This window comes from Streptomyces sp. NPDC102258 (assembly GCF_055584685.1).
In genome coordinates this window covers 404,678-459,377 of the sequence record NZ_JBVJLO010000003.1, presented here as the reverse complement: position 1 = coordinate 459,377, position 54,700 = coordinate 404,678, and the positions used below count along the sequence as shown (strand labels likewise).

At 72.1% G+C, this 54,700-nt stretch carries 57 protein-coding genes and 2 pseudogenes (2 of these 59 cut by a window edge); 24 read left to right on the top strand and 35 right to left on the bottom strand.

The window, feature by feature from the left end; genetic code table 11:
• From ACZ6ZT_RS07770 to ACZ6ZT_RS07755, 4 genes are all read right to left on the bottom strand, one after another.
• Nucleotides 1–506 carry the 5' portion of a TerD family protein gene (locus ACZ6ZT_RS07770; protein ID WP_469716507.1) on the bottom strand. Its footprint begins 70 nt before the window's first position, so 506 of the gene's 576 nt are visible here — the first part of the coding sequence; its start codon is at nt 504–506; its stop codon lies off the left edge, out of view.
• 131 nt (nt 507–637) lie between these two features.
• Nucleotides 638–1,213 carry a TerD family protein gene (locus ACZ6ZT_RS07765; protein ID WP_030160471.1) on the bottom strand — a complete coding sequence of 192 codons (576 nt, stop codon included), beginning with the start codon at nt 1,211–1,213 and terminating at the stop codon, nt 638–640.
• Between the two features lie 150 nt (nt 1,214–1,363).
• On the bottom strand, nt 1,364–1,822 hold the full coding sequence (locus ACZ6ZT_RS07760; RefSeq protein WP_469716505.1) for a peroxiredoxin: 459 nt from the start codon (nt 1,820–1,822) through the stop codon (nt 1,364–1,366).
• Between the two features lie 340 nt (nt 1,823–2,162).
• The gene (locus ACZ6ZT_RS07755) at nt 2,163–2,588 is read right to left on the bottom strand and encodes a DUF3052 domain-containing protein (RefSeq protein WP_030009300.1); all 426 of its coding nucleotides are present in this window, start codon (nt 2,586–2,588) and stop codon (nt 2,163–2,165) included.
• Between the two features lie 436 nt (nt 2,589–3,024).
• Here ACZ6ZT_RS07755 and aceE point away from each other — a divergent pair, with 436 nt between their 5' ends.
• Both aceE and ACZ6ZT_RS07745 read left to right on the top strand, forming a co-directional pair.
• Nucleotides 3,025–5,757 (top strand): pyruvate dehydrogenase (acetyl-transferring), homodimeric type, encoded by a 2,733-nt coding sequence (aceE, locus tag ACZ6ZT_RS07750; protein ID WP_469716503.1) that lies wholly within the window; start codon nt 3,025–3,027, stop codon nt 5,755–5,757.
• An 82-nt stretch (nt 5,758–5,839) separates the two neighbouring features.
• Nucleotides 5,840–6,643, top strand: coding sequence for a potassium channel family protein (locus ACZ6ZT_RS07745; RefSeq protein WP_469716502.1), 804 nt, complete (start codon nt 5,840–5,842; stop codon nt 6,641–6,643).
• Here ACZ6ZT_RS07745 and ACZ6ZT_RS07740 read toward each other — a convergent pair.
• Both ACZ6ZT_RS07740 and ACZ6ZT_RS07735 read right to left on the bottom strand, forming a co-directional pair.
• Nucleotides 6,624–7,001 (bottom strand): peptidase inhibitor family I36 protein, encoded by a 378-nt coding sequence (locus tag ACZ6ZT_RS07740; RefSeq protein ID WP_469716501.1) that lies wholly within the window; start codon nt 6,999–7,001, stop codon nt 6,624–6,626. The two genes, ACZ6ZT_RS07745 and ACZ6ZT_RS07740, sit on opposite strands and share 20 nt — an antisense overlap.
• A gap of 199 nt (nt 7,002–7,200) precedes the next feature.
• Complete coding sequence (locus ACZ6ZT_RS07735) at nt 7,201–8,793, bottom strand: MFS transporter (protein WP_469716500.1); 1,593 nt, start codon at nt 8,791–8,793, stop codon at nt 7,201–7,203.
• A gap of 118 nt (nt 8,794–8,911) precedes the next feature.
• On the opposite strand from ACZ6ZT_RS07735, the gene ACZ6ZT_RS07730 reads away from it, so the two are divergent.
• The 3 genes from ACZ6ZT_RS07730 to ACZ6ZT_RS07720 all read left to right on the top strand — a co-directional run bounded on the left by ACZ6ZT_RS07730 (nt 8,912) and on the right by ACZ6ZT_RS07720 (nt 11,943).
• Complete coding sequence (locus ACZ6ZT_RS07730; protein ID WP_469716498.1) at nt 8,912–9,586, top strand: TetR/AcrR family transcriptional regulator; 675 nt, start codon at nt 8,912–8,914, stop codon at nt 9,584–9,586.
• A 237-nt stretch (nt 9,587–9,823) separates the two neighbouring features.
• Nucleotides 9,824–10,993: an alpha/beta hydrolase gene (locus ACZ6ZT_RS07725; protein WP_469716602.1), complete on the top strand. Its 1,170-nt coding sequence runs from the start codon at nt 9,824–9,826 to the stop codon at nt 10,991–10,993.
• Between the two features lie 95 nt (nt 10,994–11,088).
• Nucleotides 11,089–11,943 carry a DUF4429 domain-containing protein gene (locus ACZ6ZT_RS07720; protein ID WP_469716497.1) on the top strand — a complete coding sequence of 285 codons (855 nt, stop codon included), beginning with the start codon at nt 11,089–11,091 and terminating at the stop codon, nt 11,941–11,943.
• A gap of 16 nt (nt 11,944–11,959) precedes the next feature.
• Here the strand turns inward: ACZ6ZT_RS07720 and ACZ6ZT_RS07715 are convergent, their stop codons facing one another.
• Together ACZ6ZT_RS07715 and ACZ6ZT_RS07710 are read right to left on the bottom strand one after the other, a co-directional pair.
• The gene (locus ACZ6ZT_RS07715) at nt 11,960–12,982 is read right to left on the bottom strand and encodes an aldo/keto reductase (protein WP_469716495.1); all 1,023 of its coding nucleotides are present in this window, start codon (nt 12,980–12,982) and stop codon (nt 11,960–11,962) included.
• A complete protein-coding gene (locus ACZ6ZT_RS07710; protein ID WP_469716493.1) occupies nt 12,979–13,377 on the bottom strand; it encodes a MerR family transcriptional regulator in 399 nt (132 codons plus the stop codon). The genes ACZ6ZT_RS07715 and ACZ6ZT_RS07710 overlap by 4 nt, the downstream gene beginning before the upstream one ends.
• Nucleotides 13,378–13,455: 78 nt before the next feature.
• On the opposite strand from ACZ6ZT_RS07710, the gene ACZ6ZT_RS07705 reads away from it, so the two are divergent.
• Nucleotides 13,456–14,274, top strand: coding sequence for a serine hydrolase domain-containing protein (locus ACZ6ZT_RS07705; protein WP_469716600.1), 819 nt, complete (start codon nt 13,456–13,458; stop codon nt 14,272–14,274).
• A 13-nt stretch (nt 14,275–14,287) separates the two neighbouring features.
• Here the strand turns inward: ACZ6ZT_RS07705 and ACZ6ZT_RS07700 are convergent, their stop codons facing one another.
• Entirely contained in the window at nt 14,288–14,947 is a 660-nt protein-coding gene (locus ACZ6ZT_RS07700) for a pirin family protein (RefSeq protein ID WP_469716491.1), read from the bottom strand.
• Nucleotides 14,948–15,027: 80 nt separating this feature from the next.
• Here ACZ6ZT_RS07700 and ACZ6ZT_RS07695 point away from each other — a divergent pair, with 80 nt between their 5' ends.
• The 5 genes from ACZ6ZT_RS07695 (at nt 15,028) to fabF (ending at nt 19,935) form a co-directional block, all read left to right on the top strand.
• Nucleotides 15,028–16,239 carry a PucR family transcriptional regulator gene (locus ACZ6ZT_RS07695; protein ID WP_469716490.1) on the top strand — a complete coding sequence of 404 codons (1,212 nt, stop codon included), beginning with the start codon at nt 15,028–15,030 and terminating at the stop codon, nt 16,237–16,239.
• Nucleotides 16,240–16,322: 83 nt separating this feature from the next.
• On the top strand, nt 16,323–17,261 hold the full coding sequence (locus ACZ6ZT_RS07690) for an ACP S-malonyltransferase (protein ID WP_469716488.1): 939 nt from the start codon (nt 16,323–16,325) through the stop codon (nt 17,259–17,261).
• A gap of 19 nt (nt 17,262–17,280) precedes the next feature.
• On the top strand, nt 17,281–18,285 hold the full coding sequence (locus ACZ6ZT_RS07685) for a beta-ketoacyl-ACP synthase 3 (RefSeq protein ID WP_469716487.1): 1,005 nt from the start codon (nt 17,281–17,283) through the stop codon (nt 18,283–18,285).
• 56 nt (nt 18,286–18,341) lie between these two features.
• Entirely contained in the window at nt 18,342–18,590 is a 249-nt protein-coding gene (locus ACZ6ZT_RS07680; protein WP_150519766.1) for an acyl carrier protein, read from the top strand.
• A 79-nt stretch (nt 18,591–18,669) separates the two neighbouring features.
• Nucleotides 18,670–19,935 (top strand): beta-ketoacyl-ACP synthase II, encoded by a 1,266-nt coding sequence (gene fabF / locus ACZ6ZT_RS07675; protein ID WP_469716485.1) that lies wholly within the window; start codon nt 18,670–18,672, stop codon nt 19,933–19,935.
• 72 nt (nt 19,936–20,007) lie between these two features.
• Here fabF and ACZ6ZT_RS07670 read toward each other — a convergent pair whose 3' ends face one another.
• Complete coding sequence (locus ACZ6ZT_RS07670) at nt 20,008–20,502, bottom strand: DUF3145 domain-containing protein (protein ID WP_030160508.1); 495 nt, start codon at nt 20,500–20,502, stop codon at nt 20,008–20,010.
• Between the two features lie 249 nt (nt 20,503–20,751).
• Here ACZ6ZT_RS07670 and ACZ6ZT_RS07665 point away from each other — a divergent pair, with 249 nt between their 5' ends.
• A complete protein-coding gene (locus ACZ6ZT_RS07665) occupies nt 20,752–21,651 on the top strand; it encodes an SGNH/GDSL hydrolase family protein (protein WP_469716483.1) in 900 nt (299 codons plus the stop codon).
• A gap of 135 nt (nt 21,652–21,786) precedes the next feature.
• On the opposite strand, the gene ACZ6ZT_RS07660 is transcribed toward ACZ6ZT_RS07665, so the two are convergent.
• The gene (locus tag ACZ6ZT_RS07660) at nt 21,787–24,237 is read right to left on the bottom strand and encodes a beta-glucosidase (RefSeq protein WP_469716481.1); all 2,451 of its coding nucleotides are present in this window, start codon (nt 24,235–24,237) and stop codon (nt 21,787–21,789) included.
• A 185-nt stretch (nt 24,238–24,422) separates the two neighbouring features.
• Here ACZ6ZT_RS07660 and ACZ6ZT_RS07655 point away from each other — a divergent pair, with 185 nt between their 5' ends.
• Both ACZ6ZT_RS07655 and ACZ6ZT_RS07650 read left to right on the top strand, forming a co-directional pair.
• Nucleotides 24,423–25,001 (top strand): TetR/AcrR family transcriptional regulator, encoded by a 579-nt coding sequence (locus ACZ6ZT_RS07655; protein ID WP_469716479.1) that lies wholly within the window; start codon nt 24,423–24,425, stop codon nt 24,999–25,001.
• Nucleotides 25,002–25,062: 61 nt separating this feature from the next.
• The gene (locus ACZ6ZT_RS07650; RefSeq protein ID WP_469716477.1) at nt 25,063–25,776 is read left to right on the top strand and encodes a carbon-nitrogen hydrolase family protein; all 714 of its coding nucleotides are present in this window, start codon (nt 25,063–25,065) and stop codon (nt 25,774–25,776) included.
• 12 nt (nt 25,777–25,788) lie between these two features.
• On the opposite strand, the gene ACZ6ZT_RS07645 is transcribed toward ACZ6ZT_RS07650, so the two are convergent.
• From ACZ6ZT_RS07645 to ACZ6ZT_RS07635, 3 genes are all read right to left on the bottom strand, one after another.
• Complete coding sequence (locus ACZ6ZT_RS07645; protein ID WP_469716475.1) at nt 25,789–26,628, bottom strand: EI24 domain-containing protein; 840 nt, start codon at nt 26,626–26,628, stop codon at nt 25,789–25,791.
• Between the two features lie 96 nt (nt 26,629–26,724).
• Entirely contained in the window at nt 26,725–27,150 is a 426-nt protein-coding gene (locus ACZ6ZT_RS07640) for an organic hydroperoxide resistance protein (RefSeq protein WP_469716473.1), read from the bottom strand.
• Between the two features lie 64 nt (nt 27,151–27,214).
• A complete protein-coding gene (locus ACZ6ZT_RS07635) occupies nt 27,215–28,237 on the bottom strand; it encodes an NADP-dependent oxidoreductase (protein WP_469716470.1) in 1,023 nt (340 codons plus the stop codon).
• Nucleotides 28,238–28,348: 111 nt separating this feature from the next.
• Here ACZ6ZT_RS07635 and ACZ6ZT_RS07630 point away from each other — a divergent pair, with 111 nt between their 5' ends.
• Nucleotides 28,349–28,771, top strand: coding sequence for a MarR family winged helix-turn-helix transcriptional regulator (locus ACZ6ZT_RS07630; RefSeq protein WP_469716468.1), 423 nt, complete (start codon nt 28,349–28,351; stop codon nt 28,769–28,771).
• A gap of 45 nt (nt 28,772–28,816) precedes the next feature.
• Here the strand turns inward: ACZ6ZT_RS07630 and ACZ6ZT_RS07625 are convergent, their stop codons facing one another.
• Nucleotides 28,817–29,686: an SCO2400 family protein gene (locus ACZ6ZT_RS07625; protein ID WP_469716466.1), complete on the bottom strand. Its 870-nt coding sequence runs from the start codon at nt 29,684–29,686 to the stop codon at nt 28,817–28,819.
• Between the two features lie 78 nt (nt 29,687–29,764).
• On the opposite strand from ACZ6ZT_RS07625, the gene ACZ6ZT_RS07620 reads away from it, so the two are divergent.
• Nucleotides 29,765–30,352 (top strand): hypothetical protein, encoded by a 588-nt coding sequence (locus ACZ6ZT_RS07620; RefSeq protein ID WP_469716465.1) that lies wholly within the window; start codon nt 29,765–29,767, stop codon nt 30,350–30,352.
• Nucleotides 30,353–30,363: 11 nt separating this feature from the next.
• Here ACZ6ZT_RS07620 and ACZ6ZT_RS07615 read toward each other — a convergent pair whose 3' ends face one another.
• A complete protein-coding gene (locus tag ACZ6ZT_RS07615; protein ID WP_469716598.1) occupies nt 30,364–31,038 on the bottom strand; it encodes an esterase/lipase family protein in 675 nt (224 codons plus the stop codon).
• Nucleotides 31,039–31,282: 244 nt separating this feature from the next.
• On the opposite strand from ACZ6ZT_RS07615, the gene ACZ6ZT_RS07610 reads away from it, so the two are divergent.
• The 3 genes from ACZ6ZT_RS07610 (at nt 31,283) to ACZ6ZT_RS07600 (ending at nt 35,522) form a co-directional block, all read left to right on the top strand.
• The gene (locus tag ACZ6ZT_RS07610) at nt 31,283–32,320 is read left to right on the top strand and encodes a rod shape-determining protein (RefSeq protein WP_469716463.1); all 1,038 of its coding nucleotides are present in this window, start codon (nt 31,283–31,285) and stop codon (nt 32,318–32,320) included.
• Nucleotides 32,317–33,897, top strand: coding sequence for a sensor histidine kinase (locus ACZ6ZT_RS07605; protein WP_469716461.1), 1,581 nt, complete (start codon nt 32,317–32,319; stop codon nt 33,895–33,897). Before ACZ6ZT_RS07610 ends, ACZ6ZT_RS07605 begins: the two co-directional genes overlap by 4 nt.
• A 269-nt stretch (nt 33,898–34,166) precedes the next feature.
• Nucleotides 34,167–35,522, top strand: coding sequence for a carboxyl transferase domain-containing protein (locus ACZ6ZT_RS07600; protein WP_469716459.1), 1,356 nt, complete (start codon nt 34,167–34,169; stop codon nt 35,520–35,522).
• Nucleotides 35,523–35,539: 17 nt separating this feature from the next.
• On the opposite strand, the gene ACZ6ZT_RS07595 is transcribed toward ACZ6ZT_RS07600, so the two are convergent.
• Complete coding sequence (locus ACZ6ZT_RS07595; RefSeq protein ID WP_469716457.1) at nt 35,540–36,793, bottom strand: MFS transporter; 1,254 nt, start codon at nt 36,791–36,793, stop codon at nt 35,540–35,542.
• 265 nt (nt 36,794–37,058) lie between these two features.
• Here ACZ6ZT_RS07595 and ACZ6ZT_RS07590 point away from each other — a divergent pair, with 265 nt between their 5' ends.
• On the top strand, nt 37,059–38,219 hold the full coding sequence (locus tag ACZ6ZT_RS07590) for a carboxylate-amine ligase (RefSeq protein ID WP_469716455.1): 1,161 nt from the start codon (nt 37,059–37,061) through the stop codon (nt 38,217–38,219).
• Nucleotides 38,220–38,296: 77 nt separating this feature from the next.
• Here ACZ6ZT_RS07590 and ACZ6ZT_RS07585 read toward each other — a convergent pair whose 3' ends face one another.
• Both ACZ6ZT_RS07585 and ACZ6ZT_RS07580 read right to left on the bottom strand, forming a co-directional pair.
• Entirely contained in the window at nt 38,297–38,494 is a 198-nt protein-coding gene (locus ACZ6ZT_RS07585; RefSeq protein WP_469716453.1) for a PucR family transcriptional regulator, read from the bottom strand.
• A gap of 239 nt (nt 38,495–38,733) precedes the next feature.
• Nucleotides 38,734–38,838: pseudogene (locus ACZ6ZT_RS07580) on the bottom strand (hypothetical protein); the annotation flags it as partial.
• 59 nt (nt 38,839–38,897) lie between these two features.
• On the opposite strand from ACZ6ZT_RS07580, the pseudogene ACZ6ZT_RS07575 reads away from it, so the two are divergent.
• The 4 genes and pseudogenes from ACZ6ZT_RS07575 to ACZ6ZT_RS07560 all read left to right on the top strand — a co-directional run.
• Nucleotides 38,898–41,098 (top strand): annotated as a pseudogene (locus ACZ6ZT_RS07575) (ATP-dependent Clp protease ATP-binding subunit); the annotation flags it as partial.
• On the top strand, nt 41,095–41,553 hold the full coding sequence (trxA, locus tag ACZ6ZT_RS07570; protein WP_469716451.1) for a thioredoxin: 459 nt from the start codon (nt 41,095–41,097) through the stop codon (nt 41,551–41,553). The pseudogene ACZ6ZT_RS07575 and the gene trxA, both read left to right, overlap by 4 nt.
• Nucleotides 41,554–41,558: 5 nt before the next feature.
• Nucleotides 41,559–41,822 (top strand): UBP-type zinc finger domain-containing protein, encoded by a 264-nt coding sequence (locus ACZ6ZT_RS07565; protein ID WP_469716449.1) that lies wholly within the window; start codon nt 41,559–41,561, stop codon nt 41,820–41,822.
• Nucleotides 41,822–43,603, top strand: coding sequence for an FAD-dependent oxidoreductase (locus ACZ6ZT_RS07560; RefSeq protein ID WP_469716447.1), 1,782 nt, complete (start codon nt 41,822–41,824; stop codon nt 43,601–43,603). Before ACZ6ZT_RS07565 ends, ACZ6ZT_RS07560 begins: the two co-directional genes overlap by 1 nt.
• 503 nt (nt 43,604–44,106) lie before the next feature.
• On the opposite strand, the gene ACZ6ZT_RS07555 is transcribed toward ACZ6ZT_RS07560, so the two are convergent.
• The 16 genes from ACZ6ZT_RS07555 to ACZ6ZT_RS07480 all read right to left on the bottom strand — a co-directional run.
• The gene (locus ACZ6ZT_RS07555; RefSeq protein ID WP_469716445.1) at nt 44,107–44,790 is read right to left on the bottom strand and encodes a hypothetical protein; all 684 of its coding nucleotides are present in this window, start codon (nt 44,788–44,790) and stop codon (nt 44,107–44,109) included.
• Nucleotides 44,791–44,854: 64 nt separating this feature from the next.
• Nucleotides 44,855–45,154 carry a hypothetical protein gene (locus ACZ6ZT_RS07550; protein ID WP_469716444.1) on the bottom strand — a complete coding sequence of 100 codons (300 nt, stop codon included), beginning with the start codon at nt 45,152–45,154 and terminating at the stop codon, nt 44,855–44,857.
• An 89-nt stretch (nt 45,155–45,243) separates the two neighbouring features.
• Nucleotides 45,244–46,317: an N-6 DNA methylase gene (locus ACZ6ZT_RS07545; RefSeq protein ID WP_469716442.1), complete on the bottom strand. Its 1,074-nt coding sequence runs from the start codon at nt 46,315–46,317 to the stop codon at nt 45,244–45,246.
• 57 nt (nt 46,318–46,374) lie between these two features.
• Nucleotides 46,375–46,941: a hypothetical protein gene (locus ACZ6ZT_RS07540; protein ID WP_469716440.1), complete on the bottom strand. Its 567-nt coding sequence runs from the start codon at nt 46,939–46,941 to the stop codon at nt 46,375–46,377.
• 270 nt (nt 46,942–47,211) lie between these two features.
• Nucleotides 47,212–47,508: a hypothetical protein gene (locus tag ACZ6ZT_RS07535; protein ID WP_469716438.1), complete on the bottom strand. Its 297-nt coding sequence runs from the start codon at nt 47,506–47,508 to the stop codon at nt 47,212–47,214.
• A gap of 114 nt (nt 47,509–47,622) precedes the next feature.
• Nucleotides 47,623–48,288: a RusA family crossover junction endodeoxyribonuclease gene (locus ACZ6ZT_RS07530; RefSeq protein ID WP_469716434.1), complete on the bottom strand. Its 666-nt coding sequence runs from the start codon at nt 48,286–48,288 to the stop codon at nt 47,623–47,625.
• A 64-nt stretch (nt 48,289–48,352) separates the two neighbouring features.
• Entirely contained in the window at nt 48,353–48,583 is a 231-nt protein-coding gene (locus ACZ6ZT_RS07525) for a hypothetical protein (protein ID WP_469716432.1), read from the bottom strand.
• 157 nt (nt 48,584–48,740) lie between these two features.
• Entirely contained in the window at nt 48,741–49,088 is a 348-nt protein-coding gene (locus tag ACZ6ZT_RS07520) for a hypothetical protein (protein ID WP_469716431.1), read from the bottom strand.
• A gap of 11 nt (nt 49,089–49,099) precedes the next feature.
• A complete protein-coding gene (locus ACZ6ZT_RS07515; RefSeq protein WP_469716429.1) occupies nt 49,100–49,525 on the bottom strand; it encodes a hypothetical protein in 426 nt (141 codons plus the stop codon).
• On the bottom strand, nt 49,522–51,009 hold the full coding sequence (locus ACZ6ZT_RS07510; RefSeq protein ID WP_469716428.1) for a DNA cytosine methyltransferase: 1,488 nt from the start codon (nt 51,007–51,009) through the stop codon (nt 49,522–49,524). Before ACZ6ZT_RS07510 ends, ACZ6ZT_RS07515 begins: the two co-directional genes overlap by 4 nt.
• A gap of 80 nt (nt 51,010–51,089) precedes the next feature.
• Nucleotides 51,090–51,572 (bottom strand): hypothetical protein, encoded by a 483-nt coding sequence (locus tag ACZ6ZT_RS07505; protein WP_469716426.1) that lies wholly within the window; start codon nt 51,570–51,572, stop codon nt 51,090–51,092.
• 56 nt (nt 51,573–51,628) lie between these two features.
• Nucleotides 51,629–51,775, bottom strand: coding sequence for a hypothetical protein (locus tag ACZ6ZT_RS07500; RefSeq protein WP_469716425.1), 147 nt, complete (start codon nt 51,773–51,775; stop codon nt 51,629–51,631).
• A complete protein-coding gene (locus tag ACZ6ZT_RS07495; protein WP_469716423.1) occupies nt 51,772–51,966 on the bottom strand; it encodes a hypothetical protein in 195 nt (64 codons plus the stop codon). Before ACZ6ZT_RS07495 ends, ACZ6ZT_RS07500 begins: the two co-directional genes overlap by 4 nt.
• A gap of 10 nt (nt 51,967–51,976) precedes the next feature.
• The gene (locus ACZ6ZT_RS07490; protein ID WP_469716421.1) at nt 51,977–52,627 is read right to left on the bottom strand and encodes a hypothetical protein; all 651 of its coding nucleotides are present in this window, start codon (nt 52,625–52,627) and stop codon (nt 51,977–51,979) included.
• 63 nt (nt 52,628–52,690) lie between these two features.
• Nucleotides 52,691–53,734: a hypothetical protein gene (locus tag ACZ6ZT_RS07485; protein WP_469716419.1), complete on the bottom strand. Its 1,044-nt coding sequence runs from the start codon at nt 53,732–53,734 to the stop codon at nt 52,691–52,693.
• Between the two features lie 93 nt (nt 53,735–53,827).
• Nucleotides 53,828–54,700, bottom strand: the 3' portion of a protein-coding gene (locus ACZ6ZT_RS07480) for a PD-(D/E)XK nuclease family protein (RefSeq protein ID WP_469716417.1). The gene runs 264 nt beyond the window's last position; only the last 873 of its 1,137 coding nucleotides appear in the window; its start codon lies off the right edge, out of view; its stop codon occupies nt 53,828–53,830.

Sequence of the window (54,700 nt, the reverse complement as noted above, 5' to 3'; positions counted from 1 at the left end):
CGGAACTTCCATTCCCCGCCGTACCGGTAGACCTCGCCGAAGATCATCGCCGTCTCGCTGGAGGCGTCCTCGGTCAGGTCGTAGCGGGCGAGTTCCTGGTCGTCCGCCATGTTCACCACGCGGATGAAGGCGTTGCTCACCTGGCCGAAGCTCTGCCGGCGGCTGTCCGCGTCGTGGATCGAGACCGGGAAGACGATCTTGTCGACCTGCGGCGGGACCTTGGTGAGGTCGATGATGATCGACTCGTCGTCGCCTTCACCCTCGCCGGTGAGGTTGTCCCCGGTGTGTTCGACGGAGCCCTCGGGGCTCTTGAGGTTGTTGTAGAAGACGAAGTACTCGTCCCCGAGCACACGGCCGCTGTTGCACAGCAGCGCGCTGGCGTCGAGGTCGAAGTCCGCCCCCGTGGTCGAGCGCGCGTCCCATCCGAGTCCGACCAGAACCCGGGTGAGGTTCGGTACGGCCTTGGACAGGGAGACGTTGCCCCCCTTGGCAAGTGTGACGCCCATGATGTGGTCCTCCCCGGACGACGTGGTGATGGTGGCACGGCCACCGGCCATGGTGGCAAAGCCGGACCGGCGCCGTACACACAGGTGCACGGCGCCGGTCGGACGGACTGCTCTCGGACGCGGACGTCGGCTCAGACGTTGACGCCGAAGTCCTGCGCGATGCCGCGCAGGCCCGAGGCGTAGCCCTGGCCGATCGCGCGGAACTTCCACTCCGCGCCGTTGCGGTACAGCTCACCGAAGACCATGGCGGTCTCGGTCGAGGCGTCCTCGGAGAGGTCGTAGCGGGCGAGCTCGCTGTTGTCGGCCTGGTTCACGACGCGGATGTAGGCGTTGCGGACCTGGCCGAAGCTCTGCTGGCGGCTCTCGGCCTCGTAGATCGAGACGGGGAAGACGATCTTGGCGACATCGGCGGGGACGCCGGCCAGGTTGACCTTGATGGCCTCGTCGTCGCCCTCGCCCTCACCGGTGGTGTTGTCGCCGGTGTGCTCGACCGAGCCGTCCGGGCTCTTCAGGTTGTTGAAGAACACGAAGTTCGAGTCGTTGGCGACCTTGCCCTGGTCGTTGGTCAGGATCGCGCTGGCGTCGAGGTCGAAGTCGACGCCGGTGGTGGTGCGAGCGTCCCAGCCCAGACCGACGATGACCGCCGTCAGGTTAGGCGCGGCCTTGGTCAGCGAGACGTTGCCGCCCTTGCTGAGGCTGACTCCCACGGGTCCTCCATAGATATGTGTGTGGGGCGGAGCCCCGTCGTGCGGTTGCTACCTGGATCAACGTTCCGATCCTAGTGACGGGTTCCCGCCCGCAGGCGGTTTTACCGCGACGGATGCGCCCGGGGATGCCCCGGGACGCACCCCGGACCCTCAGAGGCTGTCGAGGGCCTTGATGTACTCGTTCAGGTCACGTGCGTCGGGCAGCCCGTTGACGACGGTCCAGCGCACGACGCCTTCCTTGTCGATGACGAAGGTGCCGCGCACCGCGCAGCCCTTGTCCTCGTCGAAGACCCCGTAGGCGCGGGAGGTCTCGCCGTGCGGCCAGAAGTCGGACAGCAGCGGGTACTCCAGGCCCTCCTGCTCGGCGAAGACCCGCAGGGTCGGCACCGAGTCGTTGGAGACGGCCAGCAGCTGCACGTCGTCGTTCTGGAAGCGGGGCAGCTGGTCGCGCAGCTCGCACAGCTCTCCGGTGCACACGCCGGTGAAGGCGAACGGGTAGAAGAGGAGCACCACGGCCTTCTCCCCCCGGTAGTCGGAGAGCCGCACGGTGGCGCCGTGGTTGTCCTTGAGCTCGAAGTCCGGGGCCTTGTTTCCGACCTCGATCGCCATGTTTCGCGTCCCTTCGTTCCTGCGTCGCCGTACGGGGCTGTTCGGGTGAGCCCAGCCTAGGCCGTCTCTTCCGGATCTTGCCTGACCCGCGCCGCCCGGCACCGCACCTCGCCGCGTTGTCGAGGCACCCGAGGACGTCCAGTAATCGGGAGCCTCTCCGCCTTGCGATGCACGGCACCTGGGGGCACCTCCCAGCGGTAGCTGGGGGAGACGCGGGCTTAACCGGCAAGATCCGAAAGAGACGGCCTAGCGGCACCCCGTCGCGGAACGCGCACACCCCGCCGACCGCGGGTGGTCCGGGTCGGCGGGGTGTGCGTCCGCTGGGCTGCGGGGGTACGGCTCAGCGCTTGGCCTTGGCGGCCTTCGGCGTCACCAGCTTGGTGGAGGTCCACTCCTTGCCGACGGGCAGGCCCTTGGCGAGGGAGAGGCCGGCCGTCTCGGCCGCCTCGCTGATGTCGCTGGCCTCGACGTAGCCGTCACGGCCCGTCTTGGGGGTCAGCAGCAGGATCAGTGCGCCGTCCTCGACCAGCTCGGTCGCATCGACCAGGGCGTCCGTCAGATCGCCGTCCTCGTCGCGGAACCACAACAGCACCGCGTCGGCGACGTCGTCGTAGTCCTCGTCGGCGAGCTCGCTGACGAGCTTCTCGACGGCGTCACGGAATTCCTGATCGACGTCGTCGTCGTAGCCGATCTCCTGGACCACCTGTTCGGACTGGAAACCCAGCCGGGCGGCCAGGCTCTCCGCGTGGTCCGCGGTCGCGCTCACGGGGTGCCTCCTGCTCATGTTCGGTGAATGTCTTTCGGCGGCGCGCGTACGCGCAGCATTGGGCGTAGTCCACACGGGCGCGGCGGATCGCGCAAGTACCCGGCCGCCGGGACCGTCGAAACGGTGACGATTGCGGCCGTCTCGCCGCAACTTTCAGGCTTCCCCGGTGTACCACCCGTGATTCATCCCACACCATTCCAGCTCATTCGGCATCGCATGAGGACTTTCCTACCTGTTTGAGGGACGAACGGCCTTACGAAACCACTGATCGTCCGGGGCGTAAGGTTGCGATTCGACCCGGCCCCCGGTCCGGCCGGGCGGCGGCTCCTTCCCGCTCCACGTGTTACCCAGTGGTAGAGGTGAAGATTTCGGCCGGGCGTAAGACCATGGGAGGCGGCGACCCAAGGCACGACTCCCCCGACAGCGAAGGAACAGCGTGGCTTCCGCATCCGATCGCAATCCGATCATCATTGGCGGCCTTCCGAGCCAGGTCCCGGACTTCGATCCGGAGGAGACGCAGGAGTGGCTCGACTCCCTGGACGCCGCGATCGACGAGCGGGGCCGCGAGCGGGCCCGCTACCTGATGCTGCGCCTGATCGAGCGGGCCCGCGAGAAGCGCGTGGCCGTGCCCGAGATGCGCAGCACGGACTACGTCAACACCATCGCCACCAAGGACGAGCCGTTCTTCCCCGGCAACGAGGAGATCGAGCGCAAGGTCCTGAACGCCACCCGCTGGAACGCGGCCGTCATGGTCTCGCGCGCCCAGCGCCCCGGCATCGGCGTCGGCGGCCACATCGCGACCTTCGCCTCCTCCGCCTCCCTCTACGACGTGGGCTTCAACCACTTCTTCCGGGGCAAGGACGAGGGCGACGGCGGCGACCAGATCTTCTTCCAGGGGCACGCCTCCCCCGGCATCTACGCCCGCGCCTACCTCCTGGACCGGCTCTCCGAGCAGCAGCTCGACGCGTTCCGGCAGGAGAAGTCGAAGGCTCCGTACGGGCTCTCCAGCTACCCGCACCCGCGGCTGATGCCGGACTTCTGGGAGTTCCCGACCGTCTCGATGGGCCTCGGCCCGCTCGGCGCGATCTACCAGGCCCGGATGAACCGGTACATGGAGGCGCGCGGGATCGCCGACACCTCGAAGTCACACGTGTGGGCGTACCTCGGCGACGGCGAGATGGACGAGCCGGAGTCGCTCGGCCAGCTGTCCATCGCCGCCCGTGAGGGCCTGGACAACCTGACCTTCGTCGTCAACTGCAACCTCCAGCGCCTCGACGGCCCGGTGCGCGGCAACGGCAAGATCATCCAGGAGCTGGAGTCGATCTTCCGGGGCGCCGGCTGGAACGTCATCAAGCTGATCTGGGACCGCTCCTGGGACCCGCTGCTGGCCCAGGACCGCGACGGCATCCTGGTCAACAAGATGAACTCCACCCCCGACGGGCAGTTCCAGACGTACGCCACCGAGTCCGGCGCGTACATCCGCGAGCACTTCTTCGGCGGCGACCAGCGGCTGCGCGCGATGGTCGAGAACATGACGGACCAGCAGATCCAGCACCTCGGGCGCGGCGGCCACGACCACAAGAAGGTCTACGCGGCGTACGCGGCGGCCAAGGCCCACAAGGGCCAGCCGACGGTGATCCTGGCGCAGACGGTCAAGGGCTGGACGCTCGGTCCGAACTTCGAGGGCCGCAACGCCACGCACCAGATGAAGAAGCTGACGGTCGACGACCTCAAGCGCTTCCGCGACCGCCTGCACATCCCGATCACGGACGCGCAGCTGGAGAGCGGCGCCCCGCCGTACTACCACCCGGGCCGCAACTCGCCCGAGATCCAGTACATGCACGACCAGCGCAACGCCCACGGCGGTTACGTGCCGACCCGCGTGGTGCGCGCCAAGCCGCTGCAGCTGCCGGGCGACACGGCGTACGCGGCCGCGAAGAAGGGCTCGGGCCAGCAGTCGATCGCCACCACGATGGCCTTCGTCCGCATCCTGAAGGACCTGATGCGGGACAAGGAGATCGGCAAGCGGTTCGTGCTGATCGCGCCGGACGAGTACCGCACCTTCGGCATGGACGCCTTCTTCCCGAGCGCCAAGATCTACAACCCGCTGGGCCAGCAGTACGAGGCGGTCGACCGCGAGCTGCTGCTCGCGTACAAGGAGTCCCCGACCGGGCAGATGCTGCACGACGGCATCTCGGAGGCGGGCTGCACGGCTTCGCTGATCGCCGCGGGTTCGGCGTACGCGACGCACGGCGAGCCGCTGATCCCGGTCTACGTCTTTTACTCGATGTTCGGTTTCCAGCGCACCGGTGACCAGTTCTGGCAGATGGCCGACCAGCTGGCGCGCGGTTTCGTCCTCGGCGCGACCGCCGGCCGGACCACCCTGACGGGTGAGGGCCTCCAGCACGCCGACGGTCACTCCCAGCTGCTGGCGTCGACCAACCCGGGCTGTGTGGCGTACGACCCGGCCTACGGCTACGAGATCGCGCACATCGTCAAGGACGGTCTGCGGCGGATGTACGGTCCGGACGCCGAGGACGTCTTCTACTACCTGACGGTCTACAACGAGCCGATCCAGCACCCGGCCGAGCCGGCCGACGTGGACGTGGAGGGCATCCTGAGCGGCATCCACCGTGTCTCGCGGGGCACGGAGGGCGCCATCGGGGCGCAGATCCTCGCCTCGGGCGTGGCGGTGCCGTGGGCGCTGGAGGCGCAGCGGATCCTGGCGGCCGACTGGAACGTGAAGGCGGACGTCTGGTCGGCGACCTCCTGGAACGAGCTGCGCCGCGAGGCCGTCGAGACCGACCGGTACAACCTGCTCCACCCGGAGGAGGAGCAGCGCGTCCCGTACGTGACCCGGAAGCTGTCGGGTGCGGAGGGGCCGTTCGTGGCGGTCTCCGACTGGATGCGTTCGGTGCCGGACCAGATCGCGCGCTGGGTGCCGGGGGCGTACACCTCGCTGGGCGCGGACGGCTTCGGCTTCGCCGACACGCGCGGCGCGGCGCGGCGCTTCTTCCACATCGACGCGCAGTCGGTGGTCCTGGCGACGCTGACCGAGCTGGCCCGTGAGGGCAGGATCGACCGCTCGGTGCTGAAGCAGGCGATCGACCGGTACCAGCTGCTGGACGTCGCGGCGGCCGACCCGGGCGCCGCGGGCGGCGACGCGTAGGCAGCCGCGTAGGCATCACCCGTGGGTGGGGGCGCCGGGACATCCGTCCCGGCGCCCCTTACCCGTTCTTTACGATGCCGGTATGAAGGAACCCTCCCGTCAGGCGCGGTGGGAGCGCCGTACGCAGATCCCGCTGCTGGTGCTCGCCGTGGCCTTCGCCGTTGCCTATGCCGTGCCCATCGTCGCGCCCGACGCGGGCGGGGCGGTGCACCGGGCGTGTACGCACGCGGAGTGGGCGGTGTGGGCCGCCTTCGCCGTCGACTACCTGGTGCGCCTCGGACTGGCGGCGGACCGCCGCCTGTTCGTGCGGACGCACTGGCTGGACCTGGCGGCGGTGGTGCTGCCGCTGGTCCAGCCGCTGCGGCTGCTGCGGCTGGTGGCCACGCTGATGCTGGTGGGCCGGCGGGCCCGGATGGCTCCGCAGGTGCGGCTGACGACGTACGTGGCCGGGGCCGTGGTGGGGCTGCTGATGTTCGGCTCGCTGGCGGTGCTGAGCGTGGAGCGGGACGCTCCGCACGGCAACATCAAGAGCCTGGGCGACGCGGTGTGGTGGTCCTTCACCACCATGACGACGGTCGGGTACGGGGACCACTCCCCCACCACGGGGCTCGGACGCCTCGTGGCGGTCGGGCTGATGCTGTCGGGGATCGCCCTGCTCGGTGTGGTGACGGCCAACATCGCCGCCTGGTTCATCGCCCGCTTCGAACGGGACGACCAGGTGGAGCGGCTCCAGCTGGCGGCGATCCGGGAGCTCCAGCAGGAGGTACGGGCGCTGCGGGACGAGGTGGCCCGGCTGGGCGGCGGCGGCCCGGAGGCGGACGTGGTGCCCGCCCGGCCCGCCGCCGCGCGCGCCGGTCAGGCGGGGGTTACGTCTCCCACACCTTGAACGCCCTGACCTGGTAGGGGGACTGGGGCAACAGGACCCCGTCGCCGGGGTAGGTCTGGAACTCGCCGGTCTCGGCGCACACGTCCGACTGGTACGTGGTCACCGGGCGGCCGGTCCGGTTGATGAGCGACTGGTAGTTCCCGACGGGGAGCGCGGTGCAGCTGTTGATGGTGAGCGTGCTGAGGTCGAAGGTCTGCTTGGCGCCCTTGAAGTCCGCTTTCGCCCACAGGCACAGCTCGCCCGTGGCGCAGGCGGGCCCGGCGGCGTGGGCGCCGGTGGCGGTGGTGGGGATCAGGGCGGTGGCCGCGAGCAGGGCGGCGGCGAGGGTGGTGGCGCGAGCGGTGGTCCACGTACGCATGGCGGGTCGGCTCCTTGTTGACGAGACGGGCCCCGGACGGTTTCCGAAGGCTCCGTGGCACCACGCTGACCTGCGGCGACGGGCGAGCGGAAGGGGCTGCGGGCCGGTCCACCCTGATAGGCGACAGCCCCGCCGGAACCATCCGGCGGGGCTGTGACGGGCGCGCGGTTGACCCGGCGGTAACGGCCGGGCGGGCGGCTCAGATGTGGGCCGCGCCCGCTCCGGCGGCGGCGTTCGCCCCGCGCTTGGTGAAGCAGGCGACGACCGCGGCGAGGACGGCGACGGCGCCCGCGACGGTGAAGGCGGTGCTCATGCCGGAGACGAAGGTGTCGTGGGCGACGGCGGCGATGGCCCGGCCCACCGGTTCGGGCACGCCGGGCGGCACCGGGGCGATGCCGACCTGGACCCCCTTCTCGGCCAGGTCGAGCTGTTCCGGGGTGAGCGGGGGCAGCTGCGCCCGCTCCCAGTTGTCCCCGAACGTGTCACCGACCTTGGCCGCCATGACCGCGCCGAGGACGGCGGTGCCGAGGCTTCCGCCGACCTGCATGGCGGCCTGCTGGAGTCCGCCGGCGACGCCGGAGAGCTCCAGCGGGGCGTTGCCGACGATGACCTCGGTGGCGCCGACCATGACGGGCGCGAGGCCGAGACCGAGGAGGGCGAACCAGAGCGACATGGTGAGGGTGCCGGTGTCCGGGGTGAGACGCGCCATCCCGAAGCAGGCGACGGCGGTGGCGACCATGCCGACGACGAGCGGGACGCGCGGGCCGGCCTTGGTGATGGCGATGCCGGCCAGCGGCGAGCCGACGATCATCATGCCGGTGAGCGGGAGCAGGTGCAGGCCGCTGTCGACGGGGCGCATGCCGTGCACGTTCTGCAGGTAGAAGGTGACGAAGAAGAGGCCGCCCATGAAGGCGAAGGCCATCAGGACCATCAGGACGGTGCCCGCCGACAGCGGCAGCGAGCGGAACATGCCGAGCGGGACCAGCGGTTCGGCGACCCTGCTCTCCCAGACGGCGAACAGGACGAAGCAGACCACCGAGGCGCCCAGGAAGAGCAGGGTCCTGGTGTCGCCCCAGCCCCACTCGGCGGCCTTGATCAGGGCCCAGATCAGGGAGAACATCGCGACCGACAGCAGCACGATGCCGACGGGGTCGAAGGAGCGCGGAGCGTTCTCGGTGCGGTGGTCGAGCAGGATCAACAGGCCGAAGAGCAGCGCGACGGCGCCGACCGGCACGTTGATGAAGAAGACGGACTGCCAGCTGGCGTGCTCGACGAGCAGACCGCCGACGATGGGCCCGGCGGCGGTCGATGCGCCGATGACCATGCCCCAGATGCCGATGGCCATGTTCAGCTTCTCGGCGGGGAAGGTGGCGCGCAGCAGGCCGAGGGCCGCGGGCATCAGCAGGGCGCCGAAGACGCCCTGGGCGACGCGGAAGCCGATGACCGGGCCGACGCCGGTGGACAGGCCGATCGCGGCGGAGGAGAGGGCGAAGCCGGCGATGCCTATGAGGAAGGTCTGGCGGTGCCCGAAGCGGTCGCCGAGCTTGCCGGCCGTGATCAGGGAGACCGCGAGGGCCAGCAGGTAGCCGTTGGTGATCCACTGCACCTCGGCGAGCGAGGCGCCGAGGTCCTGCTGGATCGCGGGGTTGGCGACGGCGACGATCGTGCCGTCGAGGGTGACCATCATGACCCCGATCGCCACGGCGAAGAGCGTGAGCCATGGGTGTCCGCGCCATCCGGTGCGGTCGCGCGCGGGGTCCGATTCCTTGGCCAGGGTGATCTGACTCGTCATACCGTCAGGCTAGTGACAGCGACTGACACTTCACAAACGGCTCAACGCGACAGTCGCTGTCAGGTGGGTCACAGGTACCCTGACCGCTCACTCAGCGTCAGAAAGGAACCCCACGGTGATGACCGAATTGCGGCCGGCACCGGCCGCCCCCGCGGCCGGCCTGCGCGAACGCAAGAAGCGGCGCACCCGGGACGCACTGCTGCGCTCCGCCCTGCTCCTGTTCGTCTCCCAGGGCTACGAACGGACCACCGTCGACGAGATCACCGACGCCGTGGACGTCTCCCAGCGCACCTTCTTCCGCTACTTCGCGAACAAGGAGGAGGTCGCCTTCGCCGTCCAGGACCTCGTCGAGTCGCACTTCGTCGCCGCGCTGCGGGCCCGGCCCGCCGCCGAGGGCCCCTTCGCCGCCATGCGCGGCGCGGTGCTCGCCGCCTGGGACACCGTCGAGGAGGCCATCTCCGAGGTGGTCCCGGTGGACCTGTACATGCGGGGCTACCAGCTGATCGAGTCCACTCCGGCCCTGCTCGCGGTGCACCTGCGGCGTTCCGCGGAGCTGGAGGAACGGATCGCCCGCCTGATCGCCGGGCGCGAGGGGCTGGACATCGACGCCGATCCGCGGCCCCGGGTCGCCGTCGCCGCGTTCTGCGGGGTGATGCGCGTCACCGGGCGGCTGTGGGGCCAGGGCGAGGACGCGAGCGTCGCCGCGATCCGGCGGATGACCGAGACCTACCTCGACCAGATCGGCCCGGCCCTCGCGGCCGACTGGCACCGGCGCGGCGCGGCCGCGAGCTGAGCGGAGGCGGGCAGGGCGGACGCGGGCCGGGCGCGTCCGCGGGCGGTCGGGTGGCAACGCACCGTGACCGAAAGGCCGATGTGTCCCACGCCTGGCCGTGAGACCGGTCACCCAGAGCGCCACGGGCTCAACCGGTCTCCTACGCTGGCTCCAGTGAACCTGCCCGGCCACCCCGCCCATTCCGCCGCCGCCGCGGCCGCCGTCGACGACGTCCTCGCGCGCCCGGCCGCCCTGCGCATGATGCTGGCGCTCGCCGTGGTCTTCCTGATGCTGGCGACCACCGGCTGGACCGCCGTGCACCGCCCCGAGGCGGCCGCCGCCCCGCGCGTCGCCGCGCTCGCCGCGTGGGCCTCGGCCCGGATCGACGGACGGTCCGTACCGGCCGCCGACGCTCCGGTACGCAGCGTGGCCCGCTTCTTCGCCGGGCTCGACGGCGCCCAGCGCGCCCGGCTCGCCGACGGCTACCCGCTCGTGGTCGGTAACCTGGACGGAGCGCCCGCCGAGACCCGCTACCGGGCCAACCGCGCCTCCCTGACCCAGGCCGCCCGCGTCGAGGAGGCCCGCGGCCGGGACATCGCGCTGACGCCGGCCGACCGCGCGAGCGCCATACGCCGCGCCCACCGCTTCGAGTCGCTGGCCGAGCCCGGCCGGCAGATCCTCCTCTTCGACCCCACCGGCGGCGGCCTCGCCGCCGAGGTGTTCGGCGACCTCGCCGCCGCCCGCCGGGTCTCGGTGGTCGTGCCCGGCGTCGACACCGACGCGGTCACCTTCGAGCGCAGCCAGCGCCGCCTCACCGCCCCCGCCGGCATGGCGCAGTCCCTGTACGAGGCCGAGCGCGCGGCCGCGCCCGGCGCCCGCAGCGCGGTCATCGCCTGGGCGGGGTACACCGCCCCCGCCGGGCTCGGCGTGGACGCCGCGACGGGCCGGCTCGCCGTCCAGGGCGCCGCGCGGCTGGAATCGCTGGCGGCGGCCCTGCCCGGGAACGCGAGCGTGGCCCTGTTCTGCCACAGCTACGGCTCGGTGGTGTGCGGGGTGGCCGCGCACCACCTGCCGGAGCGGGTGACCGACGTGGTGGTGGCCGGCAGCCCCGGCATGCGCGCCGAGAACGCCGCCGAACTGCACACCTCCGCGCGGGTCTGGGCCATGCGCGACGAGGGCGACTGGATCGCCGACGTACCGCACCTGGAGCTCGGCGGACTGGGCCACGGCGCGGACCCGGTCTCCGCCGCGTTCGGCGCCCGGGTGCTGTCCTCGGCCGGGGCCAGGAGCCACACCGGCTATTTCGAGCCAGGGACCGCGTCGCTGGACAACTTCGCCAAGATCGGAACCGGCGCCTTCGGTTCCGTCGCGTGTGCGAGCGGCGCGGCCGACTGCCGACGCGGAATCTCCGGCTCCGAAGGCTCCTGAGGGACGTCGCCCCGGCCCGCGGTCGTCGCAGTCGGGAAAATCTGCATGGCCGACGAGGGGGACGCGCGGGGGCGCGTCCCTTTACCATGTGCCGCATGGGTGACGTACTGGCCGGAAATCATGCCGTCTGGGAGTTCGACTCGGACTCGGTGCTCATCCGCTTCGTACGGGGGATACGGACTCCACGGCTCTGGCACGCGCTGGGTGAGCGGCGGATCCCCCTCGAAGCGTTGTCCCGGGTGAGCGTGGAGGTGACCGGGGGCCGGCGCGAGGCGGTGGTGCTGCGCGCCGTGCCGCGTCCGGGGGCGGATCCGCTGATGGAGGCTGCCGCCGGGCAGCTCAGGGAAGTCTGCGACCCCTACCGGCTGACGCTGCCCGCCGACCGGGCGGGACAGGCCGAGGCCTTCGCCGACGCGCTGCGCGCCCGCCTTGACCCCGATGCCGCCGAGCCCTGCGAACACTTCCTGGTCCGCGTCCCGCAGCCACCGCTGCACCTCAAGGCGTACGACGCCCGGGTGGGCTTCGACGGCTCGGCCGTCACCTTCCAGTGGTCGCGCACCGGCGCCACCAGCACGAAGTGGCGGGCGGGCGACCAGCGGTTCGCGCTGACCGCCCTGTCCGGCGTCGAGTGGGTCTCCCCCGAGCGGCCGGGGGTGGGCCACCTGCGCCTGCTGCCCCACGACCCCGCCCCCGGCGTCGGCGACGCCCGCGCCGACCACGATCTGGCCGCCGCCGTGTTCGGGGTCGGCTACGGGGCCGTGCACGAGTCCCTGCCCTTCGCGGCGGCCCTCCTCGCGGCCCTGCGCGGACGCACCCCGGTGGCCTCGCTGCCCCGCGCCCGCTCCGCCGGGGACGGCCGCCTGCGCCACCTGAGCGAGCTCTACGGCGCGGGCCTGCTGACCGACTCGGAGTACGAGGCCCTGCGCGTACGCCTCTCGACGGACGCGTGAGCCGCGCTCCGCGGGGTCACCCCTCCTCGCGCGCCGCCGAGCTGGAGCTCATGTCCGGGTAGCGGTCCCCCGCGACCCGGCCCGCGAGCGGTTCCAGCAGCGCCAGCTCCGGCGCGCTCAGCGTGATCCGGGTCGCCGCGGCGTTCTCCGCGAGCCGGCCGGGCTTGCGGGTGCCCGGGATCGGGACCACCGGCAGCCCGTGCACCGCCGCCCGCTGCTGCACCCAGGCCAGCGCCACCTGCGCCGGGGTGGCCCCGTGCGCGTCCGCGACCTCCCGGACCGGCGTCAGCAGTTCCGCGTTGGCCTTGGCGTTGGCCCCGTTGAACCGCGGCTGGTCGCGCCGGAAGTCACCGGCCGGCAGCTCCGCGGTGGCGTCCGCGAAGGACCCGGTCAGGAAGCCCCGCCCGAGCGGGGAGTAGGGCACGAAGGCCACGCCCAGTTCCGCCGCCGCGCCGACCGCGCTGCGCTCGACGTCCCGGCTGAAGAGCGACCACTCCGACTGGAGGGCGGCGATCGGGTGCACCGCGTACGCCTCGCGCAGTTCGGCCCCGGTGACCTCGCTGAGCCCGAGGTGGCGCACCTTGCCCTCCTTCACCAGCTCGGCCATGGCGCCGACGGACTCGGAGAACGGCACGGCCGGGTCGCGCCGGTGCATGTAGTACAGGTCGATCACGTCCACCCCGAGCCGCCGCAGGCTGCCCTCGACGGCCTGCCGGATGTACGCCCGGTCGTTGCGGATGCCCCGGTACGCGGGGTCGTCGGTGCGCTCGATGGCGAACTTCGTGGCGAGGGTGACCTCGTCGCGGTGGGCGGCCAGGAAGGGCGCGAGGAACTCCTCGTTCGCCCCGCGCCCGTAGGCGTCCGCGGTGTCGAAGAGGGTCACGCCGGCGGCCAGCGCCGCGTCCAGCGTCGCCCGCGCCGCCGCCTCGTCGGTGTCCCCGTAGAACTCGCTGATGCCCATGCAGCCGAGGCCCTGGACCCCGACGACGGGGCCGCCCCTGCCCAGCTCGACCCGCTCGATGGTGCCGTGCTCCGTCATGACCGTACCTTCCCCGCGACCGTGTTCTGCCCGTACATGTCGATCTTGTAATCCAGGACGCCGAGCGCGTCGCTCAGCTCCGCGATCCGCGCCCGCACCTCGCGGCGCGTGCGCTCCAGCAGTTCACGGCGCTCGGCGACCGTGTGGTCGCCCGCGCGGACGAGCTCCGCGTAGCGGACCATGTCCGCCACCGACATCCCGGTGGTGCGCAGCTTGCCCACGAAGGCCAGCCAGTGCAGGTCCTTGTCGGTGAACCGCCGCTGGCCCGAGTGGGAGCGGTCCACGTGCGGCATCAGCCCGATCCGCTCGTACCAGCGCAGCGTGTGCTGGGTCAGACCGGTCCGGGCCTCGACCTCGCTGATCGTGTACCGCGTCCGCGTCAGGCTCTGGCTCATGACCCCACGCTAAAACCCTGGAGTGCACTCCAGGCAAGTAGGCTCGGCGGCATGGAGAGCCTGGAACCCGTCACCACCCTGGACAGCCTGCGGACGATCGAGACCTGGCCGGTGCCGACCGCCGCCGCGGCCGTCGTACGCGCCGACGGGAGCCTGGCCGGCTCCCACGGGCCGCTCGGCCACCGCTTCCCGCTGGCCTCGGTCACCAAGCCGCTCGCCGCGTACGCCGCCCTCGTCGCGTACGAGGAGGGGGCGATCGAGCTGGACGAACCGGCCGGGCCCGAGGGTTCGACGGTCCGTCACCTCCTCGCCCACACCAGCGGCCTGGCCTTCGACGAGCACCGCGTCATGGGGCCGCCCGGACAGCGCCGGCTGTACTCGAACGCCGGTTTCGAGGTGCTGGGCGACCACATCTCCAAGGCCACCGGGATCCCCTTCGCCGAGTACCTGCACCAGGCCGTCTTCGAGCCGCTGGGCATGGCCTCGACCACCCTGGAGGGTTCCCCCGCCAAGGACGGCGTCTCCACCGTGTCCGACCTCGTCCGCTTCGCCGCCGAACTCCAGGCGCCCCGGTTGCTGGACGTCCGCACGGTCGCCGAGGCCACCTCGGTGGTCCACCCCGGTCTCAAGGGCGTCCTGCCCGGCTACGGGCACCAGTCCCCCAACGACTGGGGCCTCGGCCTGGAGATCCGCGACGGGAAGTCCCCGCACTGGACGGGCACCACCTCCTCGCCGCGCACCTTCGGCCACTTCGGCCAGTCCGGCACCTTCCTGTGGGTGGACCCGGACGCCCGCGCCGCCTGCGTGGCGCTGACCGACCGCGCCTTCGGACCCTGGGCGGTGGAGGCCTGGACCCCGTTCACCGACGCGGTCCTCGCCGAACTGCGCGCGGCCTGAGCGCAGACCCCGGCTAGAGCGGAAGCTCCCAGATCAGCAGTTCCCCGGGGGATCCGGCGGTGATCACCAGGTCCTTCTCGCCGGTGATCCGCGCCGAGTCCCCCGGGCCCAGCTCGGCCCCGTCGAGCCGCAGGTCCCCGCGCACCACGTGCAGGTAGACCCGCTCCGCCGCCGGTACGGGGACCCGTTCGCCCGCGCCGGGCCGGCGCACGTGCAGGACGGCGCCGGCCGCCGGGACCTCGTACGGGGTGTCGTCCGCGAGCCCGCGCACCACCTCGTACGAGGGCTCCCCGCCCGCCGTCAGCGGCGCGAGCCAGGTCTGGACGAACCGCAGCGGGGCCGCGCCGTCGTTGCGCTCGACGTGCCGGGTCCCGTCACCGGCCCCGAGCCGCTGTACGTCGCCGGGGCGGACCAGCCCGTCCGCGCCGGTGACGCCGTCCCGGTGGGTCAGCTCGCCCTCGACCACCCAGGTGACGATCTCGGTGTGGCTGTGCGGGTGCTCGTCGAAGCCCGATCCGGGGGCGAGCCGCTCTTCGTTGCAAGCCAGCACGGGGCCGAAGCGGATGTTGTCCGGGTCGTAGGCGGCCCCGAAGGAGAAGGCGTGGCGGGTGCTGATCCCGGCGGCCGGGTCCCCTCCCCGGTACCGGTCGCCGGCGCGGCGTACGTCAATCATGGGGGCCACCGTAGCCTCCGGCACAGGACGGGCCGTGGACCCGCGTCCGCGCCGGGGCGCCGATAAGGCAGTCTTGTCCCGTGCCCCAACCCGAACGTGAGCAGTCCCCCGAGATCCGTCCCGCGCATCCGGCCCACCCGCACAGCGCGACGCTGCGGCGGCTGGAGAAGTCCTCCGGCCGGCTCGCCGCCAACGCCATCGCGCGGATGGACGAGACCCTGCCGTGGTACCGGGCGATGCCGCCGGAGAACCGGTCGTGGATCGGCCTGGTCGCCCAGGCCGGCATCGCCGCGTTCACGGAGTGGTTCCGGCACCCGGAGACCCCGCAGGCCATCTCCACCGACGTCTTCGGGACGGCTCCGCGCGAGCTGACCCGGGCGATCACCCTGCGCCAGACCGTGGAGATGGTCCGTACGACGATCGAGGTCATGGAGACCGCGATCGACGAGGTGGCGGCCCCGGGCGACGAGTCGGTCCTGCGCGAGGCGCTGCTGGTGTACGCCCGGGAGATCGCCTTCGCGACCGCCCAGGTGTACGCGCAGGCCGCCGAGGCGCGCGGCGCCTGGGACGCCCGGCTGGAGTCCCTGGTGGTCAACGCCGTGCTCTCGGGCGAGGCCGACGAGGGCGCCCTGTCGCGGGCGGCGGCGCTCGGCTGGAATTCGCCGGAGCACGTGTGCGTGGTGCTGGGCACCGCCCCGGAGGGGGACAGCGAGCTGACGGTCGAGGCGATCCGGCGCGCGGCCCGCCACCACAAGCTCCAGGTGCTGACCGGTGTGCTGGGCGACCGGCTGGTGGTGATCGCGGGCGGCAGCGACAACCCGATGCAGGTGGCGAAGTCGCTGATCGGCCCGTTCGCGGCCGGTCCGGTGGTGGCCGGACCCGTGGTGCCGGACCTGCTGAACGCGACGAAGTCGGCCCAGGCGGCGGCGGCCGGGCTGAAGGCGTGTACCGCGTGGCAGGACGCGCCGCGGCCGGTGCTGGCGGACGATCTCCTGCCGGAGCGCGCCATCGCCTCGGATCCCTCGGCGCGGGAGCAGTTGGTGGAGGAGATCTACAGACCGCTCGAAGAGGCGGGTTCGGCGCTGCTGGAGACGCTGAGTGTCTATCTGGAGCAGGCGAGCAGTCTGGAGGGGGCCGCGCGGATGCTGTTCGTTCACCCCAACACGGTGCGGTACCGGCTCCGACGTGTGACCGACGTCACCGGCTGGTCACCCTCCGATGTGCGTTCGGCGTTCACGCTGCGGATCGCCCTGATCCTGGGACGTCTGGCCGACGGGGATCCGCAGTCCTAGACTTTTGTCGGACATCAACAATTAGCCCGACGGTTCTTCGTCCCTGTCCCCACGGGCGGCGGAGCCCGTCCACAAGAGAGAGTGTGAGGGTGCTCGTACTCGTCGCTCCCGGCCAAGGCGCTCAGACGCCCGGCTTCCTGACTCCCTGGCTCGAACTCCCCGGCGCCGCCGACCGCGTCGCCGGGTGGTCGGACGCCATCGGGCTCGACCTTGCCCACTACGGCACGCACGCCGACGCGGACGAGATCCGCGACACGGCCGTCGCCCAGCCGCTGCTGGTCGCGGCGGGCCTGCTGTCCGCCTCCGCGCTGACCGACGCCCTCGGGGACGCCACCGGCGCCTTCGGTGCGGTGGCCGGGCACAGCGTCGGCGAGATCACCGCCGCCGCGTACGCCGGTGTCCTCGGCGAGCTGGAGGCGCTGTCCTTCGTCCGCACCCGTGGTCTGGCCATGGCCGACGCGGCCGCCGTCTCCGAGACCGGCATGGCCGCGGTCCTCGGCGGCGACCAGGACGTGGTCATCGCACACCTGGAGGGGCTGGGGCTGACCCCGGCCAACATCAACGGCGCTGGCCAGATCGTGGCCGCGGGCACCGCGGAGCAGATCGCCGCCCTGGTGGCCGACAAGCCCGAGGGTTCGATGAAGGTCGTCGCCCTCAAGGTCGCGGGCGCCTTCCACACCCACCACATGACGCCCGCGGTGGCCGCGCTGCAGAAGGCCACCGAGGCCCTCACGCCGGCGGACCCGGCGGTGAAGTACGTCTCGAACCGGGACGGCCTGGTCGTCGACAAGGGCGCCGACGTCGTCGCCCGTCTGGTCGGCCAGGTGGCCAACCCGGTCCGCTGGGACCTGTGCATGGAGACGTTCGCCGAGCTGGGCGTCACCGGGATCGTCGAGCTCTCCCCCGGGGGCACCCTGACGGGTCTGGCCAAGCGGGCGCTCAAGGGCGTGCCGAACGTGGCGCTGAAGACCCCGGAGGACCTCGACAAGGCCGTGGCACTCCTCGCCGAGCAGCAGGCCTGAGAGAAGGAGCCCACACAGCATGTCGAAGATCAAACCGGCCAAGGGCTCCCCGTACGCCCGCATCCTCGGTGTCGGCGGCTACCGTCCGGTCCGGGTGGTGCCCAACGAGGTCATCCTGGAGACGATCGACTCGTCCGACGAGTGGATCCGCTCCCGTTCCGGCATCGCGACCCGGCACTGGGCCTCGGACCAGGAGACGGTGTCCGCCATGTCCGTGGAGGCCTCCGGGAAGGCGCTCGCGGACGCCGGGGTCTCCCCGGAGCAGATCGGTGCGGTGATCGTCTCGACGGTCTCGCACTTCAAGCAGACCCCGGCCGTCGCGACCGAGATCGCGCACCGGATCGGCGCCGGCAAGCCCGCGGCGTTCGACATCTCGGCGGGCTGCGCCGGCTTCGGTTACGGTCTGACCCTCGCCAAGGGCCTGGTGGTCGAGGGGTCGGCGCAGTACGTCCTCGTCATCGGTGTCGAGCGGCTGTCGGACCTGACCGACCTGGAGGACCGCGCGACGGCCTTCCTGTTCGGCGACGGTGCCGGCGCCGTGGTCGTCGGCCCTTCGGAGGAGCCGGCCATCGGCCCCACGGTGTGGGGCTCGGAGGGCGACAAGTCCGAGACGATCAAGCAGACCGTGCCGTGGGACGAGTACCTCGGCAAGGGCGGCGGCGAGAAGTTCCCGGCCATCACGCAGGAGGGCCAGGCGGTCTTCCGCTGGGCCGTCTTCGAGATGGCCAAGGTGGCCCAGCAGGCGCTCGACGCGGCCGGGATCACCGCGGAAGACCTGGACGTCTTCATTCCGCACCAGGCGAACATGCGGATCATCGACTCGATGGTGAAGACTCTCAAGCTGCCGGAGCACGTCACGGTCGCCCGTGACGTGGAGAACACCGGCAACACGTCGGCCGCCTCGATCCCGCTCGCCATGGAGCGGCTCCTGGCGACCGGAGCGGCGAAGAGCGGCGACACCGCGCTCGTCATCGGCTTCGGGGCGGGGCTCGTCTACGCCGCGACGGTCGTTACCCTCCCCTAGGGCACGGGACCCGTTCCGGCCCTGATTCATCCAGTTAGCTACAGAAGGAGCGCCACATGGCCGCCACGCAGGAAGAGATCCTCGAAGGTCTCGCGGAGATCGTCAACGAGATCGCCGGCATCCCGCAGGAGGACGTCCAGCTGGACAAGTCCTTCACCGACGACCTGGACGTCGACTCGCTGTCCATGGTCGAGGTCGTCGTCGCCGCCGAAGAGCGCTTCGAGGTGAAGATCCCGGACGAGGACGTCAAGAACCTCAAGACGGTCGGCGACGCCGCTGACTACATCCTGAAGCACCAGGCCTGAGCCTGACGAGCGTTTGTCGCCACCTGGCGGTGGCGCCGTGACAATTCAGCACCCCCTGAGACGTGGAGAAAGAATTCCTGTGAGCCCGACCAATCGCACCGTGGTCGTCACCGGTATCGGCGCAACCACTCCGCTGGGTGGCGACAGCGCTTCGACCTGGGAAGGTCTGCTCGCCGGCCGGTCCGGCATTTCGCCCCTGGAGGGCGAGCGCTTCGCCGAACTGCCGGTCCGCATCGCCGCGCAGGCCGCCGTGGACCCGAGCGAGGTACTGCCCCGCCCGCTGGCCCGCAAGCTCGACCGTTCCGCCCAGTTCGCCCTCATCGCGGCCCGTGAGGCCTGGGCGGACGCGGGCTACACCGCCCCGGCCGGCGAGGACGCGTCCATCGTCCCCGAGCGCCTGGGCACCGTGATCGCCTCCGGCATCGGCGGCGTCACCACCCTGCTCGACCAGTACGACGTACTGAAGGAGAAGGGGGTGCGCCGGGTCTCCCCGCACACCGTCCCCATGCTGATGCCGAACGGCCCCTCGGCCAACGTCGGCCTGGAGGTCAACGCCCGCGCCGGTGTGCACACGCCGGTCAGCGCCTGCGCGTCGGGCGCCGAGGCCATCGGCTACGCCGTCGAGATGATCCGTACCGGCCGTGCCGACGTGGTCGTCGCCGGCGGCACCGAGGCGGCCATCCACCCGCTGCCGATCGCGGCGTTCGCCAACATGATGGCGATGTCCAAGAACAACGAGCACCCCGAGCAGGCCTCGCGTCCGTACGACAAGGCCCGTGACGGCTTCGTCCTCGGCGAGGGCGCCGGCGTCGTGGTGCTGGAGTCCGCCGAGCACGCCGCCGCGCGCGGCGCCCGGGTCTACTGCGAGGTGCTGGGCCAGGGTCTGTCCGCGGACAGCCACCACATCGCGCAGCCGGAGCCGACGGGCCGCGGTGTCGCGGCCGCCGTGCAGAACCTGCTGGACAACACGGGCCTGGACCCCGCCGAACTGGTGCACCTGAACGCGCACGCCACGTCCACCCCGCAGGGTGACACGGCCGAGCTGAAGGCCCTGCGCAAGGTCCTGGGCGCCGACCTCGACCACATCGCGATCTCCGCGACCAAGTCGATGACCGGTCACCTGCTGGGCGGCGCCGGCGGCATCGAGACCGTCGCGACCGTGCTGGCGCTGTACCACCGGATCGCCCCGCCGACGATCAACGTCGACGAGCCGGACGACGACATCGACGCGGACATCGTGCGCGGCGAGCCCCGCAAGCTGCCGGTGGAGGGCCCGATCTCCGCGATCAACAACTCCTTCGGCTTCGGCGGTCACAACGTGACCCTGGCGTTCCGCAGCGTGTAGCGGCCGTCCCGGACGACGTGTGAAAGGCCCACCCGGATCCCGGGTGGGCCTTTCGCGTCGCCGGAAGCGGACTCAGACGACCTGGTGGAGCCAGCGGACCGGGGCGCCCTCGCCCGCGTAGCGGAAGGGCTCCAGTTCGTCGTCCCAGGGCTTGCCGAGCAGCTTGGCGATCTCGGCCTCCAGGTCGGTCTCGCCGCGTGCGGACCGGGCGAGCGCGGCGCGCAGCCGGTCCTCGGGGATCAGGATGTCGCCGTGCATGCCGGTGACGGCGTGGAAGATGCCCAGCTCCGGGGTCGAGCTGTAGCGCTCCCCCTCGGCGGTGGGGCAGGGCTCGGCGGTCACTTCGAAGCGGAGCAGATGCCAGCCGCGCAGGGCGGAGGCGAGTTTCGAGGCGGTTCCCGCCTCTGCCTGCCAGGAGAACTCGGCTCTCCAGGTGCCGGGGGAGGCGGGCTGCCGGATCCAGTCGAGGTTCACCCGCACCCCGAGCACGCCCGCAACAGCCCATTCCACGTGCGGGCAGAGCGCGCGCGGCGCGGAATGCACGTACAGAACTCCACGTGTCGTCACCGGGACCTCCAGTGTGGGACGAGGTCGGGAATAAACTCCAGAAAACGGACAGTATGTGACGTGATGTAATGTAACGGAAATTATTTGACATTGTGTAGCGGCACCTGCGGCCGAAACGCCACGGGAAAAGCTACCGTGCGCCAGGGGTCATGGTGTGACGTACGGTCGCTCCGAGGACCGTAAACACAGAGCATTCACTCAGCAGGACGCCCCCCGGAAGGAGGGGGGCGGCGAGGGAGGGACCACGCGATGCGCACCACCGCTCCGCGCCGACGTGTGCGCCGGACCGTCGCGGGGGCGGGCGTGGCGGTGGCCGTGCTGGCCGCGGCGGTCACGGGCTGTGACTCCGGTGAGCCGAAGTCCGGCGGCGACCGGGGGGCGCGGCCCGCCGCCCCGCGCTGGAACACCGCACCCGCGTCGGTCGCGGCCGTCGGGGATTCCATCACCCGTGGCTTCGACGCCTGTTCGGTGCTGGCCGACTGCCCGGAGGTGTCCTGGGCCACCGGCACCGACCCCGCGGTGAACTCGCTCGCGGCCCGGCTGCTCGGGGAGGCCGAGGTGCCCGCGCACAGCTGGAACTACGCGGTGACAGGCTCGCGGATGGCGGACCTGCCGGGGCAGCTGGCCTCGGCGGCGGAGCACAAGCCCGGCCTGGTCACGGTGATGGTGGGCTCGAACGACGCCTGCCGTCCGACCATTTCGTCGATGACCCCGGTGGCGGAGTTCCGGGCCGGCTTCGAGCGGGCGCTGCGGGAACTGCGGGCCGCGTCCCCGTCCTCCCAGGTGTACGTCTCCTCGGTGCCGGACCTCCAGCGCCTGTGGGAGCAGGGCAAGGACGCCCCGATGGTGCGCCAGGTGTGGAAGCTGGGGATCTGTCAGTCCATGCTCGCCGACCCGCTGTCGGGGGCGGAGGCCGCGACGGTCCGCCGGGAGAAGGTGCGGGCGCGGGTGGTCGAGTACAACGAGGTGCTGCGCGAGGTCTGCGCGAAGGACGGGCTGTGCCGCTACGACGGCGGGGCCGTCTTCCAGTACCCCTTCTCCGCGGAGCAGCTGAGCCGCTGGGACTGGTTCCACCCGGGCCGCGACGGGCAGGCGCGGCTCGCGGAACTGGCGCACCGACAGGTGACGGCGGCGGGGCCCCCGCGTTGACGCGCGGGGACCAGGGGCGGGTGTCGGGGCCCGCTCCCGGTCCGGTCCGCTCGGTCCATCGGCCGTTTTCACGGTTGTTTTCCGGCCATATCGGCCTTACGGCGTGTCGCGCCGGTCAGCGGCGCGCCGGGCGGGTCACAGGCCGAGACTGACCGACAGCCGGGTGTCGGCGTGCGAGTGGCTCGCGCGGACCTCGTACGTCCCGCCGATCCGCCGCCAGCCGCGCGCGTCCTCGTCCCAGATCTCGAAGGCGCGGGCGGGCAGCGGGATCTCCACCTCGACGCTCTCGCCGGGGGCCGCCTCGACGCCCGCGAAGGCCGCCAGCCAGCTCGCGGGGCGCTCGACGGTGTCGGCGACGGGGGCCAGGTAGATCTGGACCACCTCGCGGCCGGGCCGGGTGCCGGTGTTCCTCAGGCGGACCCGGGCGACTCCGGCGGTGGCTTCGAGGGACTCGTAGGCCCAGTCGGTGTAGCCGAGGCCGTGCCCGAAGGGGTAGGCGGGCCGCACGCCGTGCTTCTCGTAGGCCCGGTAGCCGATGAAGAGGCCCTCGCGGTACTCCAGGGCCCCCTCGGTCGGGACGACCTCGGTGACGGGCGCGTCGGCGAGGGCGGCGGGCCAGGTCGTGGGCAGGCGCCCGCCCGGCTCGGCGTGTCCGAGGAGTACGTCGGCCAGCGCGGCCCCGCCCTCCTGCCCGGGGAACCAGGTGAGCAGGACGGCGGCGACGTCCTCGCGCCACGGGAGTTCCACCGGGGAGCCGGCGTTGACGACGACCACCGTGTTCGGGTTGACGGCGGCGACGGCCCGCACGAGGTCGTCCTGGCGGCCCGGGAGCCGCAGGTCGCGGCGGTCGAAGCCCTCGGACTCGACGCGGTCGGTGGTGGCGACCACCACGATCGCGGTGTCGGCGTCGCGGGCGGCCCGGGCGGCCTCCGCGATCAGCTCGTCGGCGTCCCGGCGCGGGGCGAGGTGGAGCAGGGAGAACATGACCGCCTTGAGCGGCATCGCGCTCATGCCGGGGACCCGGTAGGTCAGCGAGACCTCGACGGGCTCCCCCTCGGTCAGGGTCAGCCGGGCGCGCTCGCTGGGGGCGCCGAAGAAGGCCTCGAAGGGGTCGGCCTCGTCCCCCCTCTCCTGGACCCCCTCCCAGAGGGTCCGCCCGCCGACGGCGAGGGCGAAGGCGCCGAGCCCGCGGGTGCCGAAGGCGTGTTCACCGCTCTCGCGCGGCAGGAAGCTGCCGGTGACCTCGATGGTCGCCATCGTCTCGTACGCGGCGCCCGCGGGGAGGTCGTCGCCGATCCACTGGACCTGGCCGCTGGGCAGGGCGCCCTCGCCGAGGACGGCCCCGGTGGCGTCGCGGCAGACGGCGCGCAGCTCGAAGCCCTGCTCCGCGACGCCGAGTTCGTCGCTCGGGTCGGCGCCCACGCTGTAGCGGAGCGCACCCTCGGGGAGCGCGGCGGTGAGCCCGTCGAGCGGGGAGAGCACCCGCTCGGGGAAGACGGTCGCGGACCCGCCGCCGAGGACGCGGGCGTCGCGGGCGGCGGCGCCGCAGAGGGCGACGGTGCGGCCCGCTCCCGGGTCGAGCGGCAGGGCTCCGTCGGCGTTGCGCACGAGCACGAAGCCCCGTACGGCCAGTTCGCGGGCCAGGGCCTGCCCGTCGAGCGGCGCGGGGGGCTCGGTGACCACGGCGGGGGCGCCGTCCAGCAGGCCCACGCGGGCGGCGAGGCGCAGGACGTTGCGCACGGCCCCGTCGACGGCGGACTCGGGGACCTCGCCGGCGCGGACGGCGGCGGCGAGGGCGGGCCCGTAGACGGTCTCGGGTCCGGGCATGGCCACGTCGAGGCCGCCGAGGACGTCCCCGGTGGTGGAGCGGGCGGCCATCCAGTCGGAGACGTTGTAGCCGTCGAAGCCCCACTCGGCGCGCAGCACCTCGTTCACCAGGTACCGGTTCTCGGTCATGCTGGTGCCGTTGACCCGGTTGTAGGCGGTCATGATGCCCCAGGGGCGGGCGTTGGTGACGATGGCCTCGAAGGGCGCGAGGTACAGCTCGCGCAGCGGGCGCGGGGCGATGACGCTGTCGGCGGTGAAGCGTTCCGTCTCGGCGTCGTTGCCGACGAAGTGCTTGACGGTGGTGGCGACCCCGCCGTCCTGGACGCCGCTGACGTAGCCGCTGCCGATGACACCGGTCAGGCAGGGGTCTTCGGAGTAGCACTCGAAGTGCCGGCCGCCGAGCGGGGAGCGGTGCAGGTTCACGGTGGGGGCGAGGAGGACGTGCACGCCCTTGCGCCGGGCCTCCTGCGCGAGCAGCCGCCCGGCGCGGCGGGCGAGGCCGGGGTCCCAGGAGGCGGCGAGCGCGGTCGGGGAGGGCAGGGCGACGGAGGGGTCGTCGGCGCTCCAGCGCACCCCCCGCACCCCGATGGGCCCGTCGGACATCACCAGGGAGCCGAGGCCGATCCCGGGGAGGGCGGGCAGGGACCACATGTCCTGGCCGGCCAGCAGGCGGGCCTTGGTGTCGAGATCGAGCTTCCCCAGGGCCGTTTCCACGGCGTCTTCGCGGATCCGGTCGCCGGTCTGATCGGCATCGGTCACGGCCGTGCCTCCTCTTGAGTGCGTGCGGTGCGGTGCGGGATGTGGTGCGGTGTGGGGGTGTGGTGCGGGTGGTGTCCCCCATCGTGGACCCGATACCTGTAGACCGGTAGGGGCTGTAATCTTTTCGTGATATCCCTATGTCGTACGGTCCTCGTGGCGGGTACGAACGGAAGGGGTGCCGGGCGATGGCCAGGGCGAAGAGCGAGGAACGGCGCGGGGAGATCGTCCGCGCGGCCGTCGAGGTGATCGCGGAACGCGGCTACCGGGGTGCGTCGCTGGGCTCCGTCGCCGAGCGCGTCGGCCTCACCCAGCAGGGCCTGCTGCACTACTTCCCCACCAAGGAGGCCCTCCTGGTGGCCGTGCTGGAGGAACGCGACCGCTGGGACACCGGCGGCGGCTCGCGCGCCGCCGCCGACAGCTGGCGCCTGGACCTGCTGGACTCGCTGGTCGAGTACAACGCCATGCGGCCCGGCATCGTGCAGACCTTCTCGGCGCTGCTCGGCGAGAGCGTCACCGACGGCCACCCGGCACGGCGGTTCTTCACCGAGCGGTACGCCCAGGTCCGCGGGGAGATGGCCGCGGTGCTGCGCGCCGAGTTCGGCGAGCGGCTCCCCTCCGGCCTCACCCCGGAGCAGGCCGCCCCGCTGCTGACGGCGGTGATGGACGGCCTCCAGTACCAGTGGCTGCTCGACCCCGACGCGGTGGACATGCCCGCCGCCTTCCGCGCCTTCCTCACCCTCCTGCGCGGCGGCCCGGCCGCCTGAGCCCTGCTGCGGGCCGACCCCCGCGGCGGTCCCGGGCGGGGCCGCCGGCACCCTGGACGGCATGAAGATCGCCGCCGCGCAGCTCACCTGCGTCCCCGCCGACGTCACCGCCAATGCCGGCCGGGCCGCCGCCCTGGCCGTACGGGCCCGCGACGAGGGCGCCGAGCTGGTGGTGTTCCCCGAGCTGACGCTCACCGGCTACGAGATGGACGCCCTGACCGCCGACCCCGGGCTGTGGCTGGACGGCGCCGACGACCCCCGGCTGGACCCGGTCCGCTCCGCCGGGACCGCCACCGCCGTCAACGCCGCCCTGCGCACCGGGGGGCCGCTGCCCGCGCTCGCGACCCTGGTGTACGACGCGGACGGCGGGCACGTGACGACGTACGCGAAGCAGCACCTCTACCAGCACGAACAGGACGTCTTCACCCCGGGCACGGCCGACGGGCGCTTCGAGCTCGGGGGCATCCGCTTCTCGCTCGGGATCTGCTTCGACCACCACTTCCCGGAGCTGACCGGCCGGGCCGCCGCCGACGGCTGCCGGGTGCACCTGGCGAGCACCCTGTACGGCACCGGCGACGGGATCGCCGAGCGGGCGAGCGTGTACCCCGGGATCGCGCGGGAGCACGGCCTCTACGTGGTCCTCGCCAACCACACCGGGCCCGCGGGCCCCTGGACGGGCTGCGGCCGCTCGGCGGTGTGGGCCCCCGGCGGGGCACTGCTGGCGGAGGCCGACGCCACCACGACGGGCGTGGTCACGGCCGAAGTGGGCGTCTGAGGAACCCGGGCGCTACGGGAACGCGGGCGGCGGCGGACCGAATCCGGCAGCGGGGGCCGGGGCGGGCTCCTGCGCCGCCCCCGCACCCTCCCCGGCGTTCCCGGCGCCCTCGGCGTCCTCCCCCGTCAGGTTCCGCGCCATCAGCGTCGCCCCCGCCACGGCGCCCGGCATCAGGAAGACCGCGACCAGCGGGATCAGGAACACCAGCACCAGCGGCACCCCGAAGCCGAGCGCCAGCGCACGCCGTCCGCGCAGCAGCGCCAGCTGCTCGTCCAGGTCGACCCGGCGGCGCTGGAGGGCGACGGAGGTGAGCTCCTGGGTGAGGAAGAAGCCGGAGACGCAGAACCCGATGGCCGGGACGACGGTCTGCCCGACGACCGGGATGAATCCGAGGGCGAACAGCAGGACCCCGTACAGCAGCACCCGCACCAGCAGCCGCAGGCTGTCGCGGGCGGAGATCCACAGGTCCGCCCAGAGCGAGCGCCCCGACTCGGGGACCTCGCCGCCCTCACTGCGGTCGACCTGCTCCGAGAGGGACTCGTAGAAGGGCTGGCCCACGAGCAGGGTCACGGCGGTGAAGGTGATCACCGTCAGGAAGAGCCCGAGGGAGACGACCAGCGCGGTCAGCAGCCCGCGGAAGAGGCCGAGCCAGGGTGAGGACCAGCCGGAGGCGAAGGGCGTGGCCCAGGCGGTGAAGTCGTCGGCGCCGGCGAAGAGGGCGGCCAGCGCGGCCGCGTACAGCAGCAGCGAGACCAGGCCGGGCAACAGGCCGAAGCCGAGCCAGCGGCCGTTCCGGAACACCCATCGCTGTCCGGCCAACAGGTACCGGAATCCCCCCGCAAGATCACGCATAAGGCCAGTTTAAACGGCGAAGGCCGCACCCCCCGGGGGGTGCGGCCTCCACTGTGACGCGGTGAGCGCTCAGGGCGCTCGGAGCTCTCCGGGCGGTCAGGCGACGGCGAGCTCGACCGTGATGTTGCCGCGGGTGGCCTTGGAGTACGGGCAGATCTGGTCGGCCTGCTCGACCAGGTCCTTCGCGGTGGCGGCGTCCACGGTCGGGATCGAGGCCGTCAGCTTGACGATGATGCCGAAGCCCTCGTCGTTCTTGCCGATGCCGACCTCGGCGGTCACGGTGGAACCGGCGACGTCGATCCCGGCGTTGCGGGCCGCGACGCTGAGGGCGCCCTGGAAGCAGGCGCTGTAGCCGGCGGCGAACAGCTGCTCCGGGTTGGTGCCCGCACCGCTGCCGCCGAGCTCCTTCGGCGGGTTCACGACGACGTCGAGCTTCCCGTCGTCGGTGGCGACGCGGCCGTCACGGCCGTTCTCGGCGGTGGCGACAGCGGTGTACGCGACGTCGGACTGCGTGATGGACATGAAGAAGATCCTCCAGATGAATCGCCGCGATGCGCGCCCACGATCGCGACGGTGTGGAGTGAGCCTAACCGGTGAAGGAAACGATCATCTTCCCGGTGTTGTCCCCGCGCAGCATCCCGAGGAAGGCGTCGGTGGCGTTCTCGACGCCCTCGACGACGGTCTCGTCGTAGCGCAGCTCGCCGGAGGACAGCCAGCCGGCCACGTCCTTGACGAACTGCTCCTGGAGCCCGGCGTGGTCGCCGACCAGGATGCCCTGGAGGCGCAGGCGCTTGCCGATGACCATCATCAGGTTGCGCGGGCCGGGGGTGGGCTCGGTGTCGTTGTAGCCGGCGATGGCCCCGCACAGGGTGGCGCGGCCGTGCACGTTGAGGGCGGAGATGGCCGCTTCGAGGTGGTCGCCGCCGACGTTGTCGAAGTAGACGTCGATGCCCTCGGGCGCGGCGGCGGGCAGCTGCTCGGCGACGGGGCCCTTCTTGTAGTTGAAGGCGGCGTCGAAGCCGTACTTCTCGGTGAGCAGCGCCACCTTCTCGTCGGAGCCGGCGGAGCCGATCACCCGGGAGGCGCCCTTGATCTTCGCGAACTGGCCGACGAGGCTGCCGACGGCACCGGCCGCGCCGGAGACGAACACGGCGTCGCCCTCCTTGAAGGAGGCCACCTCGAAGAGTCCGGCGTAGGCGGTCAGGCCCGGCATGCCGAGGACGCCGAGGTAGGCGGAGAGCGGGGCGAGGGAGGCGTCGACCTTGGTGGCGTACTTCGCGTCCAGGTCGGCGCACTCGCGCCAGCCGAGGTGGTGCAGGACGTGGTCGCCGACCGCGAAGCCCTCGGCGGCGGAGGCGACGACCTCGCCGACCGCACCGCCCTGCATCGGCTCGTCGAGCTGGAAGGGCGGGATGTAGGACTTGGTGTCGTTCATCCGGCCGCGCATGTAGGGGTCCACGGACATGTGGAGGTTGCGCACCAGGATCCGGCCGGGGGCGGGCTCGGCGGAGACGGGGGCCTCGCGCAGGGCGAAGTCCTCGGCGACCGGCCAGCCCTGCGGACGGCGGACGAGGTGCCACTCGCGGCTGACGGCGGGAATCTGAGACATGCGGAACTCCTGGGGCGAGGGAAGCCGTACGGGACGACATTTACTTCACTAGCTGAAACAACCATGCGCCTGGATATTTCATGTTGTCAAGTAAATGGGTACGCTGGATGCATGCCCAGTCGTCGCGCAGACCCAGTGACCTTCGAGGTCGTCGAACTCATCGGCGACGTCGTGGCCCGCTACCACACGGAGTACGAGGACGCGGCCGCCAGCCACCAGCTCACCGGCGCCCAGGCGCGGGTGCTGACGCTGCTGTCGATGGAGCCGCTCCCCATGCGCCGCATCGCGCAGAAGCTGCGCTGCGAGCCCTCGAACGTGACCGGGATAGTCGACCGGCTGGAGACCCGCGGCCTGGTCGAACGGCGTCCGGACCCGGCCGACCGCCGGGTGAAGCTGGCCGCCCCCACCGAGGAGGGGCTGCAGACGGCGGAGCGGCTGCGCGAGTCGCTGGACTTCGCGCGCGAACCGCTGGCCGGGCTGTCCGCCCAGGAGCGCACCTCGCTGCGGGATCTGCTCCGGCGCATGCTGGCCTGAGCAGGCGGCTCAGACGGCGCAGGTGACCCTAGCGACCCAGGCGGCTCAGGAGCAGCCGAAGATCCAGAACCTGCAGGTCTTGCTCGGCTTCGGGGTGGGCGTGGGGGTGGGCGCCGGAGCGGGCTTCGTCGCCGTCGGCTTCGGGGGCTGACCGGGCGGCTGCGCCGTACCGGTGGGACCGGGCGCGGGCTGTCCCGGCTTCGACGGCTGTACGGATGCCCCCTCGCCGGAAGCACTCCGCGACGGCTCCGCCACCCCCGATGCGGAGGCGCTCGCGCCCTCCCCCGGCTGCGCGGACCCGCTCGGCCCACCCGACGCCCCGGCCGTCTTCGCCGCCCCGGCGGCGGCCTTCGCCGACGGCGGTGCCGAGGGGGCCGCGGGCGCGCCGCCCAGGCTGGGCAGCGGATCCGGCCGCTCGGGCCCCGCGTCGTCGGTCAGCACGACCTCGGCGGCCCGGCCCGTGCCCTCGTCGTCCGTCACGATCCGGGCCACCGCGATCGAGCCCCCGGTGGCGAGCAGCAGCCCCAGGCCGACCCCCAGCACGGTCCGGCGGCCCCGGCGCCGGTTCACGGCCCGGCGGCGGTTCCCGGCGCGGCCCGGGTGCGGCGCGGACAGCAGCACGAGCGAGTCGTCGTACGCCTCCGCCGGTTCCGGGGGCCCCGCCAGGTCCGCCGGCCCCGCCAGGCCCGTCGGCCCCGTGAGGTCCGGCGCCCCCGGCAGGTCCGCCGGCTCCGTCGGCCCGGGCCACGCGGGGTGCTGGGGCCGCGCGTACTGCGGCGGCTGCGCGTACTGCGGCGGCTGCGGCTCGGCGGGGCCGGGCGGCGCGGCGGGCAGCAGGTACTCGGCCGGGGTTCCGCACCCGGCGCAGGCGAGTGCGCCGTTGAGGTGCCTGCGGCAGGCGGGGCAGTAGTTCATGGCGTCCGCAGGCTACGTGCTGATCGGCAACGCTCGTATTCCGGGAACGTAAGGATCCTGTGTGGAATCGTGACCTCCATGCCCGCCATGTCCGCCATGCCCCCGACACCCGGTTCCTTCGGCCCCGCCGCCTTCCAGCTGGTGCTGCTGCGCCGCATGGCGGACTTCCAGCCGGACCTCGCCGAGGCGGCCCGGCTGCGCCTGGGCGCCACCCTCGCGGAGCAGCGGGAGGCCAACCGGCGCTGGCAGGCGATGGTCCGCTCGCCCCGCGCGCGCGGGACCCTGGCCCGCTACCGGTCGGTGCTCGGCCCGCCGGAGTCGGCTTCCCGGCGCACGATCGGGGACCTGGAGTGCGAGGCCCTGCTGTGGCCGCTGCCGCTCTGGCCGGAGCTGCGCTTCGAGGTGCTGGCCGCGCCCGGCGGGGCGGTGTGGAACGAGTGGCTGGTCCGGTCCCCGGGCGCGCCGGGCCCCGTACTGGAGACGGCCGCCGACCTGCGGCCCTGGTCGGCGACGGTGGACGAGGTGGCCCGCGCCTACGCGCCGGCCCGGCCGATGGAGGGCACCGCGCCGACGCGCTGGCGGCTGGCGTTCACCGCGTCGGGGCGGCCGCTGGTGGCGGAGTTCACGTACGGCCTGCTCCAGCGGGTGCAGGAGGCGGGGGCCTGACGCGGGGGGGCTTAGGAGGCCAGGAAGGCGCGGACGCCGGCCGAGGTGGCGTCGTCGCCGAGCAGGTCGTTGTGCTTCAGGCAGCCGACCGGGGTGTTGAGGGCGCCGGTGAGCGGGACGCTGTCGTCGGGGTTGACCACCTCGTCGCAGGACGACCAGAACGTCGCGTACTTCACCGCGCCCGGGGTCTCGTCCCCGGCGGCGAGGTTCTTCACCACGTACGACCCCGGGGTCATGTCCCGGCACGCCTGGTCCCACAGGGCGCAGGCCCAGGCGGTGGAGGTGCCGTGGTTGGGGCCGGCCAGGGAGACCCAGTGGTCCACGGCCGCCGCGCCGCCGCCGAACTTGACGTACCAGCGGCTGACGAGCGAGCCGAAGGAGTGGCCGACGAGGTCGACCCGGGCCGCGCCGGTCTGCCGGCGAACCTGGTCCACGTAGGCCGCGAGCCGTCCGGAGAGCACCTCGTTGACGGACTGGTGGGTGTCGTAGCCGAAGGAGAAGAGCTCCGCGTCCGTGTACCCGTCGGCCTTCAGGTCCTCGCGCAGGGACCCCCAGACGCCCGGGTCGGCGTTGTAGCCGTGGACGAGGACCACGGGGACGCGCGGCGCCGACGCGACGGACGGGGCGCCGGCGGCGTGGGCGGGGAGGGGCAGGAGAAGGGCGGGGCACAGGGCCAGGAGGGTCATGATCTTCTGGCGGAGCGTCAGCACGGAGACCCCTTTACCTCGTTACGCACGAGTAGCGCGGATGGTGCGCGCATCGTCGTGCCTCTCGGTACAGAAATCCACCCTCGTGCAGCACCTCGCGCCCCCTGCGGCACACCCCACCCGGGCTATCCCAACGGGCGGAATGCCCCGTTCACCCGAGAAGATATGAATTGCGACCGGCGCCCGCCGGTCTCTTGCGTCAGCGCACTCGGGAGGATCTGCCGTGACCGTCAGTCTTGAGCAGTTGCGCCGCTGCCACGTCGCCGTCGACCTGGGAGCCGCCAGGACCCGTGTCTACGTCAAGGGCGCCGGACTGGTCGTGGACGAGCCCAGTGCCGCCGCGGTGAACACGCGCACCGGCGCGCTCATCGCCGTCGGCACCTTCGCCGAACGGATGACCGGCCGCACACCCGACTACATCCGGGTCGTACGGCCCGTCACCGGCGGCACCGTCGTCGACATCGAGATGGCCCAGCGGATGCTGCGTCACCTGCTCGGCGAGAAGCTGCGGCGCGCCCTGCGCCGCAAGCCCCGGCTGCGGGCCGCCGCCTGCACCCCGCACGACGCCGACCCGCTCGCGCAGCGGGCGACGGTGGAGACCCTGGTCGGGCTCGGCGCCCGGCGCGTCGAGCTGGTCGACACCCTGATCGCGGCGGCCGTCGGCTGCGGCCTGCCCGTGGAGCAGCCGACCGCGACGATGATCATGGTGTGCGGGGCGGCGGCCACCCAGGTGGCGGTCCTCTCCCTCGGCTCGATCGTCACCGCCGAGCGCATCCCGATCGGTGGCGAGGCCATCGACCACGCCGTGGTCCAGCACCTGCGGCACGCCCACGCGCTGATGCTGCCGAGCCAGGCCGTCCGGCCGCTCCAGGTGGCGCTGCACGGCAACGGCATCACCGCCGAGGGCCCCGCGTCGACCCTGATCCACGGCCGTGACGTCGCCACCGGACTGGCCCGCTCCGTCCACGTGGACACCGCCGCCGTCCGCGACGCGATCCACACCCCGCTGACGGCCGTGATCGACGGCATCGGCAAGATCCTGCGCGACTGCCCGCCGGACCTGGTCGCAGACCTGACCGACCGGGGGATCATGATGGTGGGCGGCAGCGCCCTGCTGCCGGGGCTGGACCAGATGCTGCGGGACGCGACCGGAATGCCCGTGGCCATCGCGGAACGGCCGGACGTGTGCGCCGTGATGGGTCTCGGCGCGATGCTCGAAGGGAAGATCGCCCCGATGGTCCTCAACCCCCTGACCGAATGACGCCGGACGCACCCGGCCGGAGCCCGGCGCCCCAGGCGGCGGAACCCGCCCGCCTCCCCGTCCTCCTGGAGGCGGTCCTCAGCGTCGGCTCCGAGCTGGAGCTCCACGCCACCCTCCAGCACCTCGTGGACTCGGCCGCGGAGCTGTGCTCGGCCCGCTACGGCGCGCTCGGGGTCGTCGACCCCGAGCGCGCCCGGCTGACCCGGCTGTTCACCACCGGCATGAGCGACGCCGAACGGGCCGCGATCCCCCGCCTGCCCGACGGCCGCACCGGCCTGCTCGGCGCCCTCGTCACCGACCCCCGGCCGCTCGTGCTGGACGACCTGACGACGGACCCCCGCTCGGCGGGCTTCCCGCCCGGCCACCCGCCCATGCGCAGCTTCCTGGGCGTCCCGATCCGGGTGCACACCGAGGTGTTCGGGAACCTGTACCTCACCGAGAAGGCCGGCGGCGGCACCTTCACGGAGGAGGACCTCGCGCTGGTCCGCGTCCTGGCCTCGCAGGCGGGCATCGCGATCGGCAACGCCCGGCTGTACGGGACCGCCCGCCGCCGGGAGCGCTGGATCGAGGGCGCCGCCGCCGTGACCACCGCCCTGCTGGCGGGCCGTCCGGCCGCGGACGCCCTGAAGTGCGTGGCCGAACGCGCCAGGTTGCTCGCGGACGCGGCGGCGGGGGTGGTGCTCCAGCCGACCCCGGAGGGCGGCATGGAGATCGTGGCCGCCTCCACGCACGGCGACCCCGGCGACCTGATCGGCACCGCGATCGCCCCCGGCTCCCCGGTCCTGGTCCAACTGCTCGGCGGGGAGCCGGTCTTCATAGAGGACTCGGCGACGGACCCGCGGATGACCACGCACGTGCGGGAACGGTTCGGCCCCAGCATGATGCTGCCACTGCAGAGCGGCGGCCAGCTGATCGGCACCCTGGCCCTGCCGCGCGAGCGGGGCGGTCCCCCGTACGACGCGGTGGACCGGCTGCTGGCCTCCCAGTTCGCCTCGCAGGCCGCACTGGCGCTGGTCCTGGCCGACGCCCAGCACGACCGCGAACAGCTCGCGGTGTACGAGGACCGCGACCGGATCGCGCGGGACCTGCACGACCTGGTGGTACAGCGGCTGTTCGCGACGGAGATGATGCTGGAGAGCACCCGCCGCCGGGCCGAGAACGCGCCGGCCGGGGACACCGTGGGGGACGAGCTGAGCCGCGCCGTCGACGAGCTGGACTCCACCATCCAGGAGGTCCGCACCGCCATCTTCGCCCTCCAGCAGCCCCCGACCGACGCCCCGACGACCTTCCGGGGGCGGGTGCTGCGCGAGACCGGCGGGGCGGCGGTGCCGCTGGGCTTCCAGCCGTCGGTGCACTTCACCGGGCCGGTGGACGCCCTGCTCCGGGAGCCCGTGGCGACCGACCTCCTCTCGGCCCTGCGCGGCGCCCTGGCCGCCGCCCACCGCCGCAGCGGCGTCACCGCGATCGAGGTCCACATCACCGCCACCCCCACCCGAGCCCACCTCACCGTCAGGGACGACGCCCACACCCCCGCCTCCCCCACGGGCACGACCACTACATGGGAGGCCCCGCTCTGAACAACGCCACACCGGCCCACCACATCCACACCCTCCAGCCCCACCGACCCCCTCCAGCCCGGCTGGCACCTTCTAGCCCCGCCGGCCCCATCCAGCTGCGCCGCACCCGCCCACCCACATCCGCACCCAGCCCCACCGACCTCCTCCAGCCCCGCCGGCGTTTGAGGCGCGGGGGTCCGGGGGCGGAGCCCCCGGCAACGGCGCCGCACCAGCCCGTCCCGCCCCAGAAGGCACTCGCAGGCGGCCACCCCACCGCCTAGGGTGACCGGGTGACGACCCGCCTCTCGGCCCGCGCCGCCCTCACCGCCCTCACCGACCCCGGCAGCTTCACCGAACTCCCCGCCCCGCCACGGGAGTCCCCCGAGAACGGCCCCCTCGGCTGGACCGGCTACGACGCCTCCCGTGCCCGCGCCGCGACCCGCACCGGCGAGCGGGAGTCCGTCGTCACCGGCACCGCCCGCGTCGGGGGCCGCGAAGCCACCGTGATCGCCTTCGAGTTCGGCTTCCTCGGCGGTTCGCTCGGCGAAGCCACCGGCGACCGCCTCGAAGCCGCGTACGCCCACGCCCGGACGCACCGCCTCCCCCTGGTCTCCCTGATCGCCACCGGCGGCTCCCGCATGCAGGAGGGCATGCTCGCGCTGAGCCAGCTCCAGCGCGTGGCCCGCCAGTGCGTGCTGACCCGCGCCGCCGGCCTCCCGCAGATCGCCGTCCTGCGCGACCCCACCACCGGCGGCGGCTGGGCCACCCTGGGCGCGGGCGCCGACGTGGTGCTGGCGCTGCCCGGGGCGCAGGTCGGCTTCGCCGGGTCCCGGGTGCGCCCGGCCGACGCGGACCCGGCCGCCTACACCGCCGAGGGCCAGTACGCGGCCGGGCACGTCGACGCCGTCGTGCCCGCGGCGGAGCTCCCGGCCGTGCTCGGGGACTGGCTCCGCGTCCTCGCCGCGCCCCGCGCCACCGCACCCGTGGAGCCCCCGCCCGCGCTGGCCGACGTAACGCCCCCGAAGACCGGCTGGGACGCCGTCCGGCAGGCCCGGCACCCCGGCCGCCCGCGGGCCGAGGCGTACCTGGAGGCGTACTTCGAGCTGCGCCTGCCCCTGCGCGGGGACCGGGCCGGCGCCGCCGACCCCGGTGTGCTGTGCGGGATCGGCCTCCACGAGGGCCGGGCGGTCGCGTACGCCGCCCAGTGCGGCACCGCCACCCGCCCGGCGGGCTACCGTACGGCGGCCCGCGTGATCCGCCTCGCGGACCGGCTCGGCATCCCGGTGCTCACCCTGGTCGACACCCCCGGCGCGGCCAACGACGCCGCCGCCGAACACGCGGGCGCCGGCCCGGCCATCGCCGACGCCTTCGCGGCGCTCGCGGCGGCCACGGTCCCGCTGACCACCCTCCTCATCGGCGAGGGCGGCTCCGGCGGGGCGCTCGCCCTGGCCGCGCCCGGCAACACCTGGGTCACCCCGGACAGCTACTTCTCCGTCATCGCCCCCGAACTGGCGGCGGCCATCCTCAAGCGCCCCGCCGACCAGGCCCCCGCCACCGCCGACCAGCTGCGCGTCCGCCCCCAGGACCTGGTGGCCCTGGGCGTGGCGCGGGGCGTGGTCGGCCCGGCCCGGGCCGAGGCGCCCTAGGGCAATACAGCGGCGGCCTACGCCTGCGGCGACCGCGCGTCGTACCGCGCGAAGGCCCGCCAGCGCAGGGCGAGCAGGCCCAGCACCAGTACGCAGCCCAGGCCGCCCCCGGTGATCGCGACGGCCGGGGAGGTCAGGTCGGCGACGGTCCCGGCCAGGAAGTCCCCGAGCCGGGGGCCGCCCGCGACGACCACGATGAACACGCCCTGGAGCCGGCCCCGCATCGCGTCCGGGGTCGCCGCCTGGAGCATGGTCGAACGAAACACCATCGAGACGGTGTCGGCGGCACCGGCCAGGGCGAGGAACAGCAGCCCGAGCCACAGGTTCCGGGTCAGCCCGAAGACGGCGACGGCCAGCCCCCACCCGGCGACGGAGAGCAGGATGGCCAGCCCGTGCCGCCGGATCCGCCCCTGCCAGCCGGAGAACAGCCCACCGAGCAGCGCCCCCACGGCGGGGGCGGCCACCAGCAGGCCGACCGTCTTGGCGTCGCCCCCGTACCAGAGCACGGCGATGGCCGGGAACAGCGCCTTCGGCTGGGCCAGCACCATGGCGGCGAGGTCGGAGAAGAAGGTCATCCGGACGTTGGGCCGGGTCCCGAGGAAGCGCAGCCCGTCCAGCACCGAGGCCCGCCCCCGGCGCCCCTCCGGCAGCATCGAGGGCAGCCTCCACATGGCATACAGGGCAGCGACGAAGGTCACCGCGTCGATCAGGTACGCCGCCTGGTACCCCCACCAGCCGACGATGAGGCCGCCGAGCACCGGCCCGGCCATCATCCCGGAGGTCATGGTGACGGAGTTCAGCGCGTTGGCGGCGGGCAGCTGCTCGGCGGGCAGCAGCCTCGGGATCATGGCCGACCGGGCGGGCCCGTTCAGCGCCCCGCAGACCGCCTGGAGCGCGACGACGGTGTACAGCAGCCAGACCCGGTGGTAGTCGAGCAGCGCGGCGGCGGCCAGCCCGACGGAGAGCACGGTGAGGCCGGTCGCGCTGTAGAGGCCGAGCTTGCGCCGGTCCACGGTGTCGGCGATGGCCCCGCCGTACAGGCCGAAGGCGACGAGCGGGACGAGCGAGAAGAGGCCGACCAGCCCGACCGAGAAGCTGGAGCCGGTGATCGCGTAGACCTGGAGGGAGATCGCCAGGGCGGTCATCGCCTGGCCCATCCAGGAAATGGTGCCGCCGACCCACAGCCGCCGGTAATGGGCGGAGGTGCGCAGCGGGGTCAGGTCGGCGAATATGCGGCGTCGGGGGCGCGGGGGCGAGGCGGTACCGGTCACAGCGGATGATAACCGGCGCCCGGTGGGCCGCCCCTGGAGAGCCGGTCGCGCGCGCTCACCCACCCGCACCGTCCTCCCCACCGGGACCCGGGGCCCCACGGCCGGGTCCGGCTTGCCGGTAACCCGCCATTATCACCGGGGATTTGTCCGAATCGGCGTACCCGTCCGGCCTCCCGATCGGCTCATGATGAAAGACTCGTATGTCCAGGGAGGCGTAGTGATCGAACCTGGCAACAGCACCACGAGCACCAGTGACACCGGCCACATGAGCCCCACCAGTCTCACCAGCCCGGCGGGCGACAGCAGCCCGCGCGCCCTGAGCGGTGTCACCACCCCCCTCACGGTCGGCGTCGAGGAGGAGTTCCTCCTCGTGGACGCCGACACCCTGCGGGTCGTCCCGGCCGCACCCCTCGTCCTCGCCACCGTCGCGGGGTTCCCCGAGCAGGTGCACGCCGAAGGGACCCGCTACCAGGTGGAGATATCCACCCCGGTCGCCGACTCGGCGGCCACCCTGCGCGCGGAGCTCGCCACCCTGCGGCGCACCCTCGCCGCGGCGGCCCGCGCACACGGCTGCCGGCTGCTGGCCGCCCCGTCGCCCGTCGTGGCGGTACCGGGGCCGCTGCACCTGACCGACGACGAGCCCCGCCAGCGCGAACAGCACCGGCGGTTCGGCGCCCTGACCGACACCCTGGTCAGCTGCGGCCGCCACATCCACATCGGCACCCTCGACGTGGACACGGCGGTGGCCGTGTCGAACCGGGTCAGACCATGGCTGCCCACGCTGATCGCGCTGGCCGCCAACTCCCCCTTCTGGAACGGCCGTGACACCGGCCACTCCAGCTGGCGGGCCATGGCCTGGTCGGGCTGGCCCTCGGCGGGCCCGCCCCCGCACTTCACGTCCACGGCCCACTTCCGGCGCTCGGTGCAGACCCTGCTCGGCTCGGGGGCGGCCCTGGACACCAAGATGGTCTACTGGGACCTCCGTCCGTCCGGGCACTGGCCCACGCTGGAAATCCGGGCACCCGACATGTCCCCCGACATCGACACGGCCGTCCTGCAGGCCGAGCTGGGCCGCGCCCTGGTGGCCACGGCCCTGCGGGAGATCGCGGAGCAGCGGCCCGATCCGCCCGTACGGGACGAGGTGCTGCGCCTCGCGCGCTGGCGGGCGGCGCACGACGGGCTGGAGGGGTTCGGCCTGGACCCGTACACGGGCGCCGAACTCCCGGCGGCCGACCTGGCGGAGGCCCTGCTCGACCTGGTCGCCCCGGAACTGGCTGCGTACGGAGACCTCGACCACGCGGCGAAGACCCTGGGCGGCCTGCTCCGCGACGGCTCGGGCGCCCACCGCCAACGCCGGGCCTACGCCCGCCGCCAGAGCTTCCGGGACGTCCTGCGTCAGGCGGCGGACGAAACGGAGGACTGCTGACCCTTCCGCCACGGACCCGCCCCGCACGCGCCGAGGACGTCGCGCCGGGGCGGGTGCCGGGACGGGCGCCGTCTTCCTCAGCCGCCCAGCATGACCTTCCACACCCGTGTCGCCACCTGGAGGCTGAGCCGGGTGTCCACGTCCGCGAGGTCGTGGCCGCCGATCTCGCGGATGCGCTGGAGCCGGTAGCGCAGGGTGCTGCGGTGGACGGCCAGCGTGGTGGCGGTCTCGTCGTAGTTGCCCCCGCAGTCGAAGTAGTGGGAGAGGGTCTCCACCAGCCGCGTGCCGTGCTGTGCGTCGTAGTCGATGAGGCTGCCGAGCCACTCCCGGACGAACGCCTCCAGTTCGCGGTGGTCGCTGCCGGGGCCGAGGATCCGGTACAGGCCGAGGTCGTCGAAGAACGTCGCCCCGTCCCGCTGGCGCGATTGCCGGCGGACCTCCAGCGCGCGCAGCGCTCCTGGTAGCGGCGCGGGATGCCCGCGGGGGATTCGCTGCGGCGGCTCACCCCGATCGCCCCGGCGCGGGTCCCGAGCTCGCGGGCCAGCGCCGCGTGCAGCACGTCGCCGTTCGGCTTCACCTCGGTCAGCAGCACCACCTGGCCGCCACGCCGCGTCGCCATGGCCCGGACCCCCACCGTCGCCGCCGCGTGTTCGACGGCCCGGGTGAAGGAGACGTCCGCTACGCGGCAACCAGCGCGTCACCTCCGCCAACCCGGAAGTGGCGTACGAGGCCTTGAGAAGTACGGCCGCGACCTGGTCGCCGAGGCCCGGCAGGGCAAGCTCGACCCGGTCATCGGCCGGGACTCCGAGATCCGCCGCGTCACCCAGATCCTCAGCCGCAAGTCCAAGAACAACCCCGTCCTCATCGGCGACCCCGGTGTCGGCAAGACCGCCATCGTCGAGGGCCTGGCCCAGCGCATCGTGCGCGGCGACGTACCGGAAGGCCTGCGCGAGAAGACGGTGTTCGCCCTCGACATGGGCTCGCTCGTGGCCGGCGCGAAATACCGCGGCGAGTTCGAGGAACGCCTCAAGGCCGTACTGAGCGAGGTGAAGGCCGCGGAGGGACGGATCCTGCTCTTCGTCGACGAGCTGCACACCGTCGTCGGCGCCGGCGCCGCCGAGGGGGCCATGGACGCGGGCAACATGCTCAAGCCGATGCTGGCCCGTGGTGAGCTGCACATGATCGGTGCGACCACGCTGGACGAGTACCGGCGGCACATCGAGAAGGACGCCGCGCTCGAACGCCGCTTCCAGCAGGTGCTGGTCGGCGAGCCGAGCGTGGAGGACACCATCTCGATCCTGCGCGGCCTGCGCGAGCGCCTGGAGGTCTTCCACGGCGTCAAGATCCAGGACACGGCGCTGGTCGCGGCGGCGACCCTGTCGCACCGCTACATCACCGACCGCTTCCTCCCCGACAAGGCCATCGACCTCGTCGACGAGGCGTGCGCCCGGCTGCGTACCGAGATCGACTCGATGCCCGCCGAACTCGACGAGATCACCCGCCGGGTGACCCGCCTGGAGATCGAGGAGGCGGCCCTGTCCAAGGAGAGCGATCCCGCCAGCAGGACCCGCCTGGAGGAACTGCGCAGGGAACTCGCCGACCTGCGGGCCGAGGCCGACGCCAAGCACGCCCAGTGGGACGCCGAACGGCAGGCCATCCGCCGCGTGCAGGACCTGCGCCAGGAACTGGAACAGGTCCGCATCGAGGCGGAGGAGGCCGAGCGTGCCTACGACCTCAACCGCGCCGCCGAACTCCGCTACGGCCGCCTGCGGGACCTGGAGCGCCGGCTGGCCGCCGAAGAGGAGCAGCTGACCGCGAAGCAGGGCCAGAACCGGCTGCTGCGCGAGGTCGTCACCGAGGAGGAGATCGCCGAGATCGTGGCCGCCTGGACCGGTATCCCCGTCTCCCGCCTCCAGGAGGGCGAGCGGGAGAAGCTGCTGCGCCTGGACGAGATCCTGCGCGAGCGGGTCATCGGCCAGGACGAGGCGGTCCGCCTGGTGGCCGACGCCATCATCCGGGCCCGCTCCGGCATCCGCGACCCGCGGCGGCCCATCGGTTCGTTCATCTTCCTCGGCCCCACCGGCGTGGGGAAGACCGAGCTGGCCAAGACCCTCGCCCGGGCCCTGTTCGACTCCGAGGACAACATGGTCCGCCTCGACATGAGCGAGTACCAGGAGCGTCACACCGTCAGCCGTCTGATGGGCGCGCCGCCCGGATACGTCGGCTACGAGGAGGGCGGCCAGCTCACCGAGGCCGTGCGCCGCAAGCCCTACTCGGTCGTGCTGTTCGACGAGGTCGAGAAGGCGCACACCGACGTCTTCAACACCCTGCTGCAGATCCTCGACGACGGCCGCATCACCGATGCCCAGGGCCGCACCGTCGACTTCCGCAACACCGTGATCATCATGACGTCCAACATCGGCTCCCAGCACCTCCTCGACGGCGCCACCGCCGAGGGCGAGATCAAACCGGACGCCCGGGCGCTGGTGGTGGGCGAACTGCGCGGCCACTTCCGCCCGGAGTTCCTCAACCGGGTCGACGACATCGTGCTGTTCAAGCCGCTGGGCGAGACCCAGATCGAGCGGATCGTGGAGCTGCAGTTCGACGAACTGCGCAGCCGGCTCGCCGAGCGCCGCATCACCGTCGAACTCACCGACACCGCCCGGGAGTTCATCGCCCACCAGGGCTACGACCCGGTCTACGGGGCGCGCCCGCTGCGCCGCTACATCTCCCACGAGGTCGAAACGCTCGTCGGCAGGGCCCTGCTGCGCGGCGACGTCCAGGACGGCGCCACCGTCCGCGTGGACGCCCGGCAGCAGGAACTGGTCGTCACCTACGAGCCGGCCGAGCCCGCCGGGGAGGAGGCGGAGGCGGCATGAGCACCCCGCACACGACGACCGTCCACTGTCCGCACTGCGGCCGCGGCAACCGGGTTCCCGCGGCCGCCGCGGGCCGCCCCCGGTGCGGCAACTGCAAGCAGCCGCTGCCCTGGGTCGTGGACGCGGGCGACGACGACTTCGCCGAGGTCGTCGAGGAAGCCACCGTGCCCGTCGTGGTCGACCTGTGGGCGACCTGGTGCGGCCCCTGCCGCATGGTCAGTCCGGCGCTGGAGCAGGTCGCCACCGAACTCGCCGGCCGGATCAAACTGGCCAAGGTCGACATCGACAAGAACCCCCGGCTCGCGCAGCGGTTCGAGGTCCAGGCGGTGCCCACGCTCCTGGTCCTCGACCGGGGACGGACCGTCGCCCGGCAGGCGGGAGCCGCGCCCGCACCCGCCCTGCGCCGCTGGGTGGAACAGTCCCTCACAGGCCGGCAACCGGCCACGGAAGGGTGATCCCGATGACGGTACACACCGACCCCCACCTCGCCCTCGTACACCCCGTCAGCCCGCGCACCCTCGACGGATGCGAGGAATGCCTGCGGCTCGGCTCCCCGTGGGTCCACCTCAGGCTCTGCCTGACCTGCGGACGCGTCGGCTGCTGCGACTCCTCCCCGAACCGGCACGCACGCGGTCACGCCGCCGCCGACGGCCACCCGATCGTGGCGTCGATGGAACCCGGCGAGGACTGGCGGTGGTGTTTCGTCCACGAGGCGTTGGTGTGATGTCCGGCGACGGCGCGCGACCGCGCGAGGACCCGGCCCCGGCGGAGCCGGAGGAGCTCACGCCCTTGGAGACTCCGGACCTGTACGGCGCCTACCCGCGCCTCTCCGACGACCAGATAGCCCGCCTGGCCGAGCACGGCGACCGGCGCGAGGTGTGCCCGGGCGACGTGCTGATCCGCGAGGGCGAGCGGTGCGAGACGTTCTTCGTCGTCCTCAGCGGCTCCGCCGCGATCGTCGAGGACCACGGCACACCCGAGGAGCACGTGCTCCGCGTGCACGGCCCCGGCCGATTCCTCGGCGAGCTCGGCCTCCTGCACGGACAGGTGGCCTTCTACACCGCCGTCGCCAGAGAAGGGGGAGAGGTCCTCGTCCTCTCCGTGGACCAGCTGCGCCGCCTGGTCACCCGGGACCCCGTCCTGGGCGATCTCGTCCTGCGCGCCTGCCTGGGCCGCCGGGCCCTGCTGGTCGGCCAGGGGGCCGGCTTCCGCATCATCGGCTCGCGCTACTCCCCCGACACCCGGCGGCTGCGGGAGTTCGCCGCCCGGAACCGGCTGCCCCACCGCTGGGTCGACCTGGAGACGGACGAGGAGGCCGAGGCGCTGCTGCGCCGCTTCGGCGTCGGGCCGCAGGACACCCCCCTCGTCATCTGGCGCGACACCACCCTGCTGCGCAATCCCGGCAACGCCGAGCTCGCCCGGCTGATCGGTCTGCCCCGGCTGGCGGCGTCGAACGGCGGGGGCGACCTCCTCGTCGTGGGCTCCGGGCCGGCCGGTCTCGCCGCCGCGGTGCACGCCGCCTCCGAAGGCCTGGGCACCACCGTCGTGGAGGCGGTCGCCACCGGCGGCCAGGCCGGGACGTCGTCGCGCATCGACAACTGCTTCGGCTTCCCCTCCGGCATCTCCGGCGCCGAACTCACCGAACGCGGAGTGCTCCAGGCGACCAAGTTCGGCGCCGGGATCAGCGTCCCGGCGGAGGCCACCCGCCTCGAACCCCGCGACGACCACTACGCCGTGAGCTTCGCCGACGGCACGGAGATCACCGCCCGCGCCGTCATCCTGGCCACCGGCGCCCACTACCGCCGGCTCACCATTCCCGGCATCGAACGCCTGGAGGGAACCAGCGTCCACTACTCGGCGACCCTGTACGAGGCCCAGCAATGCCGCACCGACCCCGTCGCCGTGGTCGGCGGCGGCAACTCCGCCGGGCAGGCGGTCCTCTTCCTCGCCGGGTACGCGCCCAAGGTGTACCTGCTGGTACGCGGAGCGGACCTCGGTGCCCACATGTCCCGCTACCTGATCGACCAGGTCGAACGGCATCCGCGGATCGAGACGCTGCTGCACACGGAGGCCTCCGAAGTCATCGGCGCCGAGGTGCTGGAGGCGGTCGAGGTGGCGGACAACCGCACGGGGAGCCGCCGCCGTCTCGCCGTACGGGCCCTGTTCGTCTTCACCGGCGCGGACCCCGACACCGGCTGGCTGTCCGGCACCCTCGCGCTCGACGCCCGCGGCTTCGTCCTCACCGGAGCCGAGGCCCAGGCCTGCTCGGCCCCGGGAGTATGGGAGGCCCGGGGCCGCGACTGCCTGACCCTGGAGACCAGCCTGCCCGGCGTCTTCGCGGCCGGCGACATCCGCAGCGGCTCGGTGAAACGGGTCGCGTCGGCGGCGGGTGAGGGCACGATGGCCGTCCACTTCATCCACCGCTACCTCGGGCACACCGTCACCGCCGGCAACACCGACGACTCCCCGCGAACCCGCCCCAAGGAGTCCGCATGGCTCGCATGACCGGCCGGCACGCCTTACACAGGTAAGGCCATGAACGACGACCCGCGCCGACGACCCGCGCCCCCATGAAAACGCCAAAGCCGCAGGCGAGATCGTTTCTTCACCTGCGGCTCGCAGTGGGGCGGGTGGGACTCGAACCCACGGCCGACGGATTATGAGTCCTCTCGGGATCTTGGCGGCCCTTGCACATCAATGCCTATCCGTGACGTTCTTGCAGGTCAGGAGGCATGTGACGTGCCTGTCCACTCCGGCCTTTGCCAGCCTCTTCCTGCCCTTGTGTCCCCTTGGCGTCCCCTTACGGTCCTCGCGCGGGGCCCCGCGCGTCCCAAACTCGCATAGCCCACGGTCAGGGACAGGGCTGCAACTTGCGAGCAGCGGATTCAGCTTCCAACGCGCAGAGGCTCCACCCCCGCAGTTCCTGGGGGTGGAGCCTCATGGCCTGTTCGGCCTCACGTCGCGGCCAGACTATCCCGGACGGGGCCGGCCTGGCGAGCGCCTTCGGCTCAGCTGGAGCTGGGCGCGGCGGGTACCTGGCGGCGGGACCTTCGGGATCGGACCGAGGTCTTCTTCGCTTCTTCGGTCGCCGATTCCGGCCCTTCATCTTCGGCCGCGTCGGGCCCAGCTGCGGGCTCGCTGCCCGCCGTCGGTTCATCGGTGGACGCCGTGATGGGCTCCTCCGGCCCAGGGCCGGGGGCAGCTTCGGTGGGCGGCTCCGTCTGCGAGTCCTCGCCTGTCGGGCCTTCGTCGGCGTTGCGGCTGCGGATGTCCTGCTCGGCGATGGCGTTGGCGAGGGCGTTATCGAAGGCGTCCTCCCAGGGGCGGTGGCCTACGTAGTGGGGCTTGAACTCGAAGGCGGGAAGGAGGTCGTTGGTGAGCTTCTCAAGGATGAGGTCCGCGGGATCGGCATCCTCGGCGTCGATGAGGGAGATGGCGGCGTGGTAGAGGCGACCCTTGAGCAGGCCGAGGCGGGGCGGTTCGCCTTCGCCGGCGGGCCTGGTGTTGCCGATGATCCACAGCTGGACGAAGGCGCCGCCGAAAATGGGGCGGAAGCCCAGGGCGCGGCCGTCCGGGTATTCCATCTCGGCGGCCCCGTTGGCGAAGTTTGCGTTGCGAAGGGTGAATCCGATGCCGAGGGCGTTGCCGATGGTTTCGGCGACCTGCCTCGTGGCGTCGTCATTGATGAGCATTCGGTCTCCAAGAGGTCATGCAGACGGGGCCGCCCCGGGGGTGGGGCGGGCCCGCCGGATGGGGTTAGAGCTCGGGGTGGGTGCTGGTCTGGTTGCCGAACCAGAAGTCGATGTAGTCGTCGACGGTGCCGGTGAAGCGGCTGGCGGGGGCATTGCGTCCGTAGGTGACGGCGAGGGTGTCGATGAGGCCGGTGATGGGGTGGACGATCGTGAGGTGCATGGTGACGTCGCCGTCGCGGTTGGGCGTGAGGTGGGCCTTGACGCGGCGGGCGTCGTCGTCGCGGGGGGTGATGAGGATGCTGTCGCCGATGATCGTGTAGCTGTCGGCCTGGATCTGGACGGCGATGGCCTGGTTGCGGTTCATGGTGTTCCCTCCCTTTTGTTGCTTATATTCTATATGCATTCCTGGGTGGCACAAGAACGTGCCTCAAGAGGTTTCAGCAGGTCAGGCCCCTATGATGTGCCCGCCAGGACGACTTCCAGCCGACGGATGCGCGACAGGAACTGGGCGCCCTCCACCATGCGGTCCCGGCGGGCGTGCGACTCCCGCCACTCGGCCGACGCACGAACGTACGGGTCGCCTTCGACCAGCGTGTCGGCGCAGGCCACCAGGACGTGCGGGCCGAGGTCCCACAGGATGGCGTTGACGGCTGCGCCGGCGGCGGCCAGGGGGTCGACGTCCGTCATGGCCCAGCCGAAGTCGTGGGGGTTGAGCTCTCGGTCGCGCAGGTGCTGGGCCGCGGCGCGGTACATGCCCCCTGTGCCGCTGCACGGGTCGTTGAACTTCGCCCCCGGGGCGGGCGTCTCGTCGGTGAGCAGCAGCATGCGCGCCATGAGCTCGCTGAGCTCCGGCGGCGTGTGGAATTCCGCCAGGGCATCGCGAGCGCCACGGGACCGCATGACGGTGATCACCGCGCCGAGCACGTCGGCATGGGAGTTGCCCCCGAAGTCCGGGGCGGCGCTGGTGAGGTGAAGCAGCCCGCCGGTGAGGGCTGCGCGGGCAACCGCTCGGACGGCCTGGGTGCGGTTCCGCTCGGGGTGCTCGTCGTAGAGCCAACGGTGCAGGGGGGCGGCGCGGTCGATGAGGTCGGGGCGCTGGATCCACCATCTGACCCAGCACTCGCGGAGGGCTTCGTGGAAGTCCTCGTCGCTGAGGTCGAGCCACCAGTGGGCAGCCAGGGGTGCGTCTGGACCGCGCAGCGGCCAGAGGGCAAGGGCTGCGACGACTCCCGCAGGTATTTCCAGCCTGTTGCCGCCGTGGGCCCCGTACCAGGCGGCCTCAACGGCTTCGGCGATGTCATAGGCGGCGTGGTGGGGGTTGCGCTGGAGGGGCATGTAGCGCCGGTTCGCCAGGCGGGGGGTGGGCGGGTTCGGCTTGGCGCTCTGGATCGGTCGGCGAGGCGGGACAGCGATGGTGACGGGGGCCGGCGGAGGGGGGAGGTCGGGGAGCGCCGGGCGGAAGGTGGCCGGCGGGATGGGTGCGGGGGCCTTGCGGGGCTGGTCTTCGCTGAACAGGTCGAGCTGCATGGTGTCTCTTTCGGTGAGGGTGGGGGCGGCCGGTTGGTGGCCGCCCCCACCGGGGGGTCACTGGTGGTCGAGCGGGCGGTCGGCGGTGTTTCCGTGCGCCACGAAGAGGTCCCACATGCGGGTCATCTCGCGGAGGGCGTCTTCCTTGGAGGTGGCGTTGACTGCGGCGACAGCGAGGCCGTCGCCCTCGATCTGCCGGAGTCGGCTGTCGTGTGCGGCGCCTCCGACCGGCGGCTGTTCGGCGGTCACGGGCCGGATGGTGTTGCCGTCGGCGCGGAAGATGACCCACCAGATGGGGCGCGGGGGGTAGAGGGCGAGGAGTGCGGCGACGTGGGAGCTGGCCTCGCTGGCGAGGCGGGGAACTGCGTCGGGGCCGGTGAGCTGCAAGGCGAGGTCGAGCAGTTGAGGTGCGGCGAAGTAGCGCAGCAGGTCGTGGTGCTGGGCCGGGGTGAGGTTCACGAGGTCGTCGGGGCGGTCTCGCCAGCTGCGGTCGAGGGCCCTTTCGATGTTCGCCAGCGCGGCCTTCAGGCGGCGCTCGTCCGGCTTGTGGACGAAGAACAGCAGGGCCATGGTGCCGAGGTGGTGCTCGTGGGTGGGGATGGAGGCGGGTTCGTGGTGCTTCACGGTGGCTCCTGTGGGGTGGGGCCCACCCATACATAAACGTCTATTCTATAGGCATTCATGGCATGGGCGGGTGGCGTGCGGAAGGAACAGAGAGTGCATGCGTGAGGCGTCAGGAGCGTTCGCGGGCCCGGATACAGGCGTACGCGGCGACGATGAGGATGTCGATGCCGATCCAGCCCAGGAGGCCGAGGGCGATCTGCTGGAGGGTCACTGCACACCTTTCGGTCGAGTGGGATCCCGGGCGGCCGGCGTCGGCCGCCCGGAGGGAGGTCAGGCGCGGCGGGCGAGGGTGTCGCACAGGGGCTGGAAGATCACGGCGGCCGCCTGCATTTCGTCACCGAGGTGCGGCCGGTCGGCGACGGGGACGAGGAGCGTGATGGGCATGTCGACGACCTCATCAAGGAAGAGGCCCGGCCATTCGGCGTCGAAGGCGCCGGTCGCGCGCCGGGCGGCCGCGGTGAAAACCTCGTTGATGATGCCGAGCAGCCCATCGATCTCCGGGCGGGTGAGTCGGGCGTCGGCCGTCAGCTTGCCCTCGATGCGGTCGTGGTGGTCGGTGCCGATCATCGTGCGCGCCTTCCTTGATTCCGGAAGGGCTCACCCCTTCCTCCTTCTTCTATTCTATATGCATTCGGGCCGCTGGCAAAGATCGCCGGACAGGAATATCACGCCTGCGGGGAACTATTTGCGCAGGTCAGAAGCACCGATATCCCGAATGTGGAGGGCGAGCCGGGATCCAGCTATCACCTCTCCGATACGCATGTCCGGCCCCACGAGGCGTGTGTGGTCGTCGTCCTGGATCACGCCCTGGTCGACCAGGCCGTCCAGCAGGGCCTTGAAGGTCGGGTACCAGTTGGCCGGGTCGCGGCGCCGGCGATCGTGCGGGTGGAACACGGCGATGACGTGGACCCGGTCGAGCTTCGGCAGATCGCGGGAGGCGAAACGTGCGGCCTGCCGCAGGGCGCGGGTCTTCTGCGCACGCTGATGGTGGTGCAGCCGGTCGTTGGCATTCAGCAGGTCCAGGCCCGGGGGGAGGCGGATCAAGAAGCGTCGGCCGGGCAGGCCGTCGAACCAGTCCTTCTCGTCGGCCTCCCCCTTGGGCAAGACGGCCGGGGTCTCGCCTTCGCTGGCGGGCGCGTACCCGGTCAGCCTGGCCTTGCCGGCGCGGGTCCGTGCGCTCGGATGCAGCGACACGGTGAGGATCTTCCGGCGGCGCTTGCCCGTATTGGCGTCGACGACGACGGCTCGGGCGTCGCCCTCGGTGTAGCTGACCACCCGGAGCCGGACGTCTCCGAGGTCCATCGGGTGGCAGGAGACGAAGATCCGGCCGGGCCAGATGTGGGTCATGGTCAGCTCCTTGCTTTTGGGGGTGCACTGCGGGGGCGGGTTCCTGCCGCCCCCGCGGGCTGTCTCAGGCGGTTTCGGCGGTCGGGTCGGCGTTGGATCCGGTGAACATGGCGCGCAGCGCGCCGGCGCGCACCAGGCGCAGTGCGAGGGAGCGTCCTGCGCCCTGCGGGTGAGCTGCGTACCCGGCACAGATGGAGCCGGTGCCCGTGCCGAGGGTGTCGTGGCAGACGATGTGCCCCTCGTTCGCGATGGCGTGGGCGGTGAGTTTGCCGAGGCGGCCGGGCACCAGGTGCATGAGGTTGCCGGGGCGGAAGATGCATGTGGGGCATCGGTCTCGGCAGATCCTTACCGTTCCGGTTTCCGGATCGGCGACAGGGTCGACGTGTTCGGTCATGGCGCGGGCCCTCCGGTTGGCCGTCCCCGGGGGTGCCCGGGGACGGCTGTCCTACGATTCAGGCGGCAGTGGTGGTGACTGCCGCGGTGTTGTCCTGGTGGGCGACGGCCTCGATGACGACGCCGGCGTAGGTGCCGTAGGTGCGCCGGACGGTCGCGTTGGGGTACGTGTTGGAGGGCCGGGTGTGCGAGTCGGGGTTTTCGCTGCCGATGAGGGCTGCCCAACGCTCGTAGATGCCGGTGGCGGGCCGGTCGAAGTAGATCTGGAGGCCGAGCCGGTGGGCGTCGGTGTCGTCCCAGACGGGGCCGAGGTCGATCCGAGGGACGGGCAGGTCCGGGTTGGCCTGGGCGATCAGGGCTATGGCGGCCACCGGGGCCAGGACTTCGCGCATGGTGGGGTCGGTCATGGTCGCTCCAGTCAGGATGCTTCGTCGAGGATGAGGGCGAGCTGCTCGTGGCGGTTGAGGTGGTTGTCGCACTTGGTGCACATGCGTTCGGCGGCGCGCCGGTGGGCGCGGACGCCCTGCTTGCTGCCGCAGGACTGGCGGCTGACGGGCGGCAGGAGCTCGCTGTCGTCTGCTCCGTCGACGGCGGCGAGGATCGTGCCGTCGTTCCAGATGCGGCCGCCGCACACGCCGTCGAAAGCGGCCTTGGCCGGGTTGACCTGGCGGATGCAGGCGGCCCGGAACGGGCAGCGGCCACAGACGTACAGGATCGGGTCGCAGATGTCGCGCAGGTCGCTGATGTCCGTCCAGCGGTCTGCGGCGGGCGAGAAGTCGTCGTCGCCGAAGCAGGGCGCGTGAGCGGTCACCTGCGTTTCGGTGGTCTGCCGGGGTCCGGTCACAGGACGGCCTCCAGTCGCTGGCCCAACCACCTCGCGACGTTCACGCTGACCGCGTTCCCGGCCTGCATGGTCTGCTCAGCCTGGGTGCCGTAGACGACGTACTTCTCGGGGAACCGCTGACCGAGGAGCTGTTCGCGGGGGTTCAACATCCGGAAGAAGCAGTCCTCGACGGCGGGTGCGGTGCGCACGAGGCCGGCGGAGTCGCGGGTGGCGAGGGTATGGATCGGCTCGGCCGCGGTCTTGACGGCGGCCTTGCGGTAAGGGATGACGAGGGTGTTCCGGGCGATGGCCGGGGCGACGCCGCCAGGCACGACGAGCCCGTGGTGATTGCCCTGAGCGGTGACGGCCGCCAGAGGGTCGGCGGCCCGGGACGCGGTGGCGTTGTTGCGGTACTCGATGATGAACGGGTCCACGGTCACCAGGGCCTCGCTCTCCCGGGTGAGGCGGGTGCGCAGCGGGACGTCGACGGGCGCGGCTTCGGTGTTCCAGGATCCGCCGGTGGGAACGAGGAGCGCGTCGCCCTGCTTGACGGTGCGGGTCGGCAGCGGCTGACGTCCCACCGCGAAGGCCCGGTCGCCTCCGTTCTTGCCGTGGACGAGGTTGATGCCGCTCGGCTCGTAGGGGAACTTGGCCAGGCCGGCGTGGATCCGGGCCATGGTGGTCTCCGCCAGAGGCTTGCGGCGGTCACCTATGCGGGTTCCGAGGTCGGCCCAGTTGATGATGTCGCTGGCAGGCCGGACGTAGGGCTCGACCATGGCGTGGCCGCAGGCGGTGTTGGGGCAGCAGTAGATGTAGTCCCGCCGGTACTTGCCGATGCGCTGGTTCTGGTTGTTCCAGGACTGGCGAGCGTGGACCTCCTGACCGCAGTCCATGCAGTAGGCGAGGGGGCGCGGTTCCACATCCGGTGCCCGCATGGTCTTGAGGGTGAAGATCACGTACATGCGGTCGCGCCACTGGGGGGCGCGCAGATTCGTTTCGTCTCCCACGTGGGCGCTGGAAACGGAGACGATCTGTGCGCGGTAGCCGAGCTTGTCCATGGTGGCGATCCACTCCGGGAAGAGGATCCAGTCCAGCCCGAACTCGACGACGTTCTCCACGATGACGGCCTTGAACTTCTTCGCCTCGGCAGCGCGGACGACACACCACGCGGTGGCCCGGGTCCGTTCGAAGGCGTCCTTGGGCAGGGAGTTCCAGCCGTCGAGGCCGTCGAGCATGTCGAGCTGTTCGGATTCGCGTCGGCGGCCGCCGGCGGGGCTGATCTCGGTACAGATGACGGAAGCCCACAGGACGTCTGCGCGGGGCAGGTACTTCATGGGAAAGCCGGTGATGTCGATGCAGGCGTGGTCGGCGTTGGGATGGTTGGCGGCGTGGCTGTCTATGGCGAGCTGCCAGTGGTTGACGCCGAGGACAAGCTCGTATCCGGCTTCGGTGAGGCCGGTGCTGCTGCCGCCGGCGCCGCACAGGAGGTCGATGACGCGGTTCACGGAGGTGGTGCTCCAAGAGGTCTGCCGGGGCCCCGCCCCGGCGTGGTGCCGGGCCGGGGCGGGGTGAGACGGGTGAGGGGTCAGAGGGTGCGCAGGCCGCCGTCGGCCTGGGCCACGCGAAGGAAGGCGATCCAGCGGGCCCAGGTCTGGTCACCGAAGGGCAGCTCGGCGCAGTCGTAGTTCGGGTGCGCCTCGTACCGGTTCAGGGCGGCGGCGATTTCGCTCGGGGTGACCCAGTACCCGCAGAAGCGGAGCTTGTAGGCCGGGATGGCCTCCGGCTCGTCGTCGGCGGCTTCGCGGACACCGTGGTACGCGGCAATGAACGCGATCTTCGCCTTCTTCTGGTCCTCGGTGAGGTCGGCGGTGTCCGAGAGGTGGGCGAGCTGGAGCCCGTACTGCTCCAGGGTCGGCCACTGCGGCCGGTCCGTCTCGACCGTCATGCCGAAGTGGGCCATGGTGTCGATGACGCTGGCGCCCTGGAGGGCGGACAGGGAGAGGTTGTCGCGGGGGCCCGCGCCCCGGATCGCCCGGTCCTCACCCACGATGTAGAAGTCGTAGCCCATGTGCTGTCTCCAAGAGGTCTGGGGCCCGGCCGCCATGGCGGCGGCCGGGCGGGGTGCTACTTGTGGGCGGCGTGGAGGCTGTGCTGTCCGCCGCAGGTCATGCAGCGCGGGGCTCGTATGCGGGCCTCGTAGCGCAGCTCCTGCGCGACGATCACGGCGAGTCCAGCGGTGATGCCGCAGGCGAAGGCGAGGAGCCAGGTCACGGCTGCCTCCCGTCGCGGACGTCGCACGGGTCGGTCAGCTGGATGACCGCGATCAGCACGCCCTGCACGTCGCCGGTCTGGCGCGCGTTCTCGAGGGCGGCCTGAACACGGGCGCGCTGCTCCGGGGTCTGAGGGTGGGCGAAGAGGTGGTTGCAGGAGGGTTCGAGGTCCTGAGCCTGTGACTCGGTCATGCCGCCTCTCCTATTCCGGGCTCTGGCCGATGAGGGCGACGGCGACCGTGACGACGCTTCCGTCACCGGCCCAGACGGAGAGGGGCCAGTCGCTGCCGCCCTGCTGGTGTAGGCACCGCCAGCCCATGGAGCGCAGTTCCTCGACCTCCCGGCCGTACCGGGCGACGGCGTCCTCCGGCTTGGGGAAGAAGTCACAGATGGGCTCGACTGTCGAGTGGTTGCCCTTGACGCCGGTGATGCTGACTGCCTTGAGGGGCTTGAAGCGGCGGCCGAGGGCGCGCTGCTTGACGAACGCCGTGATCGCGACGAGCAGCGGCAGGTGCTGGTTGCCGTGGTGGGCCTTCGTCCCGGCCTCGGTGGAGTCGTAGACGATCTCGCGGATCGTCGCGACGTCGTCCTTGAGGCGCTGCACGAGCCAGCCGCGCACGTCGGCGGGGTCGGTGGTCAGCGTGTCCTCGGATGTGATGTGGAGGTAGGAGCCGTCGTTCAGTTCGGCGGTGATCCCGTACATCCCGCCGCACAGCTCGACGTCGGTGACGAGTCCCATGCGGCGCAGCGGCGTGATGATCGGCTCGTAGGCCGACCACAAGGCCTGCCACGTCCGGTCGTCGGTGTTGCCGTGCTCGGGCAACGGGGCGAGCTGGGAAGCCTCGCTGTTCATGATCTCTCCAAGAGGTCGTTGATGGCCAACATTACAGAGTTGGGATCTATCTTTGAAGCCGATTCAGGGCGCTTTCGCGGAGCCGAACCCCTCCCCCGTTTCTTCTATTTTATATGCATCCGTGGGGGTGTCCACATTCCTGCGGGACTTTCGCCCTCGGGACACAACTTCTTCCTGCGCTGCGTTCTTCCAGTTGCGAACCGCGTCCCTGGCCACGCTCCGGGCCTCCAACACCACGCCGGCGCCGAGGTCGGCGCGACGCAGCCGCTCCTCCGCATCCCGGTGCCACTGCTCCCAGCGGCCATCGTTGGCCTGCCTCTCAGCGTCCCGCTCCAGCGCCTGCTGCCGCTTGCGGTCCGCACGCGGATTGGTGCCACAAGCGCGACAGGAGGAAGCGGGCTTGTCCGCGTGCTTGGGGCATCCCTGCGTCTGCGGCGCAGCCTGCTGGTCGGTGGTGCCGGCGGTGCCCGAAGGCTCCCCTGCGGCGGCAGCCGCGGGGGTAGGGGGGAAAGGAAGGACAGAGGAAGAACCAAGGAAGGAAGGGGTTCCATCAGTGGAACCGACAGGGTTCCCCGCTTGGAACTTCCCGGGTTCCACCGGCGGAACCCGGCTCTCGTCATCCCCAGGGTTCCCCGCGTGAAACCCACCCTGTTGAGGCTCCTCCTGCGGTGCCGGGGCCTTGTCTTTCGCCCGGTTCTCGACGTCCTGGGCGGTCATCGCGGGCTTGGCCGGAGCCGCTCGCTTGACGCCCGGCCGCGCCTTCGCAGGGTTCTTCGGGGCGGCCCTCTGGGCCTCCAAGCGCGCCTTGAGGTCGGCGGTGCTGGGGATAGGAGGGATGCCGTTCGGGAAGACGCGGTAGACCGCAGAGCGCCCGGCCTTGCCGGTCTGGACACGCTCCACCAGGCCCTTGGCGACAAGCTCGGTGACCAAGGTGATCGCCCGCTTCTCGTTGACGCCGATCCACGCGGCCAGTCGAGCCAGGCCCGGACGGGACAGACGGGTCTCGTCGTCGGCGGAGTCGGCGAGCTTCTGCAGCGCGAGCTTCTGGCTCTGCGTGACCACTTCCTTCGGCAGGTAGCTGGCAACGACCATCAGGTGGATAGACAACGGAGCCCCTAGGCGGTGTTTCTGGCAGGACGGGGGGCCCCGCCACTGCGGCGGTCGCGGTGGCGGGGCTGAGGAGGACGGGCGGGACCCGCGCTACTGGGGGACGGCTGTAACCCGGATGGCGCGCGTCGTCTTCTTCGCTGCCGTACGCATGGGGATGGCGATCCCCGCTTCCTTCATCACGGCTTCCATCCGCTCGAAGTCCGCGCCGGTCTTCTCGGGAACCGGCACGCCGAGGGCTTCGAAGGTGTCGATCATGGCCTCGCGGTCAACTTGCTGCACCGGCTTGCCCCCGGTCCATCGCAGCCGGTTCGGGCCGTAGACACCCGCCGGCGAGTCGTCCAGCTTCGCGCGGGCGTTCTTCTTGATCCGCTTCCCCTCGTCCTCCATCTCGTGCCCGCGTACGTACTCGGACAGCGCGGCCTCACGGTCGGCGTCGTTGTGAATGAGGACCGTTTGCACGGCGGCCCCGGGGGTCTTCGGCTCACCCCAGCACGGCGTGCGGAAGGGGCAGTTGTCGCAGATGGCGTCCAGCCCCGGCCCGTCGAACGACCGCGCGGCCTCCTCGGGGCGCTCGCGCTCCATCACGCGCTGCACCCACCAACGCGCCCGGGTCGCTTCGGCCCTGTCAAAGTCGAACTCCTGGACGTGCTCCTCCCCGTTGTCGCGGTTGACGAAGCGGAACCGGATCCGGCCGACGTCGATGGGGCCGAGCCTGGCCAGCGGCTTCTGTCCGTGGATGTCCAACCAGCCCACGGTGCGCAGGAGGTCGGCGTACAGGTAGACCTGGCGGATCTCTGCTGCGGTGGCTCCGTAACGGACCACCTTGTCCCACAGGAAGGTGCTCTTGGTCTTGACGTCCTCGACGGTGACCACGTCGGCCGGTACCGTCGGCCGGAGGCGCTTGGGCAGTCGTGCGGCGGTGGGCTCGTCGAGGTGGACGGCGTCGACGTGGCCGCGGATGGT

Coding starts and splice junctions, on each gene's coding strand:
- ACZ6ZT_RS07760 (WP_469716505.1), bottom strand. CDS start 1,822: ATGGCGATCGAGGTCGGAAACAAGGCCCCGGACTTCGAGCTCAAGGAC.
- ACZ6ZT_RS07745 (WP_469716502.1), top strand. CDS start 5,840: ATGAAGGAACCCTCCCGTCAGGCGCGGTGGGAGCGCCGTACGCAGATC.
- ACZ6ZT_RS07740 (WP_469716501.1), bottom strand. CDS start 7,001: ATGCGTACGTGGACCACCGCTCGCGCCACCACCCTCGCCGCCGCCCTG.
- ACZ6ZT_RS07735 (WP_469716500.1), bottom strand. CDS start 8,793: ATGACGAGTCAGATCACCCTGGCCAAGGAATCGGACCCCGCGCGCGAC.
- ACZ6ZT_RS07730 (WP_469716498.1), top strand. CDS start 8,912: ATGACCGAATTGCGGCCGGCACCGGCCGCCCCCGCGGCCGGCCTGCGC.
- ACZ6ZT_RS07725 (WP_469716602.1), top strand. CDS start 9,824: ATGATGCTGGCGCTCGCCGTGGTCTTCCTGATGCTGGCGACCACCGGC.
- ACZ6ZT_RS07720 (WP_469716497.1), top strand. CDS start 11,089: ATGGGTGACGTACTGGCCGGAAATCATGCCGTCTGGGAGTTCGACTCG.
- ACZ6ZT_RS07715 (WP_469716495.1), bottom strand. CDS start 12,982: ATGACGGAGCACGGCACCATCGAGCGGGTCGAGCTGGGCAGGGGCGGC.
- ACZ6ZT_RS07710 (WP_469716493.1), bottom strand. CDS start 13,377: ATGAGCCAGAGCCTGACGCGGACGCGGTACACGATCAGCGAGGTCGAG.
- ACZ6ZT_RS07700 (WP_469716491.1), bottom strand. CDS start 14,947: ATGATTGACGTACGCCGCGCCGGCGACCGGTACCGGGGAGGGGACCCG.
- ACZ6ZT_RS07685 (WP_469716487.1), top strand. CDS start 17,281: ATGTCGAAGATCAAACCGGCCAAGGGCTCCCCGTACGCCCGCATCCTC.
- ACZ6ZT_RS07680 (WP_150519766.1), top strand. CDS start 18,342: ATGGCCGCCACGCAGGAAGAGATCCTCGAAGGTCTCGCGGAGATCGTC.
- ACZ6ZT_RS07665 (WP_469716483.1), top strand. CDS start 20,752: ATGCGCACCACCGCTCCGCGCCGACGTGTGCGCCGGACCGTCGCGGGG.
- ACZ6ZT_RS07655 (WP_469716479.1), top strand. CDS start 24,423: ATGGCCAGGGCGAAGAGCGAGGAACGGCGCGGGGAGATCGTCCGCGCG.
- ACZ6ZT_RS07650 (WP_469716477.1), top strand. CDS start 25,063: ATGAAGATCGCCGCCGCGCAGCTCACCTGCGTCCCCGCCGACGTCACC.
- ACZ6ZT_RS07645 (WP_469716475.1), bottom strand. CDS start 26,628: ATGCGTGATCTTGCGGGGGGATTCCGGTACCTGTTGGCCGGACAGCGA.
- ACZ6ZT_RS07640 (WP_469716473.1), bottom strand. CDS start 27,150: ATGTCCATCACGCAGTCCGACGTCGCGTACACCGCTGTCGCCACCGCC.
- ACZ6ZT_RS07635 (WP_469716470.1), bottom strand. CDS start 28,237: ATGTCTCAGATTCCCGCCGTCAGCCGCGAGTGGCACCTCGTCCGCCGT.
- ACZ6ZT_RS07630 (WP_469716468.1), top strand. CDS start 28,349: ATGCCCAGTCGTCGCGCAGACCCAGTGACCTTCGAGGTCGTCGAACTC.
- ACZ6ZT_RS07625 (WP_469716466.1), bottom strand. CDS start 29,686: ATGAACTACTGCCCCGCCTGCCGCAGGCACCTCAACGGCGCACTCGCC.
- ACZ6ZT_RS07620 (WP_469716465.1), top strand. CDS start 29,765: ATGCCCGCCATGTCCGCCATGCCCCCGACACCCGGTTCCTTCGGCCCC.
- ACZ6ZT_RS07615 (WP_469716598.1), bottom strand. CDS start 31,038: ATGACCCTCCTGGCCCTGTGCCCCGCCCTTCTCCTGCCCCTCCCCGCC.
- ACZ6ZT_RS07605 (WP_469716461.1), top strand. CDS start 32,317: ATGACGCCGGACGCACCCGGCCGGAGCCCGGCGCCCCAGGCGGCGGAA.
- ACZ6ZT_RS07590 (WP_469716455.1), top strand. CDS start 37,059: ATGAGCCCCACCAGTCTCACCAGCCCGGCGGGCGACAGCAGCCCGCGC.
- trxA (WP_469716451.1), top strand. CDS start 41,095: ATGAGCACCCCGCACACGACGACCGTCCACTGTCCGCACTGCGGCCGC.
- ACZ6ZT_RS07565 (WP_469716449.1), top strand. CDS start 41,559: ATGACGGTACACACCGACCCCCACCTCGCCCTCGTACACCCCGTCAGC.
- ACZ6ZT_RS07560 (WP_469716447.1), top strand. CDS start 41,822: ATGTCCGGCGACGGCGCGCGACCGCGCGAGGACCCGGCCCCGGCGGAG.
- ACZ6ZT_RS07555 (WP_469716445.1), bottom strand. CDS start 44,790: ATGCTCATCAATGACGACGCCACGAGGCAGGTCGCCGAAACCATCGGC.
- ACZ6ZT_RS07550 (WP_469716444.1), bottom strand. CDS start 45,154: ATGAACCGCAACCAGGCCATCGCCGTCCAGATCCAGGCCGACAGCTAC.
- ACZ6ZT_RS07545 (WP_469716442.1), bottom strand. CDS start 46,317: ATGCAGCTCGACCTGTTCAGCGAAGACCAGCCCCGCAAGGCCCCCGCA.
- ACZ6ZT_RS07535 (WP_469716438.1), bottom strand. CDS start 47,508: ATGATCGGCACCGACCACCACGACCGCATCGAGGGCAAGCTGACGGCC.
- ACZ6ZT_RS07530 (WP_469716434.1), bottom strand. CDS start 48,288: ATGACCCACATCTGGCCCGGCCGGATCTTCGTCTCCTGCCACCCGATG.
- ACZ6ZT_RS07525 (WP_469716432.1), bottom strand. CDS start 48,583: ATGCACCTGGTGCCCGGCCGCCTCGGCAAACTCACCGCCCACGCCATC.
- ACZ6ZT_RS07520 (WP_469716431.1), bottom strand. CDS start 49,088: ATGACCGACCCCACCATGCGCGAAGTCCTGGCCCCGGTGGCCGCCATA.
- ACZ6ZT_RS07505 (WP_469716426.1), bottom strand. CDS start 51,572: ATGGGCTACGACTTCTACATCGTGGGTGAGGACCGGGCGATCCGGGGC.
- ACZ6ZT_RS07495 (WP_469716423.1), bottom strand. CDS start 51,966: ATGACCGAGTCACAGGCTCAGGACCTCGAACCCTCCTGCAACCACCTC.
- ACZ6ZT_RS07490 (WP_469716421.1), bottom strand. CDS start 52,627: ATGAACAGCGAGGCTTCCCAGCTCGCCCCGTTGCCCGAGCACGGCAAC.